This window comes from Gordonia jacobaea (assembly GCF_001186365.1).
Taxonomy (GTDB): domain Bacteria; phylum Actinomycetota; class Actinomycetes; order Mycobacteriales; family Mycobacteriaceae; genus Gordonia; species Gordonia jacobaea.
The window spans coordinates 1-57671 of record NZ_LDTZ01000021.1; the positions used below are offsets into that span (position 1 = coordinate 1).

The following is a 57671-nucleotide window of genomic DNA, read 5'->3' on the forward strand; positions in this document are numbered from 1 at the left end:
GTCGATGACGACGATGTTGTCGGCGAGTTGGTCGGCTTCTTCGAGATACTGCGTGGTGAGCACCAGTGTGGTGCCACCCGCCACCAGGCGTCGGAGAACGTCCCAGAGCTCGGCGCGGCTGCGTGGGTCGAGGCCCGTCGTCGGCTCGTCGAGGAACAGGACCGGGGGCGCGGCGAGCAGGCTGACGGCGAGGTCGAGACGTCGGCGCATGCCGCCGGAGTAGGCGCGGACCTGTTTGTCGGCGGCGTCGGTCAGCGAGAACTGTTCGAGGAGTTCATCGGTGCGTGCTGCCAACGCCTTTCGGGTGATGCCGTACAGGCCGCCGACCATCCGCAGATTCTCGCGGCCGGTGAGGATCTCGTCGACCGTGGCGGCCTGACCGGTGAGCCCCATGTTGCGGCGCACCATCTCGGGGTCGGTGCGGACGTCGAATCCGGCGATGCGGGCGGTGCCGCTCGTCGGAAGCGAGAGTGTCGTCATCATCCGCACGATCGTCGTCTTGCCTGCGCCGTTGGGACCGAGCAGACCGAGAACCGAGCCCGTGGGCACGCTGAAGCTGACGTCGTCGACGGCGGTGAAGTCGTCGAAGCGTTTGACGAGATTGGTGGCCTCGACGGCGAGATCGAGGACGGCGTCGGGGGCGGTGGGGCGCGGGCCTGCGGAGGCTGGGGGTGCTGGCTGGCTCATGGTTCCTCACGGTATCGGGCGAGTCGGACATCGGCGACTGAGTTTTCGGGGCCGGGTGGTGTGAACGGCCTACGGGTGTCGACTCGGGCGGGCACCGAAACTCATCGGTCGATCCTCAAGTGCGTGGATCAATAGCCCACTTCTCCGCTAATGCGGTTAAACTCGCTCAGGTGACGGCGATCAAAGTGCGCGATGCCGCGACGCTACTCGGGGTCAGCGACGACACCATTCGACGCTGGCTGGCCTCCGGTGAGCTCGAGCCGGGCGGAGGCGAGGCTGTCGCGACCGTCGACGGCGTAGGCCTTGCAGAGCTTGCGCGTCGCAGGTCGCGCGTACCCGATGACGACGGCACCGGCGTCCTTCGGTCGGCGCGCAACAGGTTCACCGGTCTCGTGACGGAGCTGATCGTCGACACCGTGATGGCTCAGGTGACTCTGCAGTGCGGGCCGTTCGAGGTCACGTCGTTGATGAGTGCCGAGGCCGCGCGCGAACTCCAACTCGAGCCCGGCGTCGTCGCCACCGCGGTGGTCAAAGCGACGACGGTGATCGTCGAACGTCCCGATCCGAACAAGTGACCCGCGTGCGCGGGAGAGAAGTGAGAACTGCTGTGTCATCTCGTGCTGGGTCGTCTCGTCCTGTACCGGTTCGCCGTCTACTCGCTGTCTGCGCGGCGCTCATCGCCGTGATCGCCGCCGTCGCCGGGTGTTCGTCGGACAGCAATTCGTCGGGCAGTGCTTCTTCGAGTGCGAACGGGCAGAAGGTAACTCTCAACGTGTACGCCGCGGCGTCGTTGAAGAAGACCTTCACCGAGCTGGCCGACGCGTTCGAGAAGGCACATTCCGACGTCGACGTGAAGCTCAACTTCGCGGGGTCGTCGGCGTTGGTCACCCAGATCAACCAGGGCGCTGACGCCGACGTGATCGCCACCGCGGATGAGCGGACGATGCAGAAGCTCGGCGACAAGGCGGTCGACCCGGCGATCTTCGCCACCAATACGTTGGTGATCGCCACGGCGCCGGGAAATCCGAAGCAGATCAACGGATTCGCGAGTCTGAAGAATGCCGACGTGAAGACGGTCGTCTGTGCGCCGGAGGTCCCGTGCGGGGCGGCGACGGTGACGGTCGAGAAGAACACGGGTGTCGAGCTGTCGCCGGTGAGTCAGGAAACGTCGGTGACCTCCGTGCTGACGAAGGTGACCTCCGGTGAGGCCGACGCCGGTCTCGTGTACGTGACGGACGCGAAGTCGGCTGGTGACAAGGTTTCCACCGTCGACGATCCGGCCTTCGCCACGGTGGTCAACAAGTATCCGATCGCAACGGTCAAGGGCACCAAGCATTCCGAGCAGGCGGCACAGTTCAAGGACATGGTGACGGGTCAGACGGGTCAGGAGATCCTGGCTGCCGCAGGCTTCAAGCCCGCGACCTCCTGAGCAAGCCATGCGTCGGATTCCGCTGTGGCTGTATGTCCCCGCCATCCTCGGAATCTGCTTCATCCTGATCGGTCCGCTCGCGATCATCGTACGGATGCCGTGGGGGGACTTCTGGGGCTCCATCACCTCGCAGGCATCTCTCGACGCTCTGCGGCTCGGCGTGCTCACCGCGGTGACAAGCACTCTGATATGCGTGCTCCTCGGTGTGCCGATCGCCTTCGTCTTCGCTCGGTTTCAGGGGGCCGCTGTCCGCGTGCTGCGCGCAATGGTGTTGCTGCCCTTGGTGTTGCCACCGGTGGTCGGTGGTATCGCCCTGCTGTACGCACTCGGCCGCTACGGAATCGTCGGTCAGTATCTGGACCGGGCGGGCATCCAGTTGGCGTTCACCACGGCCGGTGTGGTTGTCGCGCAGACGTTTGTCGCAATGCCGTTCCTTGTCCTGAGCGTCGAGGGCGCGTTGCGGTCGGCCGGAGCAGACTACGAACAGGTCGCAGCGACGCTCGGTGCGAGCCCGACCAGGACTCTGTGGAAAGTCACACTGCCGCTGGTCTTTCCGGCGCTGACAGCAGGTGCGGTACTGGCCTTTGCGCGAGCTCTCGGCGAGTTCGGCGCGACCATCACCTTCGCGGGTAACCTGCCGGGAACCACTCAGACGGCACCACTGAAGATCTACCTCGACTCGATCAACGATCCGATCGAGGCTCTCCCGCTGTCTCTGGTGCTCATGGCTGTCGCGCTGATCGTCGTCGTCGCTGTGCATCTACGACGGACCCCGGCGGTGGGTGCGTGAGCGGCCTGCGGGCGTCGATCCGTTGTGCGACGCCGTTTCTCGAGATCGACCTCGACGTCGCGGATGGGGAGACCTGCGCGATACTCGGACCCAACGGATCGGGTAAGAGCACCACCCTCGCCGTGCTGGCAGGGCTGCGCCGCACCGACGACTCGACGGTCGACTACGACGGCCGCAGTCTGCAGGACGGGAAGAGCTTTGTGCCACCGCATCGCCGGTCGGTGGTGCTGCTCGCTCAGCAACCACGCCTGTTCCCCCACATGAGCGTCGCGCGCAACGTCGCATTCGGGCCGGAGTCCGCGGGTTTGTCGCGGAAAGAGGTTGCGGCCCGTACCGAACGATGGCTCGCCGCGGTCGGTGTCGCCGAGTTCGCCGACCGTTCCCCGAAACAACTGTCGGGTGGACAGTCACAGCGCGTCGCGATCGCACGCGCTCTCGCGACCGAGCCCGACGTACTACTCCTCGACGAGCCCTTCGCTGCGCTCGATGTGGATGTGGCACAACAGATGCGCACGCTGTTGCGGTCGCTGATCACCGAGCGGAAGGGCTGCACGGTGCTCGTCACACACGACCTCGTCGACGCTGTCGCACTCGCCGACGATGTCGTGATCATCGAGCATGGCCGGGTCGTCGGTCGTGGTCCGACACGAGAGGTGTTGCGGCGTCCGGAGACAGCGTTCGCCGCCGCGCTCACGGGTCTCAACATGTTCGTCGGAACCTTTCAGGCGCCCGCAACCGTCATCGGAGTCGACGGCGGCAGCGTAACGGGCGTGTCGGCAGACGCGAGCAGGCCGGGTGTCGGGGCGGTGGCCACCTTCTCACCGCGTGCGGTGGCGCTGTATCTCGATGCGCCGCAGGGAAGTCCGCGCACGGTCTTGAGCGGAACGGTCTCGGAGGTCATGCCCCAGGGCGATCACGCGATCGTGCGCTGCGACGTTGCCGGGCAGGTGATCTCGGCGGAGGTGACATGGGGAGCCGTCGGAGATCTCGCACTCGGTGCCGGCCGCGAGGTCTATCTGGTCATCAAGGCGAATGAGGTGCGCGTCTACGAGGCGACGTCTTCGGCCGAGCCGTCGGATGTGGACTCAGCCCCGGACTCGGCCTCGTCTCCTGACTCGGCCTGATCTCCTGACTTGGCGTCCGATTCGTAATACTTATTGGCGTCCAACACCTTTGCACGTAGGCGTCGGTAGCCGCGGACCGACAGCGGGGAGATCGACCGCACGTAGAAGCGGTCATCATCGGCGAGATCGTCGGCCACCGGCTCGCTGATCAGAGTCGTGCCCGGTCGGGCCGAACCGCACAGGCGTGCCGCGATGTTCACGGGCTCACCGAAGACATCGCCGAGGCGGGAGAGTATCTGCCCGCGCGCAAGTCCCACGCGCAGTGCCGGGATGGGTTTGTCGTCGCTGAGGTGGTGTATCGCAAGCGCTGCCTGTGCGGCGGCCTCCGATGAGGTGAAGGTGAACATCACGCCGTCGCCGAGGGTTTTGACGACGTGGCCGCGGTACCTGGCCACGACGTCGAAGGTGCGGTCCTCGAACGTCTCGAGTAGATGCTCGAGCTCGTCGAGAGGGGTACGTCGAGACAGGCTGGTGTATCCGACGATGTCGGCGAACCCGACGACGAGCTCCATCCGCTCGTCGGATTCGCGGGATTCGTCGCGGGTCATGGACATGTCGAGATGCCTGCGCCAGATCAACTGCTGCATCACGCCCAAGGCATTCGCCATCTGATCGCGGGTCCATGGAACGTCTGGATTGCGTTCGAGTTCGGTCAACTGGTCGGCCTGCCACTCGGCGAGGCGCGACATCGTCTGGCCGATCGCACGTGCGGTGGCGACCTGCGCGATCTCGGGCATGGTGTGTTCAGAGTCGGCAAAGAGTCCGAGTGCCTTCACCTCTTCCGCCGTGAAGATCTTGTCGGGTGTCGACTGTCGCGCGAAACCGAAAGCGTTCCAGATCTTTTCGGCATACTCGGGAGAGAGTCCCAGCTCTTCCACGAGTTCGTCGCGCGTGTATCGCGGCTCGGGAGCGCTCAGTCCCGAACGTTCCTGGTCACTCACGGACGCCCCCCGCCCATGCCGTGCTGCTGTGCATGAGTCAACGGTAGCGGTTCGCCGACCTCATAGTCCCAGGACGCCCTTCATCAGGTAGGCCATCTCGGCGGCGAAGTCGGGGCGGGCGGTGCCGCGGCGCATACGCACGGCGTCGTTGACGATCGACAGCGCGGCGTGCACCGCGACCGCGCGCTGATCGGGCCGAACGTCGGGTTGGATCTGGCCGAGGAGATCGATCCAGCGTCGGACGTAGCGGCGCTGGACGTCGAGTAGCTCGGCCGCGGCCTCCTGCCCGGCGAAGACCGCCGAGCTGTTGAACGCCACGGAGAGGTCGGGCGTGGACGTGATCACGGTGACGTAGGAGTCGACGAGGAGCCCGAGGAGTTTGGCGGGGTCGGCGGTCGTCGACTGCGCGGCCATGACGCCGGTCTCGAGTCGCATGGCGCTGCGCTGGCCGATGCCGAGCAGGATGGCGAGTTTCGACGAAAAGTGTTTGTAGACACTGGGTCCGGTGATTCCAACGGCGGCGCCGATGTCGTCGACTCCCACGTCGGCGTATCCGTGATCGGCGAAGAGCGCGGCCGCGGCGTCGAGGATCTCGTCACGCCGCGACGACGAAAGGCCTGCGATGGTGGGCTCGGCAGGTAGGTCGGGTGCGGTTGCGGGGTGCAGGTCGAGCAGTCGCTCGGTGAGTACGACGAGTTCGGCGCGCGCACGGGCCGCCGACATCCGCGAGTTGTGTACCGCGAGGCTGCCCGCGACGCTCAATGCCGCCCAACCCAGTGAGCGGGCCTCGCGGTCGGACAGGCCGGGACGCTCGCTGACGATCGCAGTCGCCCAGCGTGCCAGGACCTGCTGGGTGCGCAGGACCATCTGCTTGTTCTGGTCCTCCGACAGATAGTTGCTCGTCCACCGCCACAAAGACACCGATTCGGGGTGGTGCACGCCGAGGTCGCAGAGCGCGTTGATCAGTTCACTCAGGGGGCGTTGACCGTCGCCGAGGGTGCGGTCGGTGCATGCCTCGAGGTCGTCGACGCCCGCGAGGACGGCCGCGGACAGCAACGCCTGCTTGTCGTCGAAGTGTCGATAGACCGACGGCGCGGTCACGCCCGAGGCGCGGGCGATGTCGGCAACCGAGACATGCGGGTAGCCACGATCGAGGAACAGTGCCGCGGCGTGGTCGACCAACTGCCGTTTGCGGTCGGCAGGCCGTGAGCGGCGTGGCTTCTGAGTAGACATTGTTAATCGACCTTAGCTCAGATCTGTCCGCTTCCGCGACTAGTTGACCACCTGCTATAGCCAAAGAAGTGATCCCGCGTTAGCCTCGTAGGGTAACCATCGCTGGTTCATGTGAAAGGAACATTCGTGCCTGATCAAGCATTCATCTACGAGGCGATCCGTACGCCGCGTGGCAAGCAGCGCGGTGGCTCGCTGCACAGCATCAAGCCCGTCGACCTCGCGTCCGGCCTCATCAACGAGGTTCTCGCACGTCACGGCAGCCTCGACCCGGCCGACATCAACGACGTCATCCTCGGCGTCGTCTCGCCGGTCGGCGAGCAGGGCGGCGTCATCTCGCGTACCGCAGCTCTCAACAGCGGCCTGCCCGAGACCGTCCCCGGCACCCAGATCGACCGCTTCTGCGCGTCGGGCCTCGAAGCCACCAACCTCGCAGCGGCCAAGGTCGCGTCCGGCTTCGACGACCTCGTGCTCGCCGGCGGCGTCGAGTCGATGTCGCGTGTCCCGATGGGCAGCGACGGCGGCGCACTCTTCATGGACCCGACCACCGCGTACGACAACTACATCGTGCCGCAGGGCATCGGTGCCGACCTCATCGCGACGATCGAGGGATTCAGCCGCGAAGACGTAGACGCCTTCGCAGCAGAGTCGCAGGAGCGGGCCGAAAACGCTTGGAACGGTGGATACTTCGCCAAGTCTGTGGTTCCGGTTCGTGACATCAACGGCGTGATCGTGCTCGATCACGACGAGCATCGTCGTCCGGGTTCCACCGTCGAGTCGCTCGGCAAGCTCAAGCCCGCGTTCGCCGCGCTCGCCGAGATGGCAGGCTTCGACGACGTCGCGCTGCAGAAGTACCACAGCGTCGAGAAGATCGACCACGTTCACACCGGCGGCAACAGCTCCGGCATCGTCGACGGTGCGTCGCTGGTCCTCATCGGTAGCGAAGAGGCAGGCAAGCGCAACGGTCTGACCCCGCGCGGTCGTGTCGTCTCCTTCGCCGAGATCGGTTCCGAGCCCACCATCATGCTCACCGGTCCCACCCCGGCCACCGAGCTGGCGCTGAAGAAGGCCGGACTGACCGTCGACGACATCGACGTCTTCGAGCTGAACGAGGCGTTCGCGGCCGTCGTCTTGAAGTGGATGAAGGACCTGAACATCCCGCACGAGAAGGTCAACCGCAACGGTGGCGCCATCGCCATGGGTCACCCGCTCGGTGCAACCGGCGCGATGATCTTCGGCACCTGCCTCGACGAGCTCGAGCGCACCGGCGGCCGCTACGGCCTGATCACCCTGTGTATCGGCGGCGGCATGGGCGTCGCGACCGTCATCGAGCGTCTCTGACCTACAGAAGGACTTTCAAAAGCAATGAGTGACAACATGATTGGCTGGGAGAAGGACGCCGACGGCATTGTCGTCCTCACCATGGACGACAAGGCGCAGGGCGCCAACACGATGAACGACACGTTCATCGCCTCGATCGCGGCTACCGTCGATCGTCTCGAGGCCGAGAAGGACGACATCACCGGTGTCGTCATCACCTCGGCGAAGAAGACCTTCTTCGCGGGTGGCGACCTCAAGGACATGACCGCGGAGCGGACGCAGTCCAAGGAAGAGATCGCCGCGTCGATCACCGAGCGCACCAACGGCATGAAGACCGTGCTGCGTCGCCTGGAGAAGCTGGGCAAGCCCGTTGTGGCGGCCATCAACGGCGCTGCCCTCGGCGGTGGCCTCGAACTCGCGCTGCACACCCACTACCGCGTCATCGCCGACGTGAAGGGTGCCGTCGTCGGCCTGCCCGAGGTCACCCTCGGCCTGCTGCCCGGTGGCGGCGGCGTCGTGCGTACCGTTCGCCTGCTCGGCATGCAGAACGCGCTGATGGGCGTGCTGCTGCAGGGTCCGCGCTTCAACGCGACCAAGGCCAAGGAGACCGGTCTGGTCGACGAGGTCGTCGGATCGGTCGAGGAGCTCCTGCCCGCCGCGAAGGCGTGGATCAAGGAGAACCCCGAGGCACAGCAGCCGTGGGACAAGAAGGGCTACAAGATCCCCGGTGGTGCACCGACCAACCCGTCGGTCGCAGCCAACCTGCCGGCGTTCCCCGCTCTGCTGCGTAAGCAGATCAAGGGCGCGAACATGCCTGCGCCACGTGCCATCCTGGCCGCTGCCATCGAAGGTGCCTACGTCGACGTCGACACCGCCGACCTCGTCGAGACCCGCTACTTTGTCTCGCTGGTCACCGGCCAGGTCGCGCAGAACATGATCAAGGCGTTCTTCTTCGACCTGCAGACCATCAACAACGGTGGCTCGCGTCCCGAGGGCTACCCGAAGTGGCAGGCCAAGAAGGTCGGCGTGATCGGTGCCGGAATGATGGGCGCCGCAATCGCTTACGTGTCGGCCAAGGCCGGCATCGACGTCGTCCTCAAGGACGTGTCGCTGGAGAACGCGGAGAAGGGCAAGGGCTACGCGGTCAAGCTCGAGGAGAAGGCACTCTCCCGCGGCAAGACCACCCAGGAGAAGAGCGACGCGCTGCTCGGTCGGATTCAGCCGACCGGCGATGCCGCCGACTTCAAGGGCGTCGACCTGGTCATCGAGGCCGCTTTCGAGTCGGTCGAGGTGAAGAACAAGGTGTTCCAGGAGATCGAGGACGTCGTCGAACCCGACGCAGTGCTCGGCTCGAACACCTCGACGCTGCCGATCACCATCCTCGCCGAGGGCGTGAAGCGCTCCGAGGACTTCATCGGAATCCACTTCTTCTCGCCGGTCGACAAGATGCCGCTGGTCGAGATCATCCGCGGTGAGAAGACCTCGGATGCTGTGCTGGCCAAGGTGATCGACTACACGCTGCAGATCCGCAAGACCCCGATCGTCGTTCACGACAGCCGCGGGTTCTTCACCAGCCGCGTCATCGGTACGTTCATCAACGAGGCCATCGCCGCCGTCGGTGAGGGCATCGAGCCTGCGTTCATCGAGCACGCGGGCACCCAGGCCGGCTACCCGGCAGCACCGCTGCAGCTGTCCGACGAGCTCAACCTCGTCCTGATGCAGAAGATCCGCAAGTCCAGCGAGGACGGCGCGAAGGCCGAGGGCAAGGAACTGCCGCAGCACGGCTCCTTCGAGGTCATCGACTACCTGGTCGACGAGGGTCGTCCGGGCAAGAAGGAAGGCGCGGGCTTCTACGAGTACGACGAGAACGGCAAGCGTGTCCGGCTGTGGCCGGGACTGCGCGACCACTTCAAGTCGGGCAGCACCGAGATCCCGTTCGAGGACATGCAGGAGCGCATGCTCTTCGCCGAGGCCCTCGAGACCGTGAAGTGCTTCGACGAGGGAGTCCTCGACTCCGTCGCCGACGCCAACATCGGCTCGATCTTCGGCATCGGCTTCCCCGCGTGGACCGGTGGCGTGATTCAGTACATCAACCAGTACGAGGGTGGACTGCAGGGCTTCGTCGACCGCTCGCGCGACCTGGCCAAGAAGTACGGATCGCACTTCGAGCCGCCTGCCTCGCTCGTCGAGAAGGCCGCCAAGGGCGAGAAGTACTGAGTTCTCTGATCTGGCCGGGTCCCTGATCTGGCTGAGTCTGAAGTAACCCACACGAGGTGGGGGAGGAACTTTCCTCCCCCACCTTTTGTGTTCGCTACCCAGTCGGCGGGATTCAGCGCACGGTCGGCGGGATGGGGCGCACAGTCGGCTGAGGGAAGTGGGCTCCGGCATCCGCCGCAGATGAGCGGCGAGAATTGTCAGACCTCGTCTGTATGTTCGATGTATGTCCTTGGAGAGCTACTCCGACCCGGCCGGCGCGGCCGACGCCACAGGCGTGCCCGTGTCGCAGCCGCCGGTGCTCGCGCGTGTTGTCGAGGACGAATCCCTGTCGAAAACCGATCTGGTCGAGGTGATCGCGCACTGCGCATCGACCATTGCTTCTGCACAGTTCCGCCTGTTGACGGCGATCAGCCTCATCCACGAGGAACACGAAGAAGACTACGGCGCCGAGATCGGCGAACTCACCGACGGCCGAGCAGATTCACCAGAACAGTTGCGCGAGTTCGCTGCTCGCGGCCGTTCGGGTGAGGACCCGCGCGCTCAGTACGGCCCGAACGGTCTGGAACGCACTATCGCCGACGTCGGCGCCGTGTTGTCGCTCCCGCCGGGTCGGGCACGCGAGTTGATCATCGACGCCCACGCCCTGCGCTACCGACTCCCGTACACCTCCTCACTACTGGCGTCTGGGCGTATCGATTTGCAGCGGTTCCACATCGCTGTGGCGCGCACCAGCCTGTGCGGCTCGGACACCATCGACGAGGTCGACGCCTGCCGCACCGCAGCACTGTCGGCACGTGATCATTTGTCGACGACACGGTTTGCTGCGCTCGTCGATTCGGTTGTCGCCCACGTCGATGCCGACGCCGTCAAGCGACGTCGTGCCCGCATCGACGCCGACCGCAACATCCAGGTCCGTCCCGATCGGTGGACTCCCGGCCAATCCCGACTGACCGGCACCGTGCCCGCCGCCTCCGGGGTGTTGATCGACCAACGCCTCACCCAACTCGCCACCAGTGTTCACGACGCCGACCCCCGCACCCACGCGCAACGTCGCGCCGACGCCCTGACCGCGTTCGCCAACGGCGACACGACCCTCGCCTGCCGATGCGACACCTGCACCACCCCCAACACCGAACCTGCTGACTCAGACTCCGACCCGACGCCAGCACCAATGCCGGTAGGGCCGCGCGCGATGATCCATGTCGTCGCGAATCAATCGACCCTTGACGGTAAGGACGATCAGCCCGGCTACCTCGACGGTGTCGGAGTCATCGACGCCGACACCGTCCGCGAACTCGCCGCTAACGCAGCATTCGACTACCTCGACACGGGCGTCGGCGTCGGCGCTCTGGACCCGCGCCACCCCGACCACGCCGCGGCCGCCCGCGCCGCCTTGCGCTACGTGCCCAGCAAGAAACTCCTCTCGCTGGTCCGCTCGGGGGAACTGTGCTGCACCTTCCCCGGGTGCACCAACCCGGTGTGGCACGCCGACGTCGACCACAGCACCCCATACGCCCACCACAACCCATCCAGCGGCGGGTTGACCGTGCGCGCAAACCTCAAACCGCTGTGCCGATTTCATCACCGCACCAAAACATTCGGCCGCTGGCGTGACTACCAACTCGACCTGCAGACAGCAATTTTCGTGTCCCCCACCGGGCACACCTTTGTCGGCAACGCCTTCGGCGGACTCGATCTGTTCCCCAAACTCATCCCCGACAAGCCACCAGATCACCCCGCCCGCCGCTCCATCGACACCATCCACGCCCAACGACGCGCCAAAGTCACACGCGCCGAAGAAAAGTGGAACGAAGAAAACCCGCCACCCTACTGACGGGTCTCCCTGGGATCGTCCTGGCTCAGTCGGCGCCGGGCTCGGCGTCGCTGAGCGCCACCACGAACTTGGTGCCGTAGGGCGCATCCTGCACCAGACGCAAGCGCGCCAGTGCGGGGTGGGCGTCGAGCACGCGACCGGCGTTGGCCAACGAACGCAGCGCAGCAGTTTCTGCGCGCGCGGTCTCCAACTTGGCCAGCCCGCGTGCCTTGGCAGTGACCAATTCGGTTGCTGCCGAACGGATCTCGGTGGGCAGGATCACGTCCTTGACCGCCACGTCGAGCACCTCGATGCCCGCAGCGAGGCCAGCACGTGCCGTCGCGGCGATGATCGACCCGGTGTCGACGGTGTCGGCTCGGGTGATCACCTCATCGACGGTCACGGCTGCGCAGACTTCACGCAACGCCACCTGCGCGGCGAGATAGACCGACGCCCACGGATCGCTGGCCCGCTCGGTGAATGCGACCCCGTCGACAACAGACGCGCGGACGGCCATCGTGACGCGCAGCGACACGGAGTCGGAGGTCAGGATGTCCTGCGGAGCGAGGGTCATGACCCGTTCACGCATGTCGACGAACGTGTACATCGCGCCCCTGCGCGTGCGGTACTCGCCGGGCGAAAGTTCCCGGGAGAGTTCGCCATTGCGGTACTCGAGTCCCTTGTACCCGATGGGTACGGAGATCTTGGGGAACCACCGCTTGGCGGGCTTGGTCGCCAGGCGGAGTTCGGTGAAAGCAGACATGATGCGAACCTCCCTTCGTTTGTCGCGCATGTCGTGTGTGCAAGTAGTTGCTAGCTATGTATTCGGTTGTGGCGCAGAATGTTCGGCAGGGTGACACCGCCCGCGGGAGATCGCGTCGATGGGGTCGCCCGCCGACCGACCGGAGTCGGTCGTCGGACGACCGCAGGACCGGCGTCGACCTTGGGTTCCCGGGGGCGGTGTCTGGTGAGGAGTTGAACCTCGGGCTGTAAGAGCCCTGCCGTTTCCGTGAATGGTGCTCGAGAGTCCAACGCGCAGAACATGATCGACGGTACCCCGGAATCGGCTGCTCTCTCGTGCGAGAGGTAACGATGCCAGATCGGGTCGGGCGGGGGCAACGGGTTTTACGGGCCGGGTGGGGCGGGGCGGGGTGGTTTCGACTTCGGTGCTCGCAAGCTCGCGCCGGCTCAACCAGCGGTTGGCGAGCGGGTTGGGCGGGGGCAACGGGTTTTATAGGCGGGGGAGGGGCGCGTCAGCGCGCGAGGAACGCGGTGACCGTCGACTCGAATGCCTCTTTGGCCTCGATCATCACCCAGTGTCCGCAGCGGGGGAAGACGTGCAGCTCGGCGTTGGGGATGAGACGCATTGGGGCGAGGGCCATGTCGGGTGGGCTCACGCGGTCGTCGCGGCCCCAGGTGAGCAGTGTGGGGCAGGAGATCTTGTGCATCATCGCCCAGTAGGGCGGGACGTCGGAGGTTGCGAGGAACTGCTGTTGCATCTCGAACGACGCCGAGCCGTACATCGCGCGGCCGGTGGCGAGTGCTTCGGGATTCATTGCAGCCTCCCACCGCTCGGAGATGAGTTGCTCGGTGACGAGGTCCTTGTCGTAGACCATCGCGCGGAGCCAGCGGACCAGCTTGTCGCGGTCGGGGTCGTCGGCGAACTCTTGGAGTAGTCGCAGTCCCTCACTTGGGCTCGGGCTGAACAGGTTTGGCCCGACGCCGCCGATGGTGACGAGCTTCTCGACGCGGTCTGGTTTGCGGATCGCGAGATTGACTCCGACGACGCCGCCCATCGAGTTGCCGATCATCGGTGCGGTGGCGATCCCGAGCGCATCCATGAACGCGAGCACGGACTTGCCCGCGGTGAGAACGGGCATGCCCTCCCAGGGATCGCTGACACCGAAACCGGGGAACTCCAGAACGAAGCAGTGGTGTGTCTCGGCGAAGACCCCGAGATTGCCGCGATAGTTGCGCCACCCCGTCACTCCGGGGCCGGAGCCGTGAAGCAGGATCAGCGGCGGCGCGTCGGGGTCGCCTGCCTCGTGATAGCGCAGCACGCCGTTGTCGGTGCTCAGTTCGCGTCTGGTCTCGTCGTAGGTGACATCCACACGACCACACTAGAACGTGTTCTAGTTTCTTGTCACGAGTTGGGAAGCTCAGGTACCCAGGGATTCGGCGTCCTCCTCGCCGAAGCGCTCTTCGAGCAGTTCGGGCGAGACGTCGAAGTCGATCTCCTCGACGGGGCGGCCGCGCGCCGATTCAATGGCGCTGAGTCGACGCTGCGCGCGGTCGGCGGCGTAGGAGAGGAACTCGGAGTTGTCGATTCCGAACGGCGGCTCGTCGAACTGCGCGTTGACCCACTCGATCATCCCGAGCGCGAGCGGCATCAGTTCGCCCATCCGAACGCCGACCGCATCCCACAGGCTGTCGTCCGCGGCGACATGGCGACGGCATGTGAAGGTGCCCCACGCCATGTGGCGACGCTCGTCGTCGCCGATGAACTTGATGATCCGTTGCATGCCGGGCAGGATTCCGCGCCTGGTGCAGATCCGCTGCCAGGCGTAGTAACCGGTCAGAGCGAGTGAGCCCTCGATGACGTGGTTGTAGGTGACGCTGGCGCGGATCTGGTTGAGCGGCGACGGATCGTTGTCGAGGCGGTGAAGTGATTCGGGGAGTTCCTCGTAGAAGAGCTGTCGGTAGTAGGGGTTGTCGGCGACGTAGGGGTTCAGGTCGTCGGTGAGGCCGATCGCGTCCATCCAGAGGCGGAATACCTCGGTGTGCTTGGCCTCTTCGAAGCAGAACTGCGACAGGTACATCTCGTCGCCGAACCGTCCCTCCGCGGCCATCGCCTTCATGAACGGCTGGATGTCTTGGGTCACCGCCTCCTCGCCCGCGACGAACTGCGCGACGAGAAACGTTGCGCTGCGCTGTTGTTCGGCGTCGAGCTCGTACCAATCGGCGGCGTCTCGGGACATGTCGATGGCCGTGGGGTCCCAGAACCGAGCGTTGCCCTTCACGAAAAGACGCAGCGGTAGGGATTGCCAGTTGAGGCCGCCGCGACGCAGTGACGCGAAATCCTGACGCGCGATGGATGGGCGGTCGGCGAGCGTCATGGCGCGCCGATCAACGATCGTTCGGAACTCATATGCTGACGTTAGCGCCGCGATCGAACCGGACCGGTTGGATTGCGCGAACTCTCAGGTTACTCACGCGTCACTTGCGTCGCCGTTCGCGAGTGCGTTCTCGCTCCGGGGTGACCCCTTCCGGGTTGTCTCACCCTGTGCGGTCTCACTCTTGCGCGACAGCGCGCTCGGCCACCAGATTCGTCGCCCGATGTCGATCGACAGCGCGGGTACGAGCAGCGTCCGCACGATGAGCGTGTCGATCAGGACGCCGAACGCCACGAGGAACGCCACCTGGGCGAGGAACAGCAGCGGGATCACGGCAAGCGACGCGAACGTCGCGGCGAGCACGACACCCGCCGAGGTGATCACGCCGCCGGTCGCGGTCAGCCCGCGGATCACACCCTGGCGCGTGCCATGAGTCTTCGATTCCTCGCGTACGCGTGTCATCAGGAAGATGTTGTAGTCGATGCCAAGCGCGACGAGGAACACGAACGCGAACAGCGGCACGACGGGGTCTGCGCCCGGGAAACCGAACGGTCCGTTGAAGAGCAACGCCGCGACTCCGAGCGTCGTCGCGAACGACAGCACAGTGGTGCCGAGCAGGATGACCGGCGCGACGATGCTGCGTAGCAGCAGGATCAACACCGCGAGCACCACGAGCAGGACGATCGGGATGATCAGATTGCGGTCGTGTTCGGCGGTGGTGCGCGTGTCGAGGTCGGTGGCCGTCGTTCCGCCGACGACAGCGTTTGCGTTGTCGATCGGATGGACACGCTCGCGGATGCGCACGACGGTGTCCTGCGCTGCGAGCGAGTCGGCGTTGTCGGTCAGCGTCGCCTCGATGGCCACGCGGTTGTCGCGAACCACCGGTGTCTGGCCCGCGGGGTAGACCTGTGCCTGCGCGACGCCGTCGACGCTCTTCACGGCGTCGAGGACCGCCGGGGCCTGCGGGGCGTCGACGATGATCCACGTCGGTGAGCCGCTGCCCGCGTCGAAGTGGCGCGCCTGGACGTCGGCGCCCTCGACGGACTCGACGGTGCCGAGGAAGAAGTCGGTCTGGGCGATGCCGTCGGAGCGGAACATCAGGGCGAACGCGGCTCCGATGAGCAGCACGATCAGGGTGGATGCCCAGATGGCTCGGGGTTTGGCAGCGACCTTTTCGGCGATCCTGTGCCAGAAGCGGTGCGTCGAGGTCTCGGTGCCCGACTCGGCGAGGTGGGGTCGGACGGGCCAGAATGCGGTTCGGCCGAGGAGCGCGAGAACCGCGGGCAGGAAGGTCATCGACGCCAGGAACGAGGCCACGATGCCGATCGCGGCAACCGGGCCGAGGCTGCGATTGGAGTTGAGGTCGGAGAACAGCAGGCACAGCACTCCGAGGATCACCGTGCCGGCCGACGCCGCGACCGGCTCGATCGTCGCTCGCCACGCAACCTTGATCGCCTGATACTTGTCTGCTGTCTGAGTCAGCTCCTCACGGAAGCGAGACACCAGGAGGAGTGCGTAGTCGGTTGCGGCGCCGAACACGAGGATGAACAGAATGCCCTGGCTCTGACCGTTGAGCTCGAAAACGCCCTGCTTGGTCAAGAAGTAGATGGCACCGGACGCGAGCCCGAGCGCGAAGACCGCCGAGATGATGACGACAAACGGGAGGATGGGACTGCGGTAGACGATGACGAGAATGACGATCACCACCGCGCCCGCAACGAGTAGCAGTAGGCCGTCGATACCCGCGAAGGCCTCGCCGAGGTCGGCGACCTGCCCGGCAGGACCGGTGACGTAGACGCTCAGCCCGTTGGGTGGATTCGCCAGGAGATCGCGCAGCTTCTCGACGGTGTCGGCAGGCTCGCCCGCAGTCGAGATCGGCACGATGAGTTCGGCTGCCTTGCCGTCGGCGGAGCGGATCGCCGGTGAGAATGCCTTCCCGAATCCCTCGGTCCCGGCGAGCGGCGTGATGGTGTCGGTCAGATAGGTCGCGTCGGCGTCGGTGAATCCCGACGAACGTTCGGCGACAACGATCGCGGGGATGTAGCTGGTGTCCTGAAACTTCGCGAGTTCGTCGTTGACGCGGGTCGACTCGGCCGAGGCCGGCAGGAACGCGGTGTTGTCGTTGGTCGAGACCGACGCGAGCTTGCCCGCGAACGGTCCGGTGAACGAGCCGACGACGATCCAGGCGAGAATGCCGAGTGCCGGGATGAGCCAGCGGAGACGGGAGGTCGACGACGCGGTCCGCTGCGGGGTGGCCATGCCGTCTATCTTGGCACGCTGCCCGAAATGCCTGGCTGAGTCAGGGTGCCCGACCGGCTCAGCTGGACGAGACAGCTCAGTCGGACGAGCGCTTCGACGAGACGAGCAGCGTGACAAGGCGGATGCCGAGGCCGATCAGGGCGAAGCTGCTCGCCATCTGGATCGACACGAAGATGCGCGCTGGTTGCGACGCCGCCGCGATGTCGCCGAAGCCGGTGGTCGTGAACACCGTCAGGCTGAAGTAGAGCGCGTCGACTCGCGTGAGTCGGAGATTGAAGCTGTCGGTGCCGTACTCGGAGAGCAGGAAGTACGTGGTGGCGAAGGCGACGATATAGAACGTCGCGAGTGCCGCGATCATCTCGACGGCTGTGGCGACCGGATACGGCGACCGGATGAAATGTCGAATCTCCCAGCCGCAGAACGCGGTCAGCAGCAGTGCCCCCACGACAAGGCCGATGAACTTGGCGTCGTTGTCCTGGTTGATCGGCAGCAGGAAATAGCCGACGAGCAACACCAACCCCGCGAGCGCCGGACGCAGAAGTGCGCTCGCGAGGCGTGGGCCACTGATCGCCGAGTTGCCGCCGGAACTCGGGGACTTACCAGATGCGGACACGGTCCACATCGGGCAGGAACAACTCGTCGCCCTCGGCGACGTCGAACGCGTCGTAGAAGGCGTCGATGTTGCGAACCACGCCGTTGCAACGGAATTCGGGCGGAGAGTGGGGATCGATGGAGAGTCGACGGATCGCTTCGGCGTCGCGGGTCTTGGTGCGCCAGATCTGGGCCCAGCTGTAGAACACACGCTGGATGCCGGTCAATTCGTCGATGACCGGGGGCTCGGTGCCCTCGGTGGCGAGGCGGTAGGCGACGAGTGCGATCGACAGTCCGCCGAGGTCGCCGATGTTCTCACCGATGGTGAACTCGCCGTTGACCTTGTACTTGTCGTCGAGTCCCTCGGGGGTGAAATCGCCGTACTGCTCGATCAATGCCTTTGTGCGCTTGGAGAATTCGGTGCGGTCGGCATCGCTCCACCAGTCGACGAGATTGCCGTCGCCGTCGTACTTGGCGCCCTGGTCGTCGAATCCGTGTCCGATCTCGTGGCCGATAACCGCGCCGATCCCGCCGTAGTTTGCGGCGTCGTCGGCGTCGGGATCGAAGAACGGCGGCTGCAGAATCGCTGCGGGAAAAACGATCTCGTTCATGCCGGGGTTGTAGTAGGCGTTCACCGTCTGCGGCGTCATGAACCACTCGTCGCGGTCGACCGGCGAACCGATCTTCGAGAACTCGCGCTCGTTCTCGAATGATGCTGCGCGCGCGTAGTTTCCGATGAGATCGCCACGGTCGACCGACAGTGCGCTGTAATCGCGCCACTGCGCGGGGTAGCCGATCTTGGGGGTGAACTTCTCGAGCTTGACCAACGCGCGCTCACGGGTCGACGGCGTCATCCAGGGGAGGTCGGAGATGTTCTGGCGGTACGCCGCAACGAGGTTGGCGATCAGCTCGTCCATCCGGGCCTTTGCCTCGGGTGGGAAGTGCTCCTCGACGTAGAGCTTGCCGACGGCGAATCCCATTGCGCCCTCGACGAATCCGACGCCGCGCTTCCAGCGGTCGCGGATGGTCTCGGCTCCGGTGAGGGTGCGGCCGTAGAAAGCGAAGTTCTCATCGACGAACTCCGACGACAGGTACGACGCGGCCGAATGCAGCAGCCGCCAGGTCAGCCACGTCTTCCAGTGCTCGAGCGGCGACTCGGCGAACAGGGTGGTGACGTCGTCGATGAACGACGGCTGACTGACCACGACCTCCGCGAAGGTGACGTCTCCGACGGTACCGAGGCCGCCGAACCACTCGTGGAGGTTGAAACCCGAAGCGAGCGAATCGAACTCGCCGAGCGAGAAGAGGTTGTAGGTGAGGTCGGCGTCGCGTCGTCGAACCACGTCCCAGTGATGGCCCGCGATGGCGGTCTCGAGGTTGAGGACGGTGGTCGCGCGCTGGTCGGCGTCGTCGTAGCCTGCGAGCGCGAACATCCGCGATACGTGATCGCGGTATGCCTCACGGGTTTCCGCGTGGTTGTCGTCGCGGTAGTACGACTCGTCGGGCAGTCCGAGGCCTGATTGCACCACGTGCACCAGGTATCGATCGGACTGCTTGGCGTCGGTGTCGACGTAGAAACCGAAGAGTCCGCCGACGCCGTGGCGCTGTAGGCGACCGATGCGGCCGGAGAGTTCGTCGGTCGACGCGACCGCTTCGATGGCTTCGATCTCACCGCGGATCGGACCGATCCCGAGTGCCTCGATGTGGTCGGTGTCCATGAACGATCCGAAGAGATCGCCGATCTTCTGGGCGTCGGAACCGCTGGGCGGATCGGCCTTGGCGCATACGGTGATGATGTCGCGGACGTTCTCCTCCGCGCGGTCACGCAACACGTGGAACGCTCCGTCGACGGAGCGGTCGTCGGGGATCTCGTGGGTGTCGAGCCACTTGCCGTTGACGTGGGCGAACAGGTCGTCCTGAACGCGGACGGCGTCGTCGACCCACTCGAGGTCGATGCCGGAGGGAAGGGAATCGGTCTTCGCAGCAGTCACGGCATCCATCCTGTCACGCCGCCCGGCTACCTTCAGTTGAGTTACGGCTCTCCGAGTGCTTTGTCCATGGCCCAGATCAGAATCTCGGCGGGTCCATCTCCCGCGTCCGTCTGCAGCGTGGCCCCGGAGGTGTCGACGCCGCGCGCAGCGTCGCCTGCCGTGAGGGTGACTTCGGCGGCCTGATCTGTTGTGGACAGCACGGCCCGGCCGTCGACGACGAGGACATGGGTGAACCGGGCGTCGGGGATGCTGACTGAGGAGCCCGGTGCGATACGGACGGCGAAAAGCGTCGCGGCGCGGTTGCTGATCGTGATCGCGGCATCGACCGATGGGTCGCCCGACGCCACGGCGACGAGATCGCCCCCGGCGAGTGCTGCGGAGATGTCGCGCTGCTCGTACGACGGCGTGATGCCGTACTCGTCGGGTACCAGCCACATCTGTATGTAGTGGACCGGTTCGGAACCCGATTCGTGCAGGTCAGGCCACGGGTCGTTGCGTTCGGTGTGGTCGATGCCGGAGCCGGCGCTCATTCGTTGGGCGAGACCGGGATAGACGACGCCGGTGTGACCTGCGGAGTCCGTGTGCACCAACGTGCCGGAGACCACCCACGTGACGATTTCGGAATCCGAATGATGGTGGGCATCGAATCCATGTCCGGGTAGTAAAACTTCTTCATTGCATGCAATGAGAAGTCCATGATGGGTGTTTGATGGATCGTAATGATCGCCGAATGAGAACGAGTGACGGGAGGTCAACCAATCGGTCGACGTCACCTCCCGGACTTCGGCCCGGAGCACCGTGAAGACCATGACCCATTATGGGCATCGGCTCTGACGCGGAGTTCAGGCCGCCACCGCGCTGCAGCAGAGGTTGACTCCGGCGTGGCTGAGGGTTCAGACCTCCTCGTCGACTCCGGTCCGCGAGACGACGATTCCGACGGCGAGAAACTCATCGACTCGGCCACCGCGAAGTCCCTGGCCGACGCCCCCGATCGCACGGCCGACCGTGAGATTGACGGGGGCCGAGACGAGATCGTGACTAGTCCGAGTTCCGACCGCAAGCAGGTTGATGGTGTTACTCGTGTGACTAAAGTGAAGAATGGGACTATGAAGTATTGCTTGCGGTGGGTAGCTCTTGTTGCCTGCGTAGTCCTCGTCGGTGCCGGTGGTTTCGTCACCTGGCGAATGGTCACGAGCGGTCCAGATACCGGTGCCGCGGCGGCGGTCAGCGAGTTCGCCAGCGCACTGAGCAGGAAAGACGCCGCCGCAGCAGCGTCGTTCACCACCGCCCCCGGACAGGCGGCGGATGCCCTGACGCAGACCGTTACCGCGATGAACCCTCAATCGATCGACGTAGACGTCGACAAGCCGGAGGAGTACAGCGACGGCACCGCGTCGTTCAATCTGAAGACCACCTGGCGGTGGGACAAGGACCGCTCGTTCGAGTCGGCGACGTCGGGCACTGCTCGGCACCTGAGTTCCGGCTGGAAGATCACGTGGGATCCCGCTCTCCTGGCCCAGGGGTTGCCCGTCGGCGGCAACCTCCGTGAGATCCGGACCGATGCGCGGCCGGCCCCGACGGTCAACAGCGTGTCCGGCAAGCCGTTCATGGTGTTGGCGCCGGTCAACGAGATCATTCTCGACCCGGCCAAGACCAAGGATCTGCAAGCGTCGGTGCGCGCCCTCTCGCGGACGCTGGCGCCGATCGCGCCGCTGATCACACCCGAGGTGATCAACGCGAAGCTCGCGGCGACACCGGACAAGCCGATCGTCGCGGTGACCCTGCGCGATCCCGACATGGGTGTAATGACCAGCGATCCTGCTGCGGTTCCCGGAGTCTCGGTGAACAAGACCGGCATGCTCGTCATGGCCGACCGTCGACTCTCGTCGCCTCTGGAACCGGCACTGACCAACTACTGGCAGGCGATCCGCGACGCGACGGCCGGATGGCAGGTCCAGATGGTCGGCCCCGGTCTCGCGCCGCGCAAGCTCGCGGGTGAGCAGGGGCCTCCTGGTCCCGACGTGGCGACGTCGATCAACCAGCAGGTGCAGTTGACCCTCGGTGACGCGGCCGTCGAGGTCGGGCAACCCGCGACCATCATGGCGCTCGACGCCGGGTCGGGCCGGATTCTCGGGCTTGCGCAGAACGACTACGCGGCCGAGCGCGGCAACAGCGTCGACCAGGCGTATCCGGTCGGCGCGACACTCGATCCCGTCTTCTCGGCCGTCGACAAGGCCACGTCGCAGAAGCAGTCGTCGAACAAGGAGTCGTCGGACACGGCGCTCGACAGGCTGGGGCTCGGCGTCACCTTCACGGTTCCCGGAGCGTCGACGCCGACGACACCGAAGCCAGGTGTCGCGACCATCGACTATCGACCACAGTCGGCGACGGCGACCATGCTGAACATGGCCGCGCTCGGTGTGTCGATGGCACGCGCTGATGCGGGGGATCAGAGCTCGGTTGCTCCCGCAGTCATCTCGGGAGCGCCGACCAAGGTCGACGGAGGTTCGCTCGGCGCGATCGACAAGTCGGTGAGCGCACCGATCCTCGCGGCCATGACGACAACGGCCAAGACCGGCGACGCCAGTGACCTGACCCGCGCGCCCGGCCTGAAAGCGCTGGTCGGAACCAACGGACCGCAGGGTCCGGGCTGGTTCGTCGGCATTCAGGGCGGCAAGGTCATCGTGATCTACACCGAGGGTGAGAAGTCGGGGACCGCTGCGCTACAGGTCGCTCAGAAGTACTTCCGCATCGCGTAGGCGACGACCGCGCGCCAGCCGAGCATGAACAGGCCGAGCGCGATGGTCGCGACGATGATGAAGCTCAGAGCGACGCCCTGGTGCAGCAGGTAGCGCAGCACCATGCCGATCGCGACGGTGCAGATCCAGATCACCAGACCTGACGGGATGATGCGGGCCGGCCGGAAGTCGCTGCCGAACCATTCACTCGACCGGACGTGCGCGTAGACGTAGGCAATCGACCAGCCCGCGGCGGTGGCGACCAGGAACGGCCACAGGGTCTGCAACACTCCGATCAGCGCGAAGCCGTCGTGGTGATTCGCCCTGCCGATCAGTACGAACACGACGACGGCGACGGCGTCGCAGAGCGCTGCCGCGGCCAGCGGAAACGTCGTCGAGTGCCGACTGCTGGTCGGATCGCTCACGTCAGACTTCGACATGGGTATCCACGGTAGCGCCACCCACCGTCGACGACGTGCTGCGGGTCGCGGGGTGGGGTTTTCATGAGGGGGGCGGCTCGGGCCCCAACTCCTTCTGCCCGGGATTCGCGGCCGGGTCGAAGTCGCCCGACTCGACGTCGCGATCGATCTCCTCGCCGATCGAATCGTCGGTTCGGATACGCGACCGGAACAGGAAGAACACGACGATCCACCCGATCAAGGCGATGAACACATAGCTGATGATGCGGTAGACGAGCACCGCTGTCAGCGCGTCGGCGGCAGGCATCCCCGCACTGGTCAGCGCCGGGACGAGCACGGCGTCGACCACACCGATGCCTCCGGGTAGCAGCGGGATGGCCGTACCGACCGCCTTGCCCGCCGCGTAGGCGACCATCAGGCCGGAGATGCTCGGATGAGCCCCGACCGCCCAGCACGCGAACATCAGACATGCGACGTCGGCGATCCAGTTGAACAAGCTCCACGCGAAGGCGACGCTGGTGTCGCGGCGCGTGAGCTGGACGGCCCGCAGCTGTTCGAGTGTCTCCAGCAGCCGCGCCACCCCGTGATCGGCCGGCTTGCTGCGTACCTGGTTGATCCAGCCGAGTACACGTTCGCCGGTCGACTGCAACGACTCCGGATGGCTGGCGAGGTACTGCAGCACGACAGCCACCGCGATGAATCCGACCGCGGAGAAGACCACAGAGAACGGGCTGGTCTTGGCGCCCGCGAGCAGTGCGCCCCCGAAGCCGAGCACCGCGAGCCCCACACCCGCGAGCAGTCCGGACATGACGACCTGCCACGACGCGATGACGGGCGTGGCACCCCATTTTCGGGTCTCGCGGTAGGTAAAGGCAGGCGCGAGCACCTGACCGCCCGGCAGCGTCTGGCTGACCGAGTTCGCGGCCAGCACCACCGACAGCGACTTCCACTCGGACACACGGACACCCGCCGAGCGCAGCAGCGCACGCTGTACCTGCGCAAAGCTGTCCATCGAGAGCAATGCGGCGACGATGCACGCGACGAGCCACACCCAATCGAGATCACCGATTCGGTGCGCGGCCTCTTCGAGTTTCGGCCAGATCAGCACGATCTCGACCGCCAGGACGACCACCACGACCGCCACCAGCACCCACCGAACCCACCAGAAGCGTGAGCGCGTGGCGGTGCGGTGGACCGCCGGTGTATCCGACGTCATACGGCCAAGGGTAACGACAGCTAGTGTGACTTCCGTGGACCATGCCGCTCGAACGAACGACGGATATCCCGAAGATGCAGAAGCGGGTGCGTCTGGCAGGTCGCTGGCCGAGCTCGACCGATCCAAGGTCCACCCGTTTGTCCGTGCCACAGCCGAGTGGGTCTGGCGGCTCCTGCTGATCCTCCTCGCCATCTACGTCCTCGGGCGTCTGTTCCTGCAATTCGACGAGGTACTCGTTCCGGTTGCGCTGGCGATTCTGGTGTCGGCATTCCTCGTGCCGGGCGTCGACTGGCTCGATCGGAAGGGTCTGCCGCGCTCGCTCGCCGTCGTCGTGATGATGCTGGTCGCGCTCGGTGTCGTTGCCACCGTCCTGACGTTTGTCGGCCGAGCGTTCGTCCACGGATTCCCCGCACTGACCGCCGAGATCACGGTCACCATCGACCGCACCCGGGAGTGGTTGGTCGACGGCCCACTCGACGTCGACGAATCGCAGGTGCGCAACCTCGGGTCGAACATCATCAACCTCATGGAGCACAACCAGGCCAAACTCGCCGGTGGTGCCGTCGCCACGGCAACGACGGCGACCGAACTGGTCACCGGCGCGTTGCTGATGGTCTTCCTGACGATCTTCTTCCTCTACGGCGGCGGTCAGATCTGGGAGTTCTGCTGCCGACTCGTACCTCGCAATACCCGAGGTCGGGTCGCTGCCGCGGGAGTCGCGGGCTTCGGCACCCTGGTCGGCTACGTGCGTGCGACGGTGATCGTCGCCCTCGTCGACGCCGTGTGTATCGGCATCGGGCTGGCGATCCTGCGCGTTCCGCTGGCCCTGCCGCTGGCAACGGTGATCTTCCTGTTCTCGTTCATCCCGATCGTCGGCGCACTGATCAGTGGTTCGCTCGCCGTCGTGATCGCGCTGGTCACGCAGGGCTGGCTGACCGCGGTGATCGTATTGGCGATCCTGGTCGGCGTCATGCAGCTCGAAGGCCATGTGCTGCAACCGTTCCTGCTCGGCAGGTCGGTGCGATTGCATCCGGTCGCGGTGATCCTCGCGATCGCCGCGGGCATCGTCGGGGCGGGAATCATCGGCGGTCTGTTCGCCGTACCGATCATCGCGTTCGCGAATACCGCCGTGCGATATCTCGCGGGCCACCGCAACCTGCCGATCTCGAGTGGTGAGGGTTCGTATCATTACGCCGAACCCGACGAACCTCATTGGGACAACCGAGATCTCGATGCCGCGACCGCCTCGGCGGGCGTCGCGGTCGAGGAGGGCGTCGGTGTCTCGAAAGCCGACGCCGAGGCGGACGTCGAGCGAGGGCTCGACGGTGATGGTGCTCGCGTGGACGACACGGGAGACACGGCAACCGACGACACGGCGCCCGACGACACAGCACCCGTGAAGGACCCCGACGAGACGTCATGAGAAGTGATCCGGTCACGCCGCTCTGGCGCGGCGCGCAGGTGCTGCGACTGTTGTCGTACCTCTACGCGCTCGGGTTCCGGATCGCGATCGACGACGACCTGCTGCACCCGGGTGTGACGTGGGTGTTGTTCGGGTTACTCACCGCGTGGACCGTGGCCTGCGGCATCGCGTATTACGTTGGCTTCGGCCGCAATTGGTATTGGGTCGGCGCAGAATTGGTGATCGCCTGCGCACTCATGTTGTCGACATCGTATGTGGCCAGCGAATCGTGGGCGCTCAACAATCAGACATGGCCGACGACGCTGTGGGCCACCAACTCGGTGATCTCCGCGGCGCTGCTCGGCGGGCCGATCGTCGGCCTCGTTGCAGGTCTGGTCGTCGGCGGCACAAGCGCTTTCGTCAAGGGCTGGCTCGACCTCAACTTCGGCCGCAACGCGACGATCCTCGTGATGATGGCGTCCGGCGTCGCGGTGGGACTCGCGGCGGTCAACGCCCGTCGGGCGCAAGCGGAGTTGGCCGCTGCTGCGCGCGTCGCGGCGGCTGCGACCGAACGCGAGAGACTGTCCCGCGAGGTGCATGACGGTGTGCTTCAGGTACTTTCGTTCATCTCCAAACGTGGGCGTGAGATAGGCGGTCCGACAGCGCAACTCGCCGACCTCGCGGCAACTCAGGAGGTCGCCTTGCGTCGCCTGATCTCCGATGTCGACGTCGGCGGTGAATCGACATGTGGGACTGCGGATCTGACCGCGCTGCTGCGCGCTGCCGGCGGTGACGCCGCCGCGGTGAGCGCGCCCGCGGACCCGGTGATCATCGACGCGACGACGGCACGCGAGATCAGCGCCGCCGTGATCAACGCACTCGACAACGTCACTCATCACGCGGGTGCGGGGGCGCGGGCCTACGTACTCCTCGAAGACCTCGACGACACCGTGGTCGTGAGTGTCCGCGACGACGGTGTGGGTATCGCGGCGGGACGGCTCGACGAGGCACGTCGCGCCGGCAGGCTCGGCGTCGCGCAGTCCATCGTCGCGAGAATCGAATCGCTCGGTGGCACAGCGATACTCGACTCCGACGAGGGAATAGGCACGGAGTGGGAACTGACGGTACCGGTGACGCGGGAGAAGAGATGAGCGATACGCAAGATGCCAGCCAACTGCGGGTGATGGTTGTCGACGACCATCCGATGTGGCGGGACGGGGTGGCGCGCGATCTCTCCGACGCGGGGTTCGAGATCGTGGCGACTGCCGATTCGTCCGGCGCTGCGGGGCGTCGTGCCGGTGCGGTGCGACCCGACGTCGTGCTCATGGACATGCAACTGCCCGACGGCAACGGGGCGGAGGCCACCGCGGCGGTCCTCGAGGTGTCGCCGAAGACGCGGGTGTTGGTCTTGTCGGCATCTGACGAGCGCGACGACGTGCTCGACGCCGTAAAGGCCGGCGCGAGTGGCTATCTGGTCAAGAGTGCGTCGAAGGAGGAACTGATCGACGCGGTGCGGGCGACCGCGGCAGGCCAGGCGGTGTTCACGCCGGGACTCGCGGGTCTCGTACTCGGTGAATTCCGGCGCATGTCGTCAGAACCCGACCGCGCACCGCAGACCCCGGTGCTCACCGAGCGTGAAACCGAGGTGCTGCGCTACGTCGCAAAGGGCATGAGCGCCAAGCAGATTGCCCGGAAGCTGACCTTGAGCCACCGGACCGTCGAGAATCACGTGCAGTCGACGTTGCGCAAACTACAGCTCGGCAACCGTGTCGAACTCGCGCGGTACGCGATAGAGCACGGGATCGACGACGAGTGAGCTGACTGACCCGCTACTCGCCGGAACGGCTGCGGCGCAACAACTCCTGCACGCTGATCTGCCGGTTCTCGCCGGGCGTCTCGTCGGCGCGTGCGTGGCGATCCGACCGACTCGGTCCATCGTCGGGGCGCGAACGCCGGGGCGGCGTCGTGCGGGTCTGATGTTCCTCGCTCGGTGCGACGGGTGGCTGTGCTCGGCGCGCCGCGTCGGGGGAGAGTCCACGCTCCATCGGCGACTGTGCACCCTCGGGTGCGCGTTGCTGCGTTGCCCGCGCCTGCTCCGGCGACAGCGACGCGACGAGCGGACGCTTGCCGGTCTTGTCGAGATCGGGGCGTCGACCCAGCGGCGACGGGCCTGTGGCGCCCGACTGCGGCTGGTTCAGGCGGATGCCGCCCTCGCCGAGCATCCACCCGCCGGTGTCGGGACGATCGGACTTCTGACGCCGCGGTGACGGCGGGCGAGCGGTGCGCGTACGTACCGGCTCGATCTCGTCGAGCGTCTGTGCGGGACGCTGGTCGCGCAGGGCAGGACGTCGGTCCGACGGCGGACGCGACGGCCCGCTGCGTGCTGCCGGCTGGGTTGCTGCAGGTTGGGCCGCTGCAGGTTGCGCGGAAGGCTGCGCAGCGCGACGTTGCATCGGTTGCGGCGCCGGGGCCGGCTGGGGCGCGGGGGTTGGTCGCGGCGCCGAACCTGCGCGCATGGAGCGTGTGGCTGCGCCCGCCGAGACCGTTGCGGCGGCACGCGGAGCCGCCCGCATGGCGGTCGTCGGTACCTCGGAGATCAGCGTGCCCGCGCGCATACCCTGCGTGCCGGCGCCCGCACCGGCGACCTTGGCGTCGGGCTCGTCGTCGAGAATCGTCTCGCCGAGGCCGATCTTGCGCTGCATGGTCTTCATCCAGCGCGGTGCCCACCAGCAGTCGTCGCCGAGCAGCTTCATCGTCGACGGCACCAGCAACATGCGGATGATGGTCGCGTCGAGGATGAGGGCCGCGATCATGCCGTACGCGATGTACTTCATCATCACGATGTCGGACAGTCCGAAAGCGCCCGTCACGACGATGAGAATCGCAGCTGCCGCGGTGATGATCCGACCCGTGTGTGCTGTACCGACGCGGACCGCTTCCGTGGTGCTCGCGCCTTTCTGTCTCGCTTCGACCATGCGGGACAACAGGAATATCTCGTAGTCCGTGGATAAACCGAACACGATCGCGATGATCAGCACCAAGACGGCCGCAAACAGCGGGCCGGGCGTGAAGTTGGCGATCGACGCGCCGTGACCGTCGACGAAGATCCACGTCAAGATGCCCAGCGTCGCCGCGAGGCCCAGCGCCGACATGAGTGCCGCCTTGATCGGTAGCACCAGCGATCCGAACGCCAGGAACATCAGCAATCCGGTGACCAGGACGAGCAGGATCGCCATGAGGGGCAGTCGGGTGAGCAGGGCGTCGATGGAGTCCTGCACGAGTGCCGGAGTTCCGGCCACCCACATCTGGATGCCCGCGGGTTTGTCGATGGCGCGCAGGTCCTTGACGGCCGCGCCGGCGGTATCGCGATTGACCAGACCCGCCGACATCTGGATGACCTGCGGACCGTTGAAGCCGTAGGTCCCGGTGAGTGCTCCGTCGTCGGCCGACGGGCTGAACGGCTTGGTGAAGCCGGGGATCTTGTTGGCCTCGTCGGCGATCTGCTGGATCTTGGTGCCGCTGTCGGGGTCGTTGACGTCGTAGGAGATGACGAGCTTGACCTCTTCGGTGCGTTCCTTCGGGAACGCCTTGTCGAAGTCCTCCTGCGCGACACGGCTCGGGTTGTCCGGCGGCAGATAAGCCTCGCTGATGCCGCCGAACTTGATGCCGCCGATCGGGATGGTGAGCACCAGCAGGATCAGGACGGTCGGAACCGCGGTGGCGACCGGGTGGCGCATGACCCACCCCGACAGGCGACCCCAGAAGCCGTTCTCGATCTCGGCCTTGGTCTTGGTGCGCCGGAGGAACGGCAGCCCAAAGGCGTCGATCTTCGGTCCGAGGATGCTCAGGATGGCCGGCAGCACCGTGATCGAGAGGATCGCGGCCAACGACACCGAGAAGATCGCGCCGTACGCGACGGACTTCAAGAAGCCCTGCGGCATCATCAGCAGACATGCGATTGCGGCGACGATGATGGTCGCCGAGAAGACCACGGTTTGTCCCGCGGTCATCACGGTTCTTCGTACCGCGGCCTTGGTGCTGTAACCCTCTGCGAGTTCTTCTCTGAATCTGCTGACGATGAACAGGCCGTAGTCGATCGCGATGCCGAGGCCGATCAGGGTGACCACCGACTGCGCGAAGATATTGAGCTCGGTGAGCTGGGCGATGATGTTCATGATGCCCAGCGAGCCCGCGATGGTCAGACCGCCGATGAACACCGGGAGACAGGCGGCGATGACACCGCCGAAGATGAAGAACAACATCACCGCGACCAGCGGAAGCGCGATGACCTCGGCGCGTCGGATGTCGTCGTCCATGCCGCTGGCCATCGCTCCTGCGACGGGCTGGAGGCCGGCCAACTGGAAACGGGTGCCCTCGAGACCGTACTTACCGGGATCGTCGACGACGCCCTGCAGGAACGGTTCGATCTTCTGGTAGTTCGCGAGCACGGAGGTGTCGTCGTTGCCCGCGACGCCGATGCTGATGAAGGCCTGCTTCTTGTCCGCGGTGAACGTCCGCGACCTGATGGTGTCCTGTGCCGCCTTCTGCGCGACCGTGTCGTCCTTCAGGTAGAAGGGGTCGATGATCTCGTGGTTGTTGCGCAGTGCGTTCTCGTAGGCCTGCTGATCGGTCGAATCGGGAGCCTCGGCTGCTCGCTGCACCACATCGGGATGCTGCTGCAGCAGATCGTCGACGACCTTCTCGACCTTGGTGCCGAACTCCTTGTCGTCGACCTGCGTCCCTGCGGGCGGGGTGATGAGGAGGATGACGTCGGAGCGATGGTCGCGGCCGAAGGCGGTGTCGGCGACGACCGAACCCTTCGACGACTGGGCGGTCGGGTCGAACCAGCCGCTCTGCGACAGGTGGTTGCCGAGGCCGAGTCCGTAGAGGCCGAGGCCGCCCATGATGGCGACCAACACCGCGATGACGGCAAAGCGCATCCGGAAGACGAATGTTCCGATGGCTCCGAACACGCCGACTCCTTTCGGGAAAGTCTCGCCGAGATAGTTGCCGAGATTGTTTCAGTGGTGCCTGAGTGCTTGCTGAGGTTTGGCTCTTGGTGTTTCGGGCTGGGTTTGCGGTCCGAGCGGACTGTTCTCTCAGCGGAGAAGTGCGCGCAGCGGCCGGAACGGGGTGAGCCACGCGCCGTCGTCTGGCAGTGAATCGAGCCCGATCCGAGGCAGCGGCTCCCGGAACACACCGGGTATCTCCTCGAGATCAACGAACTCGAGTCCGTCCGTCGACAGCGCCCAGCTCACGTGTTCGCGGAACCCGATGACCGTGACCGGAACGCCTTCGGCTGCGATCTCGATCAGTGGATCCCGAAACGCCTGACCATCTGCGGACGCGACGATAAGCCCGGCTAACCCAACAGTGTGCCTGCGAAGCTCGATGTGGTCGAGCATGTCGGAGTCCACATCACTGTCCTCGGAGAGTTTCGGCTTGGCGAACACCGCGTACCCGACGTTGCGTAACGCGTCGACCCATGGCCGCACGACGTCGGCGCTACCAGGCACGATGTTGGTGAAGACCGTCGCCTCGGGTTCGATCTGGACCGCGGTGTCCGACGTCGTCGAAATGTCGTCGACATCACTATCGCCGTCGCGAGCATCGTCATCGTCGATCGCACTGTCATCGGCGTTGTCGTCGCCGACCGACCGATCGTAGGCCGCGACGGCTGCCTGTGCCGAGATGTCGGCGGTGCGCTGGAGTAGCCAGCGGCCGAGCGCGTCGAACCGCGGTCGGTGCGCCGCCGTCGGCCGTCCGCCGAGAATGGACCCGAGGCCCATGTCCATGTTGGGTGCGTCCCAGACCAGAAGGACGCGCTGCGCGCCGCTTTGTCCGGAGATCGTGTCGGCGAAGCGTGCGGCCGTGCCACGGGTGTCGGTCATGAGCCTTCGCCGCCTGTCGGGATCTCTGGAGATTCAGGGGTTTCTGGAGATTCTGGGTTGTCTGAGCCCTCAGCCGTCGCCTTCTCACGGGGTCGGACGTAGACGAACTCGTTGACCTCGCGGCCCTCGCGCTCTGCGCGACCTTCGAACTTGGTGGTCGGACGCTCGAGCGAGACCGGCACCGCAGTGGTCGCGGGTACGACATGGACCCGCTCGGGATTCTGTGTTGCGAGGATTTCGGCGATCCACTCCGCGTAGTCCGCATGGTCGGTGGCGATATGCAGGACGCCGCCGGGCCGGAGTCGGTCAGCCATGAGTTCGATGGTGCCTCGTTGGACGAAGCGGCGCTTGTGATGGCGCGATTTGGGCCAGGGGTCGGGAAAGAAGAGGCGAATCGCGGTGAGCGATCCGGACGGGATCAGTTCACGCAACACGACGACGCCGTCGCCGCGGATCATGCGCACATTGGTCAGGCCTGCGCGGTCGACGAGTCCGACGAGCTGTGCCAGGCCCGGCTTGTAGACCTCGACGGCGATCACGTCGACGTCGGGTTCGTCTGCCGCCATCGCGGCGGTCGAGATGCCGGTTCCGCTGCCGATCTCGAGCACGCGGGGTGCCTCACGCCCGAACAGCGCGTCGAAGTCGATGGGTGGTTCCGGGGTCTGGGCCGGGTCGGTTGCCAGGTCGCGGCCCAGCACCGGCCACAGCGTCTCCCAGTTGCGCTGCTGGCCCGGCGTCAGCGAGCCGCGGCGGAAGCGGAAGCTGGTCACGCGCGGGTAGAGGCGTGACGCGTCGCCTTGGCCGTCGGCCGGTCCGGGGGAGGAGTTCACCGGTCCATCGTGGCTCATCGGGTCGGTCATGCACACGTCGACACCCGCTTGTGCAATCTGCTGCGCCACCTCACCCAACTGCGACTACCCTTCCACCAGGGAAGATCGGCCGGTCTCGAGTGGGGGTGAGTGCGTGATCGATCCAACGGGTCCGCTCGCTCGCGCACTGTCGTCGGGATCGATCGGGCAGCTCGTCGCGCCCGATTCGCCCGCTTTCGGCACGCTCGACGCCGCCGCGCGACGCTACGTGCAGCCACTGTCGGTTGCGGTGGTCGGTCGGCGCGGGGTGGGTCGCGACACCATGGCGCGCGCGTTGTGTGAGCGGTTCGGGGTCGCGGCATTCGTGGCCGAGCGTGGGTCGGGCGTCCTCGCCGGAGCCGATCTTCGAGTGCACGTGCTCGCCGGAGCGCCGCGAGGTGCCGACCACGACATGCTCGCCGCCTCGCCAGGCGAGCGGACCGTCGTCGTCCTCGGAAAGGCCGACACACTCTCGGCCGATGCCGCAGACGGGCTGGTCCGCGTCGCGAGTGAGTCACTCGGCAGGCCGGTCGTCGCGGTCTCGCAGTTGTCGGCGTGGGTCACGGTGTCCGACGACGAGTTAGCGTTCCTCCGCACACTCGCCGCCGACGGTGAGGCGATGCCGTCGATGTCCGGCCACTTTCTCGCGCCCGCACGGCCTCAGTCGCAGATGCGCGCCGACCTGATTCGACGCCTCGACGCCGCTGGTATCGGGCGTGCGCTGACTCTTCTGGCCGTCGACGACCCGGCGGCCGCCACCGCAGCGGCACTCACCAGATACTTACGAGCGACAAGCGGATTCGACGCTCTGCGCGACGCGATCGAGACGTGCATGCCCGCGGTCGCTGCCCATCGGGGTGCGCAGGTGCGCGCATCGCTCGAGCTGGCCGCGGCAGCCGGCGCCGACCGCGACAGCGTCGAACGGCTCCTGCAGACGGAAGGTGTGTGACGTGGGCTCCGAGTTGTCGACGCTCGCCGCCGGTCTCGTTCCGCTGTGTCGGGTCGCCGTGGCTGCCGCCGAAGGTGTCGACGTCGAGCCTCTCGTGGAGGCGTGTCGGGCGGTCGCGGCGTCGATAGAGGGTGCTGCGTCAAAAGAGGGCTCTGCGTCGACAGAGGGCCCTGGGGGTTCGGCCATCGACTTCGTGACATTCGATCCGAACCGCGACCTCGCGGGCGCCAACGCTGCGGTGCTGGTCATCGATCCGGCATCGGCGGTCGTCGACGACGAGGATCTCGCCGCGCTGCGGGAGCTGACCTCGGCGGTGGAGCATGTTGCTCTGGTCTGTTGCCGCATCGAGTCGTTCTGGGATTGGCCGCGGATCGTGCGTGGATATCGGTCAGAACTCGATCCCGCCGGAGCGCTACCGGTCTTCGCGGTGTCAGCAGCCGCGGCACTCGCGGGCGCCGTCGACGAGTCGGGGATCGGCGATCTGCTCGACTGGTTCGCGACACCGAACGCCGAGCCCACCGCACGCATCCCGCAACCGAAAACCCCGCAACCGAAAATCCCGCAAGCACCGACCCCTGTGGACTCCGACGACCGCGTCGACCCCGACGCCTTGGCGATCCGTCGCGCACGATTACTGGCGCTCAGAGACAGGGGACGAGCGGACAGGCTGGCGTCGCTTCGCGCGGGAATCGTCCGCGTGCGTGCGCAGAGCGGCGCCGACATCACGGCGCGGGTTCGTGCGCTCGTCGCGCGCGCCGAACACCGTGGCGCCGCGACCACCGGCTCCGACGTCGAAGCCGACGCCGCCTGGCTCGACCGCGAGATCGACGGTCTCGTCACCGACCTCGACGCCATCACCGACACCCGACTCGACGCCGTCGCGTCGTCGACGCTCGTCGGACTCGACGTCGACGATCCGCCCGCGCACCGAGACGACGAGCCGATCGTCGCGCGTCGCGATCTGCCGTCCGGGCGACGCACGGGCGAGGACGCCATGCTGCTGCTGATCGGTGCGTCGACGGGTATCGGAATCGGCAGACTCGCGGTCGCGCCGCTGGCCTCGGTGCACACGCTGCAGTGGATCAGCATGCCCGCGGCGCTCCTGCTCGGACTCGCGGTGGCGGTGTGGGTGATCCGGATGCGGCGTGCGGCAACCGTTCGCGCGCAGGTGCGCACCTGGGTCAACGACGTTCTCGCCGACGTTCGTGCCCGGGTCGAACGTCGGGTTGCCATGCAGCTCACCGAGGCGGAATCGCGCATCGGCGGCCAGGTGCTGCGCGCATACGATCGCCAGGGTCGTCGAATCGCCGACGAGGTCGCCGAGATCGATCAACGTCTCAGAGAGCTCCGCGCAGCGGGCGGGGCAGTCAGTGGGGGTAGCCAGTGAACATCGACTCGTTCGACTTCGGAGACGTATCCGGTGAGGAGCACCGGGACTGGGCCGGCCTCACCGAACCGGGGTCGCAGCCCGATTCGCCCGCCGACAACCTGCTGATGCACGACGACGGCCGCATCTGGGACCTCGGCCCCGCAGACGTCGACACCGACGCAGACGGGGTGGCCGATTCGTTGACTCGCAGTGGTCCCGGGGGCCTGACGGTGTACACCGACAGTGACCACGACGGTCAGGTCGATCGCATCACACAGGTGGGCTCCGACGGCTCGTTCGCCTCCCAAACACTCGACCGCGACACCGGCATCTGGGTCGCCACGGACTCCGGCAGACTCGAGTGAGTGGGTTCGCATAGAGCAGAAAGTCCTGGTGGCAGTGGGTTGCAAGTCCTCGGAAATCCGACATCGGTCACCTTGCAAGCCCCCTCCGGGGTGTGCGAATGTGGCCTATACCGCATCTCGTAACCCCAGGCCCTAGCGCACGCTCGGTCACAGTATCCTGGGGATAAGCAACCCATACGGGGCGGCCAATGCGGGTCGCCACCTCGGAGGAGGAAATATGACCGCCGCCACGATTCCGGGTCTGGAACCCGGCACCGCTCCGACTAAACACGAAGCGCTGTTGGCATGGGTGGCCGAGGTCGCCGAGCTCACTCAGCCCGACCGTGTGGTCTGGTCCGACGGCAGCGACGAGGAGTGGGATCGCCTCACCGCTGAACTCGTCGAGTCGGGCACGCTGCTCAAGCTGAACGAAGAGCACAAGCCCAATTCCTACCTGGCCAAGTCCGATCCCGCCGACGTCGCGCGCGTCGAATCGCGCACCTTCATCTGCTCCGAGCGTGAAGAAGATGCGGGCCCCACGAACAACTGGGTCGCGCCCGACGAGATGCGCGCCACCCTCACGCCCCTCTTCCGTGGCAGCATGCGCGGCCGCACGATGTACGTCATCCCGTTCTGCATGGGCCCGCTCGGCTCCGACGACCCGAAGCTCGGCGTCGAATTGACTGACTCCGCCTACGTCGTGCTCTCGATGAAGATCATGACCCGCGTCGGTCCCGAGGTGCTACGCCTGCTCGGCGACGACGGCTTCTTCGTCAAGGGCCTGCACTCGGTCGGCGCTCCGCTCGAGCCCGGTCAGGCCGACGTCGCATGGCCGTGCAACCCGAACAAGTACATCACCCACTTCCCCGAGACCCGCGAGATCTTGTCGTACGGATCGGGTTACGGCGGCAACGCGCTCCTGGGCAAGAAGTGCTACGCGCTGCGCATCGCGTCGGTGATCGCGCGTGACGAGGGCTGGATGGCCGAGCACATGCTGATCCTGAAGCTGACCAGCCCGGAGAACAAGGTCTACTTCGTCGCCGCTGCCTTCCCGAGTGCGTGTGGCAAGACCAACCTGGCAATGATCCAGCCGACCATCCCGGGCTGGAAGGCCGAGACCGTCGGCGACGACATCGCCTGGATGCGCTTCGGCGACGACGGTCGTCTCTACGCGATCAACCCCGAGTTCGGCTTCTTCGGTGTGGCACCGGGCACCAGCATGGACTCCAACCCGAACGCGATGAAGACCATCGACGCCGGAAACACCCTGTACACCAACGTCGCCGAGACCGACGACGGCGACATCTGGTGGGAGGGAATCGGAGGCGAGAAGCCTGCGCACCTGACCGACTGGCTCGGACGTAGCTGGACGCCTGATTCGGATGAGCCTGCGGCACACCCGAATTCGCGCTACTGCACACCGATCTCGCAGTGCCCCTCGCTGGCCGAGGAGTGGGACGACCCCCAGGGTGTGCCGATCTCGGCGATCCTGTTCGGCGGTCGTCGCAAGACCACGGTGCCTCTCGTGACCGAGGCCCGCGACTGGCAGAACGGCGTCTTCATGGGTGCCACGGTCGGCTCCGAGCAGACCGCCGCCGCCGAGGGCAAGGTGGGCACCGTCCGCCGCGACCCGATGGCCATGCTGCCGTTCATGGGCTACCACGTCGGCGACTACTTCCAGCACTGGATCAACCTGGGCAAGAACGCTGATGCGTCGAAGCTCCCGAAGGTCTTCTACGTCAACTGGTTCCGTCGCGGCGACGACGGCCGCTTCCTGTGGCCGGGATTCGGCGAGAACAGCCGCGTGCTGAAGTGGATCATCGGCCGCATCGAGGGCGAGAACGAAGGCGTGCAGACGCCGGTCGGCATCGTCGCGAAGCCGGAGGAGATCGACGTCTCCGGGCTCGACGTCCCCACCGAGGATCTCGAGGCGGCGCTCGCCGTCGATCCCGACGAGTGGCGTCGTGAGCTCCCGTTGATCGAAGAGCTCTTCGAGTTCGTTGGCGAAAAGCTCCCGACAAGCCTGCAGGATGAGCTCGACGCCCTCAAGCAGCGGCTGGCCTGATCTCACCTTCTGTCACATCTGTAACTGAGGTATCGTTGCCCCCTATGAGTCTTCGCTCGTGGGGGGCAACGGTCGTCTCTGCGCTTTTGGGTACATCAGTTCTCCTCGGCATATCCGGTATGTCCGCCGGAACTGCGCACTCTGCGACGCCGATAATCGCGCGCTACACCGACACTGCGTACGTCAGCGGCGTACCGACATTCGGAGCGATCTCGGGCATCGATCGGATCGGCGCCAACCGATTCGCGATGATCTCGACCGACGTCGGCCGCGGCGGACCAGCACGCTTCTTCACGAGCCAGTTCAGCTACACCTCGGGTGCTGCGGGCTTCACGTCGAATCCCGGAATCGACGGCGGCGGTGTGCTGCTGGGCCCCGGCAACATCCCGCCGCTGCCGGGTTCGGCACAGTACGAGGGAATCCGCGCCACGAGCGGCGGCTATGTCGTAGTCAGTGGTGGCGACCATCAGTTCGTGCGTCTGCAGAGTGCCGGGCCGGTCGCCACCTACATCCGCGATCTCGGGCTGCCCGCGGCGTGGCGGCCATCGAAGAAGTCGGGTCTCGCCGGTCAGCGTGGACTCACCGGCGTCGCTGTGGGACCACGCGGGCAGATCAGCGTGATCACGGCGGGAGGTCTCCGTCAGGACCCCGCAACGTCGGCGCGGTTGCTGACGTTCGGAAAGACGAACTCCGAGTTCGTGTATCGCACCGATCCGGGTAAGAGCGCTGCCGACGTCCTCGCGGTCAACAACACCGACTTCCTCGTCCTCGAGCGCGGTAAAGGCCGCAGCACGGCGATCTACTGGGCGACGACCCGTGGCGCCGATCAGGTCGGCGGGAGGGCCAACCTCTCGGGTGCCGAGAAGCCGATGCCCAAGCAGTCGATCTTCAACACCGACGGCACACCCCGACTCTCGACGGGCAACGTGTCTTCGATGGCGTGGGGTAACTGGCAGCCCGATCTGCCGTGGCAGGACTTCCGCACCCGCACCCTGTTCGTCGTCACGAACAACGCCTTCGCCGGGCCGACCAGGGTGCACTCCTTCGAGGTCCAGCTGCCCCGCTGACGCGTCGTCGCGGCAACCCTGAGATCTCAGGGTGTTGTGGGGAAACACTGTAGGGGAATCACCCGATGGCAATGCGGTGCCATTTTTGGCACGGTTAAGCCATGACATCAGAGCAGGGCGCGAGCGCGGGCGCCGAGGATCTCGTCAAAACTTACGGATCAGGTGACACGGAGGTCCACGCACTGCGTGGCGTCACGCTGTCGTTCCGGTCCGGCGAGTTCACCGCCATCATGGGGCCGTCCGGCTCGGGGAAGTCGACCCTGATGCATTGCCTCGCCGGACTCGACGTCGCGACCAGCGGTCACGTCCACATCGGCGACACAGATCTGACGGGCCTGTCCGACAAGAAGATGACGCTGCTCCGACGTGACCGCATCGGCTTCGTGTTCCAGTCGTTCAACCTCGTCCCGACTCTGACCGCCGCTGAGAACATCACGCTGCCGTCCGACATCGCAGGGCGCAAGGTCGACAAGGACTGGTACGACACGGTGATCAGCCGACTCGGTATCGGCGACCGACTCGATCACCTGCCCAGCGAGCTCTCCGGCGGTCAGCAACAGCGTGTCGCCTGTGCGCGTGCACTCGTCGGGAGGCCCGCGATCATCTTCGGCGACGAACCGACCGGAAACCTCGACTCCCGATCGTCGGGAGAGGTGCTGTCCATCCTGCGCGCGGCAACCGACGAGTTCGGTCAGACCGTTGTCATCGTGACACACGACCCGCGAGCGGCGTCGTACGCCGACCGCGTCGTCTTCCTCGCCGACGGCAAGATCGTCCGCGAACTACCCCGGCCGACGGCCGACGACGTGTTCGAGGTGATGAAGAATCTCGACGACGTTCCCGCGGACGATTCCGGCTCGGATGACGGTGCGACCTCTGATGTGACTGTCGGCGCAGAGCTAGGGAAGCATGAATCCGGCTCTGTCGCACCGGAATCCGGCGTCGGCCGGCACGCTGCGGACGCCGGGTCCGGTGCGGACTCGACGCAGGCGGGCTGACACATGGCCTCGTCCTCGGTGATGCGGAAGGTATCGCTGCGCAATCTGGGTGCGCACAAACTGCGACTTGCGCTGACGGTCTTCTCGATCGTGTTGGGTACCGCGTTCGTCGCGGGGTCGATCGTGTTCACGTCGACCATCTCGCAGGCCTTCAACTCGATCTTCGACAACGCCGCACCCGGTGTGTCCGTCGAAGTGACCCCGGAGGATTCGAACTCCGCCGGGGTGTCGAAGTCGGTTGTCGACCAACTGAACTCACAAAAGAAAGAGCTCGGTATCGACAAGCTGTCGACCAACTACTCGGGCCTGGTGACCATTGCCGATTCGAGCGGCAAGGCACTGCAAACCGGCGGGGCGCCGAGCATTGGTTCGGCGTACATCCCGCCGAACGAGTCGCTGTCTCCCGACGACGGAAAGCTGCTGCCCGGCGGACGTGCACCGACCGGATACCAGGAAGTGGTCCTCAACGAATCGGCGGCGGAGAAGGGTGATCTCAAGGTCGGTTCGCAGACGAAAGTGGTTGTCGGACAGGGCTCGAGCCAGCCAATGGACGTCACGGTCGTGGGCATCAGCCAGCTCACGGGCGACACCGGCGGATTCGTGAACGTGCAGTTCGAACGCGAAGCGGCAAGCCAACTGCTCTCCGACGGTGAGCATGTCGCGACCGTCGACATGTCCGCGGTCGCGGGCGTCAGCGACACCGAACTGCGCGATCGCGTCCAGAAGCTCCTCGCGTCGGATGCGCTCAAGGTCCGTACCGGCGATCAGGTGCGCCAGGACGAGAAGGACCGCGTCAACCAGTTCCTCACCATCTTCACCGGCATCCTGCTCGCCTTCGCCGCCATCGGTCTGGTGGTTGGCACATTCATCATCTACAACACCTTCTCGATGATTGTGGCGCAACGCAATCGGGAGCTCGCGTTGCTGCGTGCGGTGGGCGCCACCGAGCGCCAGGTATCGCGATCGGTGTTGTTCGAGGCGTTCATCGTCGGTGTGATCGGTGGACTCGTCGGTCTCGGTGTCGGCATCGGGCTGGCGGCTGCGCTCAAGGCCATCACGTCCTCGACGTCGGGGCTACCGCAGGCGTCGCTCAACGTGAGCGTGTGGGCGGTACTCGCGGCGCTGTTCGTCGGCGTCGTGGTGACGATGGTCAGCGCCTGGGTTCCCGCGGTGCGTGCGGCCCGAGTGCCGCCCGTCGAGGCGATGCGCGCAAGCGACGCCGAGCGCGCGTCGTCGTTGCGCAACCGCACGATCGCAGGAGTGGTGTTCGGTGTGATCGCCGTCGTCGCGATCGTGTGGGGTGCCATGGGGGAGGGCATGCTGCGTGCGATCGTCGTCGGTCTCGGCGCGGGCGCCGCGATTCTGGCGGCCGTACTCGCGGGCCCGGCATTACTGCAGCCCGTCGTCGGTGTGCTCGGACGAGTGATCGGCGCACCCTTCGGGTCGATCGGCTACCTTGCCCGCACCAACGCGATGCGCAATCCACGACGCAGCTCCGCGACAGCCTTCGCGCTGACACTCGGGCTGATCCTCGTGGCCGTGATCGGCACGCTCGGTACATCATTCAAGGGCACCGTCGACACCGCTGTCGACACGGGAATCACCGCCGACTACATCGTGACCGGCACCAACAACCTGCCGATCTCGCCAGCCGTCGCCGAGGCCGTGAAAGGTGTGAAGGGCGTCGAGGATTCGGTCAGTTTCGGTGTGGCGCAGGCGCGGGTCGGTGACACCAAGGTCAGTGGCTTCTCGCCGCTCGGGGGCCAGATCAGTTCCGTCACCAACATCGACATGCTCGACGGCGCGTCGGACAGACTCCCGGACAACGGGATGTTCGTCAGCCAGCGTACGAGCAACGACAGGGGCTGGAAGCGTGGTGACACAGTCACTTTCACCTCGTCACTCGGTCAGCAGGTTCCCACGCGGGTCGACGGCGTGTACGCCGACAACGAGACGTTGCAGCCGTGGCTCGTTGGCAGCAAGGTCTACGAGTCACTGATGCCCGAGCCTGCGCGGATGAGCTTCGGAGTGTTCGTCAAGGCGAAGCCCGGCGTCGACTCATCAACGCTACGAACAGATCTCGAGAACGCGACCAGTTCGTACCTCACGGTGCAGGTGCAAGATCGTGAACAGTTCAAGAGTAGTGTGTCGCAGCAGATCGACCAGATGCTCGGCGTCCTGTACGCCATGCTCGGGTTGGCATTGGTCATCGCGATCCTCGGCATCGTCAACACACTGGCGCTGTCGGTGGTGGAGCGACGCCGCGAGATCGGAATGCTCCGAGCCGTCGGCATGGTGCGCGGTCAGGTTCGACGCAGCATCTACCTCGAGTCGGTGTTCATCGCCATCTACGGTGCGCTAGTCGGTGTGGTGATCGGCGTGGTCGTCGGCTGGGCGCTGGTGCGCACACTTGCGCGCTGGGGACTCGGCGATCCGGTCCTGCCGTGGACGCTCATCATCGTGACGCTGATCGGAGCGGGCGTCGTCGGAGTGCTCGCCGCGCTGTGGCCCGCCAACCGCGCCGCCCGCACCCGACCACTCGAGGCGATCGCCGAGGCGTGAGCGGCGGGCCCTGGGCGGCGAGCCCGGGGCGCGCAGATGTCCAGCGATCCGTATGACAGTTCCGCCCGAAATCGGCGCCGACTGTCATACGGATCGAGCTGGCACACGGCGCGGCCCGATCGCCGAAGCTGCGCTGCCCAGAGTGAGAGGTCTTGGACCAGTCCCACATGTGGCGACAGGCGGTTTGGCACAATCGGCGCCATGACGCGACCACCCGAGGACCCGAACGACCCGGCCGAGCACCCGCACACCCGGGCGTTCGACCCCAACGAGGACCCTTCGGCGGGCGGCGACCCGACGGCGCGCACCGAGGCCTACTCGCAGCACGATCCCTACGCCAACCAGCCGTACGGTGACCAGCAGCCGTACGGGGACCAGGGCTATGCCGATCAGGGATACGGCCAGCAGGGGTACGGCCAGCAGGAGTACGGCAACCAGGGCTACGGCCAGCAGGGCTACGGCAACCAGGAGTACGGCCAGCAGGGCTACGGGGACCAGCAGCAGTCAGGGCAGGACCCCGACTCGTCGGGCGGAGGGAAACGCACCGCGATCCTGGTGGTGGCGATCATCGCGGTCATCGCACTGATCGCCGTAGTCGCCTATGCGATCATCCGCAGTTCCGGAGGCGACGGCGGCACAGCCGCGACCACCGCGCCCGCGACCACCACGGTGACCACGACGCCCACCACGACGACGACCGAGGAAACCACCACCGAGGAAACCACCACCACGACAACACCCGCGCAGGCGGCAGGGGCCGTGACCTACCAGATCACCGGCAACGGCGACGTCGTCGCACTGCGGTTCCGCAAGGGCAACGACTACGAGATCGTCGCGGCGACCGGAACCCCGTGGTCACGGCAGGCCACCGTCACGGGCACCGACGCGGAACTCACCGCAGTCGTCGTGCGTGGCCCGGTGACCTGCAACATCCTTCGCGGTGAGGAACTGCTCGCCTCGGCGACCAGCAACGGCGGCACACTGCGCTGCGCAGCGGGGCTCGGCTGAGCACAGGGACACAGGGGCGCCCAAGCCTCAGCGCGGCTCGACTACCAGCACCAGGTTCGTCGCCGCAACCTCGCGCACCAGCGGTATGCGCAGCACCCACCACGCCCAGCTCGGCAGGTAGCGCGGGAAGGCCGCGACCAGCCGTGCACGTCCGCGTCGGGAGCGTGCCCACCGCAGACCGTCGTCGGCGGTCACGGCAAACAGCGACGTTCCGAACAGGTTCTTCGGCGGATGCCCGTTGCGCCGCGTGTACCAGCGCGCGGCCCGGGCGCCACCGAAGTAGTGCCGCAGACCCATCTCGTGTCCACCGAACGGACCCCACCACAGCGTGTAACTGACGATCACGACGCCGCCAGGACGGGTCACCCGCAGCATCTCGTCGGCCATCTCCCACGGCGCAGGCGTGTGTTCCACGACGTTCGACGAGATGCAGATGTCGACGGAACCGTCGGCGAATGGCATCTGCTGGCCCGACGCCCGCACCGATCCCCGATGTTCGAGACCTCCCGCGTGCATCTCGGACGGGTCGGGCTCCACAGACAGATACGACGCCCCGCGCTGGCGAAACGCATCGGCGAAGTAGCCGGGACCGCCGCCGACGTCGAGCACCACGGCACCGTCGAGCTCGGCGAAGGCGCCAACGAGATCGGCGGTGTCGTCAGCGAGGGCGCGGTAGAAGCGGGCGGGGTCGGACTGCTCGAAGCGGAAGTCGTTGAGCAGCCCCGCCGCGCGTGCGAGCGTGGCGATTCGGGCCATCCCGGCGTCGGCACGTGTCTTGGTCGAGCCCGCCGTCGAGGAGTCTGTGGTCGTTCTCGGTCGCGGCACGTCGGAGATGCTACCGGGGTGGGTGCGTAGCATTGTCGGCGATGAACACCCCGTCCGACGTCGTGCTGCTGTGCTGGCGCGATACCCGCCACCCCCAGGGTGGAGGCAGCGAAACCTACCTCGAGCGGGTCGGTGCGGAACTCTCTCGACGCGGAATGCGCGTCACCTACCTGACGTCGACGTACCCGGGTGCGTTGCGCACCGAGGACCGCGACGGCATGCGCTTCGTACGCGCAGGGGGCCGGATCACCGTGTATCCGGCCATCCTGGCCGTGCTCGTCGCCGGTCGGCTGGGCTTCGGTCCGCTCGCGGGAGTCTCGCCCGTCGCCATCGTCGACACACAGAACGGCATCCCGTTCTTCGCGACACTGGTCTCGTCGTCGCCGACCATCGTGCTCGTGCATCACTGTCACAGAGAGCAGTGGCCGGTGGCCGGCCGTCTCCTCGGCAGGCTGGGATGGTTCCTCGAGTCGCGGGTGTCGCCGCGGGTCCACCGTCGCAACCGGTATGTGACGGTGTCGGCGCCGTCGGCGCGCGAGCTCGTCGAACTCGGTGTCGACGACGACCGGATCACCGTGGTGCACAACGGAATCGACCCGACGCCTGACTCGGCGGTGCCGGTACCGCGTGACGATCACGGGCCGGCTCGGCTGTGCGTGCTCTCGCGCCTCGTCCCGCACAAGCAGGTCGAGGATGCGCTGCGGGTTCTTGCCGACCTGCACCGCGCGGGTGAGCGTGATGTGCATCTCGACGTCATCGGCGACGGTTGGTGGTCGTCTCGATTGCGTTCGGCTGCAAGCGAACTCGGTGTCGAGCGTCTTGTGACTTTCCACGGTCACGTGTCGAACGAGCGCAAGTATCAGATCCTCGCGGAGGCTGACGTGCACCTGATGCCCTCGCGTAAGGAGGGGTGGGGACTAGCGGTGATCGAAGCCGCACAGATGGGCGTGCCGACAATCGGCTACCGCCACGCCACCGGACTCGCGGAATCGATCGACGACGCCGAGACCGGACTACTCGTCGACGGTGTCGACGAGATGCTCTCCGCCACAAGAAAACTCCTCGACAATCCGGCCGAACGCAACCGCCTCGGAGCGGCCGCACGCGAACGGGCGCAACGCTATTCGTGGTCGGTGACGGCCGACGGCTTCATGTCGGTCTTCGATCAGTCCTCGCGCGGCTGAACCTCACTGCGATCCCGACGGCGCCGTAGCGGCCACAGCGCGGCCACGCCGCCGCAGATGATCAGCGCAGCCCAAACAAGGTGTGCCGCGTAGGCCGTTACGCGCGCTGCGCTGGAGGCGTCGCCGATGTCGGTCGGGTCGTCGATGCGGAACAGGACGAGATCGTGGCCGCGGAAGACGATGTCCGCGCGGTCGGCCAGCCTAGCCGGTACATCGGGTTGAGCTGTGCCCGAGAGATTTTCGACGAGCACCCAGCCGACGCCGAGCCGAGCGAGGGTTGTCGGGTCACCACCGGTGCGCAGCGCTTCGGTCACCTGCTGTGCGCGCGGTGTCGCCTCGTCGACGGTCGCGCCGTCGACGACGAGTTCACCCGATTCGACGACGGGCGCGCGCAGCATGCGTGCGGCCGGATCGAGTGATGGCGAGTCGGTGAAGGGGTACTGCCGCACGGTGCCGGGAGGCCATAGCGCGACGTCGCCCGCGTCGGCGGGAACGAGTTGCGCAACGCGCGCCCAGTCATCGGGATACTGCACCGTCGAGAGTCGTCCGCCGACTCCCCACGCGAGGTCGGGCAGCGGTGCCACCACGAGAAGAACCACCGCCGCGAGCGCGAAACCCGAAGGGACGAGGTCACGCAACCGCCACACCGCGGCAGCGCTCGCCATCGCGACGCTAGGCATCACCAGCGCCACGAACTTCGACGAATCGCGCAGCAGTCCACCGCCCGGGATCGCGGAGACGACCCCCGCGAGCGCGCCGCTGCCCGGTCCGACGGCCGTGATCGCCAGACCAACAACCACCACAACACCGAGTACGCCCAGTGCCCGGACGAGGGGAGCGTCGACAAGCAGTTCGCGCCTGCGCCACAACGTGATCGACCCGACCCCGACGACTGCGATCAGACAGACCGTCGCGACCGCTGCCCACCAGAACGTGCGGCTCGCAGGTGCGGCGTCGGCGTTCCAGATACCGCCGAGGCCCAGCACGGTGCCGAGCGGTCCGAGCCCTGGTTCGGACCGTAACCCGAAGGCGCGCAGGCCCGCCGAGCCGTCCGTCGAGGTCGACGCAGAGGTCAGCAGCGCGGCCACCAGCCACGGCAGCGCCGACAACACCCACGCCGCCAGCACACCGATCAGCGGCCGCGCGCGGACGCAGACCACCGCAACGACGAGGCCGAACAGTGAACCGCTCGGCGTGAATCCGGCGACGGCGAGGAGTGCCGCCAATACCAACCAGTGACGCAACGAGGTAGTAAAACCGTATTGCGCAGCGGCCAGCGCGATCCACCCCAGCGCGCCGTACCCGACGAGAAGCCCCCAGTGGCCCTGGAGAAGTCGTTCTGCGACAAAGGGATTCCACAACGAGACGATCGTCGCAGCGACGGCGCCGGTCCGGCCCGCACCGGGTACGAGATGCGCCGCGAGTCTGCCGTATCCGACACCACCGATCGTCAGTGCGGCGAACAGGATTGCCGTGACGAGGAATCCGCCGTCGACCACCGAACTCCCCAGTGCCACAGCCCAATCCTGCGGAACGGCCCGCGGTGGTAGGTCGCCGATTCCCAACGTCGTGTCGGTCACGTACGACCGAGGCGTCGACACCGCGTCGCGGTAGAGCAGATATCCCGGGCGCAGCAGCGGACCGAGGATCAGCGCGGTCAACGCTGCGCTGATCACCCAGAGCGTCGGCAGCAACCGGTGCATGGCGTGCCGTGTGATCTGGGTCCGGTGATCTGAGTCCGGCGAACTCAGTAGTGGTAGGTGTCCGACGGTGCCGACGCGTGGCCGGGATCGACCTCGTACTCTGTGCCGGTCACCCCGTACGCGCGGGCGAGGTCGAGGATCTTGGTCGCGCGGGCGATACGGGGAAGGTCGGAGCCGTTGCGGATCTCGCCGCCGTCGGCCTCGAACTCGGCGAAGAATTCTTTCGCCCAGGTGATCTCGTCGATCGACGGCGTGAGGCCCTCGTTCACCGGAGCGCACTGATCAGGTGTCAGACAGATCTTGCCGGTCATGCCGAATTCGACGCTGACGGCCGTCGCCTCACTGAGCTTGAGCGCGCTCGATCCCACCGTGGGGCCGTCGATGGCGCTGGGTAGGTGTGCCGCCTTCGCCGCGATGGTGAACCGTGAGCGCGCGTACGCCAGGGTCATCGGGTTGTCGCCGAAGCCGGTGTCGCGGCGGAAGTCTCCGATACCGAACGCCAGTCGGAAGGTGCCCTTCGCCGACGCGATCTCACTGATGCGTTCGAGCCCGCGTGCCGTCTCCACGAGTGCGACGATCGGCACGTCGGGGAGCCGCTTGGCGGTCTCGGTGACGTGGTCGACGGACTCGACCATCGCGAGCATCACGCCGCCGATCGGGGTCTTCGAGAGCGCCTCGAGGTCGTCGGCCCACCACGGGGTGCCGAAGCCGTTGACACGCACCCAGTCGCCTGCGCCGCCGGGAAGGGGGTTGCCGTCGGGGCCGGTGCCGGGATCGCTGGTCAACCATTGGACGACGTTGTCGCGTGCGGTGAGCTTGTCCTTGGGAGCGACCGCATCCTCGATGTCGAGCACGACGATGTCAGCGCGCGACCGCGCAGCGTGTGCGAATCGATTGTGCTGGGCGCCGTTGACCAACAGCCAGCTACGCGCGAGAACCGGGTCGATGCGAAAGCCGACGTCGGTGCTCTCGACGTCGGTCTGCGTGTTCTGGTCATACATCGCTGTCTATCGTTTCACACCGGAGAGGCACACTTGACCACATGGTGCGTTCCCCCGTCGTCGATGCAGTCGGGTGGGTTGCTGTCGGTTCGATGCTCGCGAACGTCTGCTCGTACGCGGTCCATCTCGGTGCTGGCCGCTGGTGGCTGACGCCCGCGGAGTACGGCGAACTGGCCGTGGCGCTCTCGGCACAGTTGGTGCTCACCGTTCCCGCGCTCGCGCTGCAGGCCGTGGTTGCGCGCGAAGTCGTTCACGGCCGCGATGACCTGCGGATACGTACTCTCACCATGCGGTGTGCGCTCGCCGTCGCGGTACTTGCGGTCATCGCCGTCCCGGTCGTCTCCGCAGTCGCGTCGACGTCGTGGACACTCACCGCGGCAGGGCTGGCGGCCGCGCCGCTGCTGACCGTCGTCGGCGGTGGTCAGGGTGTGCTGCAGGGGCGTCGACGATTCCGAACGCTCGGCGTCGTCCTCGCGGCGGTCGGGGTGGTGCGCGCTGCTCCGACGATCGCGGCACTGGCCGCGGGCGCCGGACCGGCAGGAGCGCTGCTCGCCGGTGCGGTGGGGACCGCCGTCGCTGCTGCGGTCGTGTGGGGCCTCGCCCGTGCGCGCATGCCTGCCGGGAGCACGTCTGGTGCCGGACTGCCGGGTGCCGGCCTGTCGACCGTCGTCCGGGCGTCGCAGGTGCAACTGGTGCTCGTCGTCGCGGTCTCGCTCGACGTGCTGCTCTCGCGCACCGTCCTAGACCCGCGTGATGCGGGCGTCTACGCCTTCGGTGCCATCGCGACGAAGGTGGCCTTCTGGTTGCCGCAGGCGGTCGGAGTCGTGTTCTATCCGCAACTCGCCGACCCGGCGTCGTCTGGTCGGTCACTGCGCCAAGCGGTCGGGGTTGTTGCCGCGATCGGGTTGGTGATCACGGTGCTCGGCGCCCTCGCCGGACCACTGTTGCCCACGCTGATCGGAGACGACTATCGGGAGTTGACCGACCTGCTCGGACTGTTCGCCTACACCGGCGCGGCGTTCGCGGTGCTACAGGTGGCCCTGCTCGCGGCCATTGCGCACGACCGCACCCGCATTTCGATCCTTGCCTGGCTCTTCCTTGCCATGGAGGCCGCCGCGATCCTTCTGCTCGGGCACAGCGTGATGCGGCTCGCGGTGATCGCCGCTGTCGCCGCGACAGTCTCCGCGGTCACGACGACTCTTGTGGCCCTTCGGGTTTCACATCGGACTCCGGATCGTCGCGTGTCCGACGGTGCGGTTGGTCGTCGTGCCTCCGACGGCGCGGTCGGTGATCGTCGACCCAGCGCTGCCACCGACCCGGGAACGTGAGCAGCGCCCCCGCGATCAGCGCCAGCGCACCGACGATTCCCGCGATCAGTGGGACCACGCGCCCCCAGATGGTGACGGGTCCGGCGAGCGACGCCGCGTCGTCAGCCATCGCGCGCTGCGTCGAGCCGTCGAAGCCGAACGTCGCGCGCAGGTTGGTGAGTGCGACACCCGAGTCTGGGCCATCAGAACCGGCAACGCGGTAGGTCTGTTCGACGTCGACGCGTTCGTCGAGGATCACGCCGGTCGCGGCGTCGACCGAGATGTCCCACTTAGCCCGATGGTGCAGCGTCGCGGTGAGTTGCCGGTTCGGGTCACCGTCGGTGATGCCGAACCACGACGCCGGTCGCGTGATGCGCGTGGCCGGGGTGCCCGAGGGCGTGCCCGAGCCGATGGCGGCGAGGTCGGTGTCGGGGATCTCGGCGCGATACCGGATCGCGGTACGGCCGCCCACCTGTGACTCCCCGGCGTCGACGAGTGGCACGGTTCGACGCGTGGTGACGTCGAAGTAGCGGGCGCCCGACGTCGGCGGATCGAAGGGCAGCACGTAGGTGTAGCCACGACGATCCGACGCCTGGACCGGCGCGGAGTTGCTGTCGTACTGAATCTCGGAGTTGCCCCGCGTTCCGCCGACGGCCCCGAGATCGGGCAGCGCCGAGCGACGGTTCAGCGTGACGCGGTCCCGGACAGCCGACACCGTCGGCGACGTGCACGCGTCGGCGCCCTCGGTGGGCGCGACCTCGCTGCCCGGTCGAGCGGCGTCGGACTCGGATTCCTTCCCATCGAGCCAGATGCGGTCGGCCTGCACCGATGCGCCTGCCTGCAGTGTTACCCGTCGTGCATCGGCGGGACGCACCGCGACGACACGTTGCTGGCGTACGAGCGTCGCGTCGAGGACACGTGCGCGCGGTGTGTTCAGCGAGCATCGGTCGAGGATCTGCGCGTGCTCGTCGTCGGACATTCCGGCCGTCGACACCGTTGTCTGATCGGTGCTGAGCGGGATGGTGCGGAGGCGATCGACGAACAGCGTCGGCAACGCGATGGTCACCGCGATCAGGAAGGCGCCGAGAAAGATGAGGGTCGGCCCGATGAGATCGGCCGTGCTGAATCGGCTCGCGGTCGGGGCGCCCGGGGTGGGTGAACTCGGGGTCCGGGCCTGCGACATGGGCACGACACTACTGTTCGGGTGCTGTTCGCCTGTCGGGTGCCGGTTCGGTGGCCGCATACGCGTCGCGCGAAGGTCCGTATCCTGGGCTGGTGCCAGAGCCATCGACGACGCCGATCACCTCGTCGTCGAGTGGCCCGGCGCGCAGGTTCTTTCCGCAACTCGAGGGCATGCGCGCGGTTGCTGCGCTCGGGGTGCTCACCACGCACGTCGCGTTCCAGACGGGTGCCGTCGCGCTTCCCGTGATCGGCCCGATCCTGGGCAGACTCGATCTCGCCGTCGCACTGTTCTTCGCGCTGTCGGGGTTTCTGCTGTGGCGGCCGTGGGTGGCGAGCGCACACGGCTGGTCGGGTGCGGGCCGGTCGGATCACGCGGCGCACCCGCCGATACGTCGCTACCTGCGCCACAGGGTGGTGCGCATCTGGCCCGCCTATCTCGTCGTCGTGGTCGTCGTGTTGACCTTGCTGCCCGAGGCGCAGGGCGCCGACGCGACGGTGTGGTTCGCCAATCTGACGCTCACGCAGGTGTTTGTCCCGCTGTCGCTGACCGCGGGCCTGACCCAGATGTGGAGTCTCTCGGTCGAGGTCGCGTTCTACCTGCTGCTCCCGATCCTGGGATTCGCGTTGTTCGCGCTGCGCGGCCGCAGCGTGTCCGCCCGCATCCCGGTGCTGGTCGCGCTCGCCGTGGTGAGCCTGACCTGGGGGTGGATCGCCGAACTCCTTCCGACGCCCGACGGCGTCGAACCGACGAACTGGGTGGTCGGGCATCTTCCGTGGTTCATCGCTGGATTGGTGCTCGCCGAGGTGGCGGGTGCCGACGAACTGGGCCAGCCGACTCGCTTCACGCGGGTTGTCGCCGTGATCGGCGCGCGACGCAGACTGATGCTCGTCGTGTTCGTCGTCGCGTATGGACTGGCGTGCACACCTCTCGCGGGACCGACGGGACTCGGAGATCTCGAGCCGTGGCAGTTCGCCGTGAAGACCACGCTGGGGGCGATCTGCGGTTTCACGCTGCTCGCGCCGCTGATCTGCTCGGATGGTCGGGCGGGGGTGCTGTCCCGGCTGTCCGACCGACCGTTCCCGTTCCTCACCTCGCCGGTGATGCTCGCGCTCGGGCGGTGGTCGTACGGCATCTTCATCTGGCATGTGGCCGTGCTCGCGGTGGTGTTCGGGCTGTTCGGGATCGTCCCGTTCACCGGCCACACCGCGGTGGTCTGGATCATCACCGCGGTTCTCAGTATCGGGATTTCGGCGGCGAGTTACGCGTTCGTCGAGGAGCCGTCGCGCAACTGGCTGCGCTCTCGGGAAGCGCGGCGCCGCGGAGTGACACCTGCCGCGCGCAGCCAGCGGGACAGCGCGTCTCGCGACGACTCCGGCACAGCAGAGACGAGTGCCGACCAGACGGTGCTCGCGACCGCGACGAACGCGGGAAGCTGAACCCACCAAGCGAATCCGTTGTATCCGGACTCGGCGTGCCACGGCGCCGCCGCGAGTCCGATCGTCGCCGCCAGCATCGCGACGAATGTCAGTACCACCCGCGCTCGCGGGCTCAGTGCCGCAACGGTTGCGCCGACGACGACGGAGATCGCAAGGCCCCACCATCCCGTCAGTAGCCAGGAGGCGGTTAGCCAGCCGACACCCGCACATGCACACGCCGCGAGCGGCGTCGACGACTCGACGGTCGGCTCGGGCGCCGTGTCGGGGTCTCGTCGAGTGCGAATCGGCCACAGGGCAAGCGCGAAAAGCAGTGCGAGCAAGAGGAATCCGATGAGCAGCGCCCAGCGGTACGGAGTGTCGTAGCGGAACTCGAGAGCGACGGTTCCCGACGCTCCGGCCGGAACCTCCCACCCCTGCTGCCAGCCGTTCACGACGACCGGCCGCAACTCGGTACCTCCTGACCCAGCGCTTTCCGACCCGGTGCCTCCCAGACGCGCAACCCATCCGGGATTCTCGCTCTCGGGAACGACGAGGAGCCGCGCGGCGTCCGCGGCGTCGACCTGTACCGAACGCGACGTCGACGACCACGTGAGGACGCGCGGCATCTCGCTTGAATGTGGCTGTGTAGCAGTGCTGTTCGACGACGCTGGTGTGCCATAGCCGCCGCCGGCGTCGAGTCCGACGGTGTTGACAGTGAAAGCGTTGCCGGGATTCGCCGACAGTTCCTGCTCGCCCGCACCGAGACGCATGGTCGGCGTGCAGGGCGTCGCGATCACCGGTTCACCCCGGCGAAGTGCTCCGGCGGTGGTCTGGATTTTCATTCCGGTTACCTGACCAGACACCGTGATTCCCACGCCGCCGTCGCATCCGACGGAGATCGGGCGTTCGTCGTCGAGCGGGGGTGCTTGCGGGGCGGGTTCCACCTTCACCTCGGCTATCCCGGTCGGTGCGACGCTTGTGAACCCAAGGCTGTTGACGTCGATGAGGTCTCGTCGTGCAAGCACTGTCAGCGAAATATGATCGGTGACTGCGGGATTCAGCTCGACGACGCCGTCACTTCCGACCGTGCGTTCCTGTGGGCCGGTTCCGAGGTCGACCGACACGCGTGTCGGTGCCGCGGGATAGTCGCGCGGCAGCACGAGGCGTAGACGATCGACGCGTTGCGGCGTGGGCAGTGAAATGTCGAGTCGAGGGCGGGACTTTCGGCCGGGCTTGTCACCGTCCTTGCCATCGTCGCGTGCGGTCCACACGGTTGTCGGATCGCCGTCGACAGCGGCCTGCGCGGAGCCTCTCGTATCCGACACCGACGACGGCCCGCGTGCTGTCACGGTTCCCGGACGAGCAAGTAGCGCGTTGAGTGCGTCGCCCGGTTTCGGCCTGAGCACCATCAGGGGCGCGACGGTCGTCGGCTGCGGCACCGACAGCGCGCGCGTCATGACCCCGGGCGTCTCGGGTGAGAGGCCTAGTCCGCCAGCGCATCTCACGACATCGGTAGCGGGGTCACCCGGGGTGTTGTCGAGCAGGCAGCTCGAGCGGCCCGAGAGTTCTTGGGAGAGGACCCAACTCGATACCTTCGTATCCGACTGCAGTGTCGGCAGCACCACGCGGTGGCGAATGGTGAGCGGTATGCCCGACGAGAGGTCGGTGAGTGCGACCTCGCCGAGCGCGAACTGGTTTCCGGCAGAACCATTCTCGGTACTGATGGCGCGGATCTGAATCCAGCGGGTCGGGCCGCTGGGCACGGTCACCGTCACCGGCTTGTTCGGCTCGACACCCTGCGCGACGGTCGTGCCCGCCTCGGTGGTGACCAGAATCGACGACACGTCTTCGCCGAGCGCCTTCGCGGTGGTGAGCCGGACGGCGAGATCGCTTCGCGGACGGGTGAAATCGATGCGCATCCACTGCCCGACCGCAGACGACAGCCCGCTACTCGCCCACGCCGTCGACGCGTCGCCGTCGAACGCGGCGGCGGGCGAACTCGCGGGCGACGTCTGGCCCGGCTGGGTGGCGTCCGACGCCGAGCCCGACGTCGAGACCGATACCTCGCCCGGCGCGTTGTCGAGAAGCCACTGTCCCTCGACGAGGGGCTGGCCGTCGACCGGGTAGTCGGGCGCGGCGTTCTGGGTTCTGCGTGCATCGCCGGGTGCCCGGATGGCAGAGCTGTGGTCGTCGACGCGGCCGAAGTCGGTTTCGCGGTCGGCCGGGGTGTCGGTGACCACGAGTGGGGCGTCGCCCAGACCTGCGCGGACGGCGTCGGATTCGAGGAGCGACGGGCCGAGCGGGGCCATGCCGAGTCGCGCGCGCAGATCTTGCACTGCGGCAATCGATTCCGGGCCGCCCGAGATGCGGGTCGCGGACGCCGTGTCCGTCAGTATCGGGCCGGTGCCCGGGAACGACGCGACGTCGGATTTGCCGCTGTGGTCGACCGCGAAGATCTGGATGGCGGGCATGTCGGGTCGTAACCCGTTGTCACGCACAACACCTCGCGCCGACGGTGGGCCGACCCGCGGGCCGAACGTCGCGACACGGCGTAAACCGGGCGAGCCCGTGAGCGTCTGTTGGGCTAGCAGAGGACGGGCTGACCGCGATGTCTCCGGATCGAGATCAGCTCGTAGAACAACGAAGTCGATGCCCTGACCCGCGAGAGTCGCAGCAAGTCCTGGCGAGGGGCGCCCGGCTGCGATGTCGCGTTGTACGGAGTCCATGGCGCGGATCGCCCCCGGCGGTGTCAGGGGTATCGCATCGCGCACCGCCCACGGTGTCGTCGACAGCGGTTGGAGCGGTTCGTCGCGGGTGAGTCCCCAGAGCTGATCGGCGAACGGGGCTCCGGGCACCACGAGCGCCCGATCGGGATGTGCTGCGTTGTTGTTGCCGTCTGGGTCAGCTCCGTCGGCATGGTCGCGCAGCCAGTCGGCGGTTTGCTGCCAGTATCCGGGGATCGCGCGGTAGGTACCGTCCGGGGCCAACTGCCCGGTCCAGACCAGCGAGCCCGCACCGATCAGGGCGACGACGAGGACCATCGTCGCGGCGACCGGACGCGAACGCTCGGGATGGGCGAACGCGGAGAACGTCTCCCGCGCAGACGCCGTGCCCGGAAGCGGCACGCGGGCGAGGAGATGCGCGAACCCGAGGACCAGCGGGATCCTGATGAACGGCTCGAACTTGTGGATGTTGCGGAGGAAGGCGCCGGGACCGTCGAGGAAGACGCGAATCGGTTCGGCGATCGGCGACCCCAGGCCGCCCGCGTAGCCCACGCACATCAGGACGAGGCCGACGACGAGGATGGTGACCCAGCGTCCTCGAAACGGCATGCGGCGCATGCACAGTCCGGCAAGTCCCGCTGCCGCGAGAGTCCCGGTGGCGAGTACCGCCGCGGGTTGCGTCGTCAGCACGGCACCCGCCACGCGCTCGGGCGAGACGAACGGCGTCCACGAGCTGGTCCCGCGCAGCACCTCAGTGAGCGACGTCCATTCCGTTGTCACGCGCGAGGATTCGATGAAGTCGAGGAACGGGGGCGACACGCGCGACAGGATCAGCAGCGGCACCACCCACCACGCGCACGCGAGCACCAGCGCGCCCGCCCACGCGACGCCGAAGCGCAGGCCGCGAGTGGTCTCGACTCGGGTGCTCGCTGCGCTCGCGCCCGGCTCGACCAGCGGGTGGGCCTTCCCGCTGATTGAGCTTGTCGAAATCACCCACCACACCACGGCGACGCCGAGCGCGGCGAGGGTGGCCACGGCGTTCACCGCACCCATCAGCGCCACCGCGACCGCCGACCGGCACGCGTCGCGCCACAGCGGGTACGGCGACGGCCGTTCGGCGTCGAGCGCCCGCACCACCGGGATCAACACCCACGGTGCGAGCATCATCGGCAGTGTCTCCGACGAGATCGAGCCAAGCGTCGTCAACACTCGCGGGCTCAACACAAAGACCAGTGCGGCCAGAAGCCGGGAACCCGGTGAGCCGATCCGCAGCAGTTCGGCGAGACGCACGATTCCCACGAATCCGACGGTCAGCAGAATCGCCCACCACAGACGCTGGGTGATCCACGGCGGAATGTGCGCCAACTCGCCGACGGCAAAGAACGCGCCATGCGGGAAGAAGTAGCCGTACGCCTGGTTCTGTACCTGGCCCATCGGAGCGGTCGGCGTCCACAGATGAGCGGCCCGTGCCAGGAAGCCGAGAGGGTCAGCGGTGAGGTCGAGTTTGGTGTCGGCCGAGATACGTCCCGGCGACTGCAGGAGGCTGACGATCAGCGCGACACCGAAGACGATGCCGACGCCGCGTCGACTCATTATGCGATCCGCCGAGTGGGCTTCGCCAGCCGAGCGGGCCTTCCCAGCCGAGCGGTCGGGGGACCTCAGATGCCGCGTGATTCGATGCGTGATTGTCCGATGCGAGGTGCGCTCACTTGTCGTCGGCGTTCTGGCGTGAGCCGTAGTCGACGGACCCCTGCACGAAACCGCTGTTGGGGTTGATGTTGTTGACATCGGTCGACGGGCTGTTCTCCGACGCGATCGCTCCGCCGAGGAATACCGCACCCAGGCCGACGATGATGCCGGCGATACCAGCCACGGCTCCGGCGATCAGTCGGTTGTTGCGCATGCGGACGAAACTACCATTTCGCCGGTCGACTTCAGACGGTGATCTCCGGGCGTGGCTCCGACTCGCACTTGGCGGGGACGATGAAGACCGGACGGTGACAGTGCTTGAGGACGCGTTCTGCCACGGACGACCGAAGAAGAGCCTTGAAACCGGTGGCGCCGCGAGTCCCCGTCACCAGCAGGTCGGCATCCAACGAGTCCGCAGCCGCGATGAGCGCCGACCAGACCGTCGAATCCGCTTCGACCAGTGTTCCCGTGGCATCCAGGCCCCACTCGGTCGCGAGTGCGACGCCGCGCGCATTGGTCTCGGTTGCCTCCCGCTCGAGCGCCTCGTCGACTTCGATTTCTGCCCTTGTGTCCAGGTACGGCTGCATCCCGGCCGCCAGCGACGAGACACGGGGAGCGCTCATGGCCCCGGGTTCCCACGCGGTCACGACGTGCGCGACGCGTGCCTGGAGGAAACGTGCTGCGTATCGGATGGCGCGATCGGCATTGGGCGATCCGTCGTATGCGATCAGAAGAGTCTGGCCGGTGCGGGAGTTCTCGTGCTGGGTCTTTTCGCGCTGGTCAGCGCCACCGGGGCCATGTGGGCCGGTGGGGGAGGGTGACGACCCCGCAGCCATGGGGGAATCGTACATGCCAGACTCGGTACATGCGCCTTGATCGACGACGTTTCACAGGTGTCCGGACGGCTGGTGTGGTGCTCGCTGTCGCTGCAACGCTGACGGCATGCCAGACCGGCTCGTCCGGTGGTGGATCGTCGGTGACGTCGGCGTACGCCTCGACTCCCTCTTCGCAGAGCGTGGCCTCGTCACCCGCGGCGTCGCCGGCAGTGGCACCCAACGCGTGTGGGGCGCCCGAGCTTTCGCGAATGACGTTGCGACAGAAGCTCGCTCAGCTCATCGTCGTCGGCGTCACGGGAACTGCCGACGCCACGCAGGTGGTGCAACGTGAGCACATCGGCGGCATCTTCGTCGGAAGCTGGACCGACAAGTCGATCCTGACCAGCGGTGCAGCCGCCCGGCTCTCGCGCTCGCAGCCATTCCCGCTGATGGTGACCGTCGACCAGGAGGGCGGCCGCGTGTCGCGGCTGTCGTCGCTCGGCATCGACAGTCCGTCGGCGCGCGAGCTGGCTCAGACCAAGACGCCGGCCCAGGTGCGCACCCTTGCGGCGTCGATCGGCGGTCAGCTCAAGCGGCTCGGTATCACCGTCGACTTCGCGCCCGACGCCGATGTGAGCGACGAGAGCGCCGACGAGGTGATCGGCGATCGTTCGTTCAGCAACGATCCGCAGGTCGTCACCCAGTACGCGGGCGCCTTCGCCGCGGGACTCGAGGACGCGGGCATCATGCCGGTCTACAAGCACTTCCCCGGCCACGGCCACGGCTCGGGCGACTCGCACACCGGGGTGGTGCGCACACCGCCGCTGTCGTCGCTGATCACCAGCGACCTCGTGCCGTACAAGACGCTTCTGCGTAACCCCGGCAACGCGGGTGTGATGGTCGGGCACCTGATCGTGCCGGGACTCACCGGGCCCGAGACGCCCGCGAGTATCAGTCCCCGTGCGATGACCATGCTGCGAACGGGCAAGCCCTACGGGGGTCCTGCGTTCAACGGAGTCGTGTTCTCCGACGACCTGTCGGGTATGGCCGCCATCAGCCAGCGCTATCCGATCGAGCAGGCCGCGCTGATGTCCATCAAGGCCGGCGGCGACATCGCGCTGTGGATCACCACCGACCGCGTCTCGTCCGTGCTCGACTCGATGCAGAGCGCGGTGACCGCCGGCACGCTCACGCAGGCTCGCGTCGACCGGTCCGTCGTGCGGATCCTGCGCGCGAAGGGCGTGCTGCGCTGCTGAGGGTGGCGGTTGTACCGCCGCGCAAACTTACTCACTGGTAAAATTAGTGGGTAACCCAACATGTGCAGTGCCGCAAAGAGGAGATGAGTGATGGCAGGCGGAACCAAGCGTCTCCCACGCGCGGTTCGCGAGCAACAGATGCTCGACGCCGCGGTGAAGGTGTTCTCGGAGAACGGGTTCCGCGAGACC

Annotated in this window: 44 protein-coding genes and 1 pseudogene (1 of these 45 running past the window's edge); 23 read left to right on the top strand and 22 right to left on the bottom strand. The window is 66.6% G+C overall.

Going from position 1 to position 57671, the window contains the following annotated elements; translation table 11 throughout:
* On the bottom strand, nucleotides 1-687 hold a 687-nt coding region (locus ABW18_RS17755), incomplete at its 3' end, for an ABC transporter ATP-binding protein (RefSeq protein ID WP_049700331.1).
* A 170-nt stretch (nucleotides 688-857) separates the two neighbouring features.
* Between ABW18_RS17755 and ABW18_RS17760 the strand changes: the two genes are divergently transcribed.
* The 4 genes from ABW18_RS17760 to ABW18_RS17775 are packed head-to-tail and all read left to right on the top strand — an operon-like array spanning nucleotide 858 to nucleotide 4030.
* Nucleotides 858-1262 carry a TOBE domain-containing protein gene (locus ABW18_RS17760; RefSeq protein ID WP_049700332.1) on the top strand — a complete coding sequence of 135 codons (405 nt, stop codon included), beginning with the start codon at nucleotides 858-860 and terminating at the stop codon, nucleotides 1260-1262.
* Between the two features lie 32 nt (nucleotides 1263-1294).
* Nucleotides 1295-2116, top strand: a complete 822-nt coding sequence (gene modA, locus ABW18_RS17765) for a molybdate ABC transporter substrate-binding protein (RefSeq protein ID WP_049700333.1) — start codon at nucleotides 1295-1297, stop codon at nucleotides 2114-2116.
* Nucleotides 2117-2123: 7 nt separating this feature from the next.
* Nucleotides 2124-2906, top strand: coding sequence for an ABC transporter permease (locus ABW18_RS17770; RefSeq protein ID WP_049700334.1), 783 nt, complete (start codon nucleotides 2124-2126; stop codon nucleotides 2904-2906).
* Nucleotides 2903-4030 carry a sulfate/molybdate ABC transporter ATP-binding protein gene (locus ABW18_RS17775; protein WP_049700335.1) on the top strand — a complete coding sequence of 376 codons (1128 nt, stop codon included), beginning with the start codon at nucleotides 2903-2905 and terminating at the stop codon, nucleotides 4028-4030. Before ABW18_RS17770 ends, ABW18_RS17775 begins: the two co-directional genes overlap by 4 nt.
* On the opposite strand, the gene ABW18_RS17780 is transcribed toward ABW18_RS17775, so the two are convergent.
* The gene (locus ABW18_RS17780; RefSeq protein ID WP_083444446.1) at nucleotides 3952-4971 is read right to left on the bottom strand and encodes an adenylate/guanylate cyclase domain-containing protein; all 1020 of its coding nucleotides are present in this window, start codon (nucleotides 4969-4971) and stop codon (nucleotides 3952-3954) included. The genes ABW18_RS17775 and ABW18_RS17780 overlap by 79 nt on opposite strands.
* A gap of 60 nt (nucleotides 4972-5031) precedes the next feature.
* Nucleotides 5032-6204 carry a TetR/AcrR family transcriptional regulator gene (locus ABW18_RS17785; RefSeq protein ID WP_049700336.1) on the bottom strand — a complete coding sequence of 391 codons (1173 nt, stop codon included), beginning with the start codon at nucleotides 6202-6204 and terminating at the stop codon, nucleotides 5032-5034.
* A gap of 126 nt (nucleotides 6205-6330) precedes the next feature.
* Here ABW18_RS17785 and ABW18_RS17790 point away from each other — a divergent pair, with 126 nt between their 5' ends.
* The 3 genes from ABW18_RS17790 to ABW18_RS17800 all read left to right on the top strand — a co-directional run bounded on the left by ABW18_RS17790 (nucleotide 6331) and on the right by ABW18_RS17800 (nucleotide 11572).
* Nucleotides 6331-7542: an acetyl-CoA C-acetyltransferase gene (locus tag ABW18_RS17790; protein WP_039856095.1), complete on the top strand. Its 1212-nt coding sequence runs from the start codon at nucleotides 6331-6333 to the stop codon at nucleotides 7540-7542.
* 24 nt (nucleotides 7543-7566) lie between these two features.
* Complete coding sequence (locus ABW18_RS17795) at nucleotides 7567-9738, top strand: 3-hydroxyacyl-CoA dehydrogenase NAD-binding domain-containing protein (RefSeq protein WP_049700337.1); 2172 nt, start codon at nucleotides 7567-7569, stop codon at nucleotides 9736-9738.
* A gap of 223 nt (nucleotides 9739-9961) precedes the next feature.
* Nucleotides 9962-11572 carry an HNH endonuclease signature motif containing protein gene (locus ABW18_RS17800; RefSeq protein ID WP_049700338.1) on the top strand — a complete coding sequence of 537 codons (1611 nt, stop codon included), beginning with the start codon at nucleotides 9962-9964 and terminating at the stop codon, nucleotides 11570-11572.
* A gap of 25 nt (nucleotides 11573-11597) precedes the next feature.
* Here the strand turns inward: ABW18_RS17800 and ABW18_RS17805 are convergent, their stop codons facing one another.
* The 7 genes from ABW18_RS17805 to ABW18_RS17835 form a co-directional block, all read right to left on the bottom strand.
* The gene (locus tag ABW18_RS17805) at nucleotides 11598-12314 is read right to left on the bottom strand and encodes a slipin family protein (RefSeq protein ID WP_049700339.1); all 717 of its coding nucleotides are present in this window, start codon (nucleotides 12312-12314) and stop codon (nucleotides 11598-11600) included.
* A gap of 490 nt (nucleotides 12315-12804) precedes the next feature.
* Nucleotides 12805-13662: an alpha/beta fold hydrolase gene (locus ABW18_RS17810; RefSeq protein WP_049700340.1), complete on the bottom strand. Its 858-nt coding sequence runs from the start codon at nucleotides 13660-13662 to the stop codon at nucleotides 12805-12807.
* Nucleotides 13663-13710: 48 nt separating this feature from the next.
* Nucleotides 13711-14667 (bottom strand): R2-like ligand-binding oxidase, encoded by a 957-nt coding sequence (locus tag ABW18_RS17815; RefSeq protein ID WP_049700341.1) that lies wholly within the window; start codon nucleotides 14665-14667, stop codon nucleotides 13711-13713.
* Between the two features lie 93 nt (nucleotides 14668-14760).
* Nucleotides 14761-16923: an MMPL family transporter gene (locus ABW18_RS17820; protein WP_049700342.1), complete on the bottom strand. Its 2163-nt coding sequence runs from the start codon at nucleotides 16921-16923 to the stop codon at nucleotides 14761-14763.
* Between the two features lie 76 nt (nucleotides 16924-16999).
* Complete coding sequence (locus tag ABW18_RS17825) at nucleotides 17000-17545, bottom strand: potassium channel family protein (protein ID WP_049700343.1); 546 nt, start codon at nucleotides 17543-17545, stop codon at nucleotides 17000-17002.
* On the bottom strand, nucleotides 17520-19514 hold the full coding sequence (locus tag ABW18_RS17830) for a M13 family metallopeptidase (protein ID WP_049700344.1): 1995 nt from the start codon (nucleotides 19512-19514) through the stop codon (nucleotides 17520-17522). The genes ABW18_RS17825 and ABW18_RS17830 overlap by 26 nt, the downstream gene beginning before the upstream one ends.
* Before the next feature lie 32 nt (nucleotides 19515-19546).
* Nucleotides 19547-20314, bottom strand: a complete 768-nt coding sequence (locus ABW18_RS17835; protein WP_049700345.1) for a pirin family protein — start codon at nucleotides 20312-20314, stop codon at nucleotides 19547-19549.
* Nucleotides 20315-20611: 297 nt separating this feature from the next.
* Here ABW18_RS17835 and ABW18_RS17840 point away from each other — a divergent pair, with 297 nt between their 5' ends.
* Complete coding sequence (locus tag ABW18_RS17840; protein WP_083444453.1) at nucleotides 20612-22264, top strand: NTF2-like N-terminal transpeptidase domain-containing protein; 1653 nt, start codon at nucleotides 20612-20614, stop codon at nucleotides 22262-22264.
* On the opposite strand, the gene ABW18_RS17845 is transcribed toward ABW18_RS17840, so the two are convergent.
* Both ABW18_RS17845 and ABW18_RS17850 read right to left on the bottom strand, forming a co-directional pair.
* On the bottom strand, nucleotides 22240-22683 hold the full coding sequence (locus tag ABW18_RS17845; RefSeq protein WP_049700346.1) for a DUF3054 domain-containing protein: 444 nt from the start codon (nucleotides 22681-22683) through the stop codon (nucleotides 22240-22242). The genes ABW18_RS17840 and ABW18_RS17845 overlap by 25 nt on opposite strands.
* A 61-nt stretch (nucleotides 22684-22744) precedes the next feature.
* Complete coding sequence (locus ABW18_RS17850) at nucleotides 22745-23878, bottom strand: lysylphosphatidylglycerol synthase transmembrane domain-containing protein (RefSeq protein ID WP_049700347.1); 1134 nt, start codon at nucleotides 23876-23878, stop codon at nucleotides 22745-22747.
* Nucleotides 23879-23912: 34 nt separating this feature from the next.
* On the opposite strand from ABW18_RS17850, the gene ABW18_RS17855 reads away from it, so the two are divergent.
* The 3 genes from ABW18_RS17855 to ABW18_RS17865 are packed head-to-tail and all read left to right on the top strand — an operon-like array spanning nucleotide 23913 to nucleotide 27096.
* Nucleotides 23913-25301, top strand: coding sequence for an AI-2E family transporter (locus ABW18_RS17855; RefSeq protein ID WP_049700348.1), 1389 nt, complete (start codon nucleotides 23913-23915; stop codon nucleotides 25299-25301).
* Nucleotides 25298-26431, top strand: a complete 1134-nt coding sequence (gene macS / locus ABW18_RS17860; RefSeq protein ID WP_049700349.1) for a MacS family sensor histidine kinase — start codon at nucleotides 25298-25300, stop codon at nucleotides 26429-26431. The genes ABW18_RS17855 and macS overlap by 4 nt, the downstream gene beginning before the upstream one ends.
* The gene (locus ABW18_RS17865; protein WP_049700350.1) at nucleotides 26428-27096 is read left to right on the top strand and encodes a response regulator; all 669 of its coding nucleotides are present in this window, start codon (nucleotides 26428-26430) and stop codon (nucleotides 27094-27096) included. The genes macS and ABW18_RS17865 overlap by 4 nt, the downstream gene beginning before the upstream one ends.
* A gap of 13 nt (nucleotides 27097-27109) precedes the next feature.
* On the opposite strand, the gene ABW18_RS17870 is transcribed toward ABW18_RS17865, so the two are convergent.
* The 3 genes from ABW18_RS17870 to trmB all read right to left on the bottom strand — a co-directional run bounded on the left by ABW18_RS17870 (nucleotide 27110) and on the right by trmB (nucleotide 32019).
* The gene (locus ABW18_RS17870) at nucleotides 27110-30253 is read right to left on the bottom strand and encodes an MMPL family transporter (RefSeq protein WP_049700351.1); all 3144 of its coding nucleotides are present in this window, start codon (nucleotides 30251-30253) and stop codon (nucleotides 27110-27112) included.
* Between the two features lie 126 nt (nucleotides 30254-30379).
* Nucleotides 30380-31171: an NYN domain-containing protein gene (locus ABW18_RS17875; protein WP_049700352.1), complete on the bottom strand. Its 792-nt coding sequence runs from the start codon at nucleotides 31169-31171 to the stop codon at nucleotides 30380-30382.
* Entirely contained in the window at nucleotides 31168-32019 is an 852-nt protein-coding gene (trmB, locus tag ABW18_RS17880) for a tRNA (guanosine(46)-N7)-methyltransferase TrmB (protein WP_049700466.1), read from the bottom strand. Before trmB ends, ABW18_RS17875 begins: the two co-directional genes overlap by 4 nt.
* A 115-nt stretch (nucleotides 32020-32134) precedes the next feature.
* On the opposite strand from trmB, the gene ABW18_RS17885 reads away from it, so the two are divergent.
* From ABW18_RS17885 to ABW18_RS17920, 8 genes are all read left to right on the top strand, one after another.
* Nucleotides 32135-32968 carry a hypothetical protein gene (locus tag ABW18_RS17885; protein ID WP_049700353.1) on the top strand — a complete coding sequence of 278 codons (834 nt, stop codon included), beginning with the start codon at nucleotides 32135-32137 and terminating at the stop codon, nucleotides 32966-32968.
* A 1-nt stretch (nucleotide 32969) separates the two neighbouring features.
* Nucleotides 32970-34355 (top strand): hypothetical protein, encoded by a 1386-nt coding sequence (locus tag ABW18_RS17890; RefSeq protein ID WP_049700354.1) that lies wholly within the window; start codon nucleotides 32970-32972, stop codon nucleotides 34353-34355.
* Complete coding sequence (locus ABW18_RS17895) at nucleotides 34352-34702, top strand: DUF6802 family protein (RefSeq protein ID WP_049700355.1); 351 nt, start codon at nucleotides 34352-34354, stop codon at nucleotides 34700-34702. Before ABW18_RS17890 ends, ABW18_RS17895 begins: the two co-directional genes overlap by 4 nt.
* 217 nt (nucleotides 34703-34919) lie before the next feature.
* On the top strand, nucleotides 34920-36746 hold the full coding sequence (locus ABW18_RS17900) for a phosphoenolpyruvate carboxykinase (GTP) (RefSeq protein ID WP_049700356.1): 1827 nt from the start codon (nucleotides 34920-34922) through the stop codon (nucleotides 36744-36746).
* A gap of 44 nt (nucleotides 36747-36790) precedes the next feature.
* Nucleotides 36791-37813 (top strand): esterase-like activity of phytase family protein, encoded by a 1023-nt coding sequence (locus tag ABW18_RS17905; protein WP_049700357.1) that lies wholly within the window; start codon nucleotides 36791-36793, stop codon nucleotides 37811-37813.
* A 101-nt stretch (nucleotides 37814-37914) separates the two neighbouring features.
* A complete protein-coding gene (locus ABW18_RS17910) occupies nucleotides 37915-38811 on the top strand; it encodes an ABC transporter ATP-binding protein (protein ID WP_049700358.1) in 897 nt (298 codons plus the stop codon).
* A gap of 3 nt (nucleotides 38812-38814) precedes the next feature.
* A complete protein-coding gene (locus ABW18_RS17915; protein ID WP_049700359.1) occupies nucleotides 38815-41373 on the top strand; it encodes an ABC transporter permease in 2559 nt (852 codons plus the stop codon).
* A 201-nt stretch (nucleotides 41374-41574) separates the two neighbouring features.
* Nucleotides 41575-42381, top strand: coding sequence for a hypothetical protein (locus ABW18_RS17920; RefSeq protein WP_049700360.1), 807 nt, complete (start codon nucleotides 41575-41577; stop codon nucleotides 42379-42381).
* Between the two features lie 27 nt (nucleotides 42382-42408).
* Here ABW18_RS17920 and ABW18_RS17925 read toward each other — a convergent pair whose 3' ends face one another.
* Complete coding sequence (locus tag ABW18_RS17925; RefSeq protein WP_049700467.1) at nucleotides 42409-43137, bottom strand: class I SAM-dependent methyltransferase; 729 nt, start codon at nucleotides 43135-43137, stop codon at nucleotides 42409-42411.
* Nucleotides 43138-43247: 110 nt separating this feature from the next.
* Between ABW18_RS17925 and ABW18_RS17930 the strand changes: the two genes are divergently transcribed.
* Nucleotides 43248-44390, top strand: coding sequence for a glycosyltransferase family 4 protein (locus ABW18_RS17930; protein ID WP_049700361.1), 1143 nt, complete (start codon nucleotides 43248-43250; stop codon nucleotides 44388-44390).
* Here the strand turns inward: ABW18_RS17930 and ABW18_RS17935 are convergent.
* The 3 genes from ABW18_RS17935 to pgfA all read right to left on the bottom strand — a co-directional run bounded on the left by ABW18_RS17935 (nucleotide 44372) and on the right by pgfA (nucleotide 49584).
* Entirely contained in the window at nucleotides 44372-46093 is a 1722-nt protein-coding gene (locus tag ABW18_RS17935; RefSeq protein ID WP_049700362.1) for an MmpA family trehalose lipid delivery protein, read from the bottom strand. The two genes, ABW18_RS17930 and ABW18_RS17935, sit on opposite strands and share 19 nt — an antisense overlap.
* A 44-nt stretch (nucleotides 46094-46137) precedes the next feature.
* The gene (locus ABW18_RS17940; protein WP_049700363.1) at nucleotides 46138-47094 is read right to left on the bottom strand and encodes an HpcH/HpaI aldolase/citrate lyase family protein; all 957 of its coding nucleotides are present in this window, start codon (nucleotides 47092-47094) and stop codon (nucleotides 46138-46140) included.
* Between the two features lie 1188 nt (nucleotides 47095-48282).
* Nucleotides 48283-49584, bottom strand: a complete 1302-nt coding sequence (pgfA, locus tag ABW18_RS17950) for a cell envelope lipid trafficking protein PgfA (RefSeq protein ID WP_049700364.1) — start codon at nucleotides 49582-49584, stop codon at nucleotides 48283-48285.
* Nucleotides 49585-49754: 170 nt separating this feature from the next.
* Between pgfA and ABW18_RS22540 the strand changes: the two are divergent.
* A pseudogene (locus tag ABW18_RS22540) lies at nucleotides 49755-50828 on the top strand (acyltransferase family protein); the annotation flags it as partial.
* Between the two features lie 14 nt (nucleotides 50829-50842).
* On the opposite strand, the gene ABW18_RS23510 reads toward ABW18_RS22540, so the two are convergent.
* From ABW18_RS23510 to ABW18_RS17965, 3 genes are all read right to left on the bottom strand, one after another.
* Complete coding sequence (locus ABW18_RS23510; RefSeq protein ID WP_049700365.1) at nucleotides 50843-55315, bottom strand: alpha-(1->3)-arabinofuranosyltransferase; 4473 nt, start codon at nucleotides 55313-55315, stop codon at nucleotides 50843-50845.
* A 112-nt stretch (nucleotides 55316-55427) separates the two neighbouring features.
* Nucleotides 55428-55625 (bottom strand): DUF2613 domain-containing protein, encoded by a 198-nt coding sequence (locus ABW18_RS17960; protein WP_005205438.1) that lies wholly within the window; start codon nucleotides 55623-55625, stop codon nucleotides 55428-55430.
* A gap of 31 nt (nucleotides 55626-55656) precedes the next feature.
* A complete protein-coding gene (locus ABW18_RS17965) occupies nucleotides 55657-56262 on the bottom strand; it encodes a universal stress protein (RefSeq protein WP_049700366.1) in 606 nt (201 codons plus the stop codon).
* A 14-nt stretch (nucleotides 56263-56276) separates the two neighbouring features.
* Between ABW18_RS17965 and ABW18_RS17970 the strand changes: the two genes are divergently transcribed.
* Complete coding sequence (locus ABW18_RS17970; RefSeq protein ID WP_200903284.1) at nucleotides 56277-57482, top strand: glycoside hydrolase family 3 N-terminal domain-containing protein; 1206 nt, start codon at nucleotides 56277-56279, stop codon at nucleotides 57480-57482.
* Between the two features lie 90 nt (nucleotides 57483-57572).
* Nucleotides 57573-57671: the 5' portion of a TetR/AcrR family transcriptional regulator gene (locus ABW18_RS17975; protein WP_049700367.1), read on the top strand. Its footprint extends 549 nt past the window's final position; the window shows 99 of its 648 coding nt (coding positions 1-99); the start codon lies at nucleotides 57573-57575; its stop codon lies off the right edge, out of view.

Coding starts and splice junctions, on each gene's coding strand:
- ABW18_RS17770 (WP_049700334.1), top strand. CDS start 2,124: ATGCGTCGGATTCCGCTGTGGCTGTATGTCCCCGCCATCCTCGGAATC.
- ABW18_RS17785 (WP_049700336.1), bottom strand. CDS start 6,204: ATGTCTACTCAGAAGCCACGCCGCTCACGGCCTGCCGACCGCAAACGG.
- ABW18_RS17795 (WP_049700337.1), top strand. CDS start 7,567: ATGAGTGACAACATGATTGGCTGGGAGAAGGACGCCGACGGCATTGTC.
- ABW18_RS17800 (WP_049700338.1), top strand. CDS start 9,962: ATGTCCTTGGAGAGCTACTCCGACCCGGCCGGCGCGGCCGACGCCACA.
- ABW18_RS17805 (WP_049700339.1), bottom strand. CDS start 12,314: ATGTCTGCTTTCACCGAACTCCGCCTGGCGACCAAGCCCGCCAAGCGG.
- ABW18_RS17815 (WP_049700341.1), bottom strand. CDS start 14,667: ATGACGCTCGCCGACCGCCCATCCATCGCGCGTCAGGATTTCGCGTCA.
- ABW18_RS17820 (WP_049700342.1), bottom strand. CDS start 16,923: ATGGCCACCCCGCAGCGGACCGCGTCGTCGACCTCCCGTCTCCGCTGG.
- ABW18_RS17825 (WP_049700343.1), bottom strand. CDS start 17,545: ATGTGGACCGTGTCCGCATCTGGTAAGTCCCCGAGTTCCGGCGGCAAC.
- ABW18_RS17830 (WP_049700344.1), bottom strand. CDS start 19,514: ATGGATGCCGTGACTGCTGCGAAGACCGATTCCCTTCCCTCCGGCATC.
- ABW18_RS17835 (WP_049700345.1), bottom strand. CDS start 20,314: ATGGTCTTCACGGTGCTCCGGGCCGAAGTCCGGGAGGTGACGTCGACC.
- ABW18_RS17840 (WP_083444453.1), top strand. CDS start 20,612: ATGAAGTATTGCTTGCGGTGGGTAGCTCTTGTTGCCTGCGTAGTCCTC.
- ABW18_RS17845 (WP_049700346.1), bottom strand. CDS start 22,683: ATGTCGAAGTCTGACGTGAGCGATCCGACCAGCAGTCGGCACTCGACG.
- ABW18_RS17850 (WP_049700347.1), bottom strand. CDS start 23,878: ATGACGTCGGATACACCGGCGGTCCACCGCACCGCCACGCGCTCACGC.
- macS (WP_049700349.1), top strand. CDS start 25,298: ATGAGAAGTGATCCGGTCACGCCGCTCTGGCGCGGCGCGCAGGTGCTG.
- ABW18_RS17865 (WP_049700350.1), top strand. CDS start 26,428: ATGAGCGATACGCAAGATGCCAGCCAACTGCGGGTGATGGTTGTCGAC.
- ABW18_RS17875 (WP_049700352.1), bottom strand. CDS start 31,171: ATGACCGACACCCGTGGCACGGCCGCACGCTTCGCCGACACGATCTCC.
- trmB (WP_049700466.1), bottom strand. CDS start 32,019: ATGAGCCACGATGGACCGGTGAACTCCTCCCCCGGACCGGCCGACGGC.
- ABW18_RS17900 (WP_049700356.1), top strand. CDS start 34,920: ATGACCGCCGCCACGATTCCGGGTCTGGAACCCGGCACCGCTCCGACT.
- ABW18_RS17905 (WP_049700357.1), top strand. CDS start 36,791: ATGAGTCTTCGCTCGTGGGGGGCAACGGTCGTCTCTGCGCTTTTGGGT.
- ABW18_RS17910 (WP_049700358.1), top strand. CDS start 37,915: ATGACATCAGAGCAGGGCGCGAGCGCGGGCGCCGAGGATCTCGTCAAA.
- ABW18_RS17915 (WP_049700359.1), top strand. CDS start 38,815: ATGGCCTCGTCCTCGGTGATGCGGAAGGTATCGCTGCGCAATCTGGGT.
- ABW18_RS17920 (WP_049700360.1), top strand. CDS start 41,575: ATGACGCGACCACCCGAGGACCCGAACGACCCGGCCGAGCACCCGCAC.
- ABW18_RS17925 (WP_049700467.1), bottom strand. CDS start 43,137: ATGGCCCGAATCGCCACGCTCGCACGCGCGGCGGGGCTGCTCAACGAC.
- ABW18_RS17930 (WP_049700361.1), top strand. CDS start 43,248: ATGAACACCCCGTCCGACGTCGTGCTGCTGTGCTGGCGCGATACCCGC.
- ABW18_RS17935 (WP_049700362.1), bottom strand. CDS start 46,093: ATGCACCGGTTGCTGCCGACGCTCTGGGTGATCAGCGCAGCGTTGACC.
- ABW18_RS17940 (WP_049700363.1), bottom strand. CDS start 47,094: ATGTATGACCAGAACACGCAGACCGACGTCGAGAGCACCGACGTCGGC.
- pgfA (WP_049700364.1), bottom strand. CDS start 49,584: ATGTCGCAGGCCCGGACCCCGAGTTCACCCACCCCGGGCGCCCCGACC.
- ABW18_RS23510 (WP_049700365.1), bottom strand. CDS start 55,315: ATGAGTCGACGCGGCGTCGGCATCGTCTTCGGTGTCGCGCTGATCGTC.
- ABW18_RS17960 (WP_005205438.1), bottom strand. CDS start 55,625: ATGCGCAACAACCGACTGATCGCCGGAGCCGTGGCTGGTATCGCCGGC.
- ABW18_RS17965 (WP_049700366.1), bottom strand. CDS start 56,262: ATGTACGATTCCCCCATGGCTGCGGGGTCGTCACCCTCCCCCACCGGC.
- ABW18_RS17970 (WP_200903284.1), top strand. CDS start 56,277: ATGCGCCTTGATCGACGACGTTTCACAGGTGTCCGGACGGCTGGTGTG.